Source organism: Spirochaetaceae bacterium (assembly GCA_009784515.1).
GTDB lineage: Bacteria > Spirochaetota > Spirochaetia > WRBN01 > WRBN01 > WRBN01.
The window spans coordinates 1-40,455 of record WRBN01000005.1; the positions used below are offsets into that span (position 1 = coordinate 1).

Annotated in this window: 33 protein-coding genes, 1 pseudogene and 1 CRISPR repeat array; of the genes and pseudogenes, 25 read left to right on the forward strand and 9 right to left on the reverse strand. The window is 41.9% G+C overall.

From position 1 onward, the window contains the following. From FWE37_01070 to phoU, 7 genes are all read left to right on the forward strand, one after another. Window positions 1–398: hypothetical protein (locus FWE37_01070; GenBank protein ID MCL2519583.1), on the forward strand; the 398-nt coding region annotated here is incomplete at its 5' end. 31 nt (window positions 399–429) lie between these two features. Beyond that, window positions 430–822, forward strand: a complete 393-nt coding sequence (locus FWE37_01075) for a hypothetical protein (protein MCL2519584.1) — start codon at window positions 430–432, stop codon at window positions 820–822. Window positions 823–893: 71 nt separating this feature from the next. Further along, window positions 894–1,040 (forward strand): hypothetical protein, encoded by a 147-nt coding sequence (locus FWE37_01080; protein MCL2519585.1) that lies wholly within the window; start codon window positions 894–896, stop codon window positions 1,038–1,040. A gap of 151 nt (window positions 1,041–1,191) precedes the next feature. After that, a complete protein-coding gene (pstC, locus tag FWE37_01085; GenBank protein ID MCL2519586.1) occupies window positions 1,192–2,055 on the forward strand; it encodes a phosphate ABC transporter permease subunit PstC in 864 nt (287 codons plus the stop codon). After that, window positions 2,055–3,482, forward strand: coding sequence for a phosphate ABC transporter permease PstA (gene pstA, locus FWE37_01090; protein MCL2519587.1), 1,428 nt, complete (start codon window positions 2,055–2,057; stop codon window positions 3,480–3,482). The genes pstC and pstA overlap by 1 nt, the downstream gene beginning before the upstream one ends. A 16-nt stretch (window positions 3,483–3,498) precedes the next feature. Further along, window positions 3,499–4,257 (forward strand): phosphate ABC transporter ATP-binding protein PstB, encoded by a 759-nt coding sequence (gene pstB / locus FWE37_01095; protein ID MCL2519588.1) that lies wholly within the window; start codon window positions 3,499–3,501, stop codon window positions 4,255–4,257. 11 nt (window positions 4,258–4,268) lie between these two features. Next, complete coding sequence (gene phoU / locus FWE37_01100; protein MCL2519589.1) at window positions 4,269–4,922, forward strand: phosphate signaling complex protein PhoU; 654 nt, start codon at window positions 4,269–4,271, stop codon at window positions 4,920–4,922. Between the two features lie 302 nt (window positions 4,923–5,224). Here phoU and FWE37_01105 read toward each other — a convergent pair whose 3' ends face one another. Next, on the reverse strand, window positions 5,225–5,836 hold the full coding sequence (locus FWE37_01105) for a hypothetical protein (protein ID MCL2519590.1): 612 nt from the start codon (window positions 5,834–5,836) through the stop codon (window positions 5,225–5,227). An 18-nt stretch (window positions 5,837–5,854) separates the two neighbouring features. After that, the gene (locus tag FWE37_01110) at window positions 5,855–7,636 is read right to left on the reverse strand and encodes a hypothetical protein (GenBank protein ID MCL2519591.1); all 1,782 of its coding nucleotides are present in this window, start codon (window positions 7,634–7,636) and stop codon (window positions 5,855–5,857) included. 238 nt (window positions 7,637–7,874) lie between these two features. On the opposite strand from FWE37_01110, the gene FWE37_01115 reads away from it, so the two are divergent. Next, window positions 7,875–10,031, forward strand: coding sequence for a methyl-accepting chemotaxis protein (locus FWE37_01115; protein MCL2519592.1), 2,157 nt, complete (start codon window positions 7,875–7,877; stop codon window positions 10,029–10,031). A gap of 255 nt (window positions 10,032–10,286) precedes the next feature. Here the strand turns inward: FWE37_01115 and FWE37_01120 are convergent, their stop codons facing one another. Together FWE37_01120 and FWE37_01125 are read right to left on the reverse strand one after the other, a co-directional pair. Further along, window positions 10,287–10,949 carry a hypothetical protein gene (locus FWE37_01120; protein MCL2519593.1) on the reverse strand — a complete coding sequence of 221 codons (663 nt, stop codon included), beginning with the start codon at window positions 10,947–10,949 and terminating at the stop codon, window positions 10,287–10,289. 220 nt (window positions 10,950–11,169) lie between these two features. Next, on the reverse strand, window positions 11,170–11,592 hold the full coding sequence (locus FWE37_01125) for a hypothetical protein (protein ID MCL2519594.1): 423 nt from the start codon (window positions 11,590–11,592) through the stop codon (window positions 11,170–11,172). Between the two features lie 270 nt (window positions 11,593–11,862). Here FWE37_01125 and FWE37_01130 point away from each other — a divergent pair, with 270 nt between their 5' ends. Next, complete coding sequence (locus FWE37_01130; GenBank protein ID MCL2519595.1) at window positions 11,863–12,117, forward strand: hypothetical protein; 255 nt, start codon at window positions 11,863–11,865, stop codon at window positions 12,115–12,117. A gap of 42 nt (window positions 12,118–12,159) precedes the next feature. Here the strand turns inward: FWE37_01130 and FWE37_01135 are convergent, their stop codons facing one another. From FWE37_01135 to era, 3 genes are all read right to left on the reverse strand, one after another. Then, the gene (locus FWE37_01135; GenBank protein ID MCL2519596.1) at window positions 12,160–12,321 is read right to left on the reverse strand and encodes a hypothetical protein; all 162 of its coding nucleotides are present in this window, start codon (window positions 12,319–12,321) and stop codon (window positions 12,160–12,162) included. Between the two features lie 256 nt (window positions 12,322–12,577). Next, the gene (locus FWE37_01140; protein ID MCL2519597.1) at window positions 12,578–16,852 is read right to left on the reverse strand and encodes an acyl-CoA dehydratase activase; all 4,275 of its coding nucleotides are present in this window, start codon (window positions 16,850–16,852) and stop codon (window positions 12,578–12,580) included. 150 nt (window positions 16,853–17,002) lie between these two features. After that, the gene (era, locus tag FWE37_01145) at window positions 17,003–17,893 is read right to left on the reverse strand and encodes a GTPase Era (protein MCL2519598.1); all 891 of its coding nucleotides are present in this window, start codon (window positions 17,891–17,893) and stop codon (window positions 17,003–17,005) included. A 136-nt stretch (window positions 17,894–18,029) separates the two neighbouring features. On the opposite strand from era, the gene FWE37_01150 reads away from it, so the two are divergent. From FWE37_01150 to cas4, 11 genes are all read left to right on the forward strand, one after another. Further along, on the forward strand, window positions 18,030–18,338 hold the full coding sequence (locus FWE37_01150) for a hypothetical protein (protein MCL2519599.1): 309 nt from the start codon (window positions 18,030–18,032) through the stop codon (window positions 18,336–18,338). Further along, complete coding sequence (locus FWE37_01155) at window positions 18,331–18,684, forward strand: hypothetical protein (GenBank protein ID MCL2519600.1); 354 nt, start codon at window positions 18,331–18,333, stop codon at window positions 18,682–18,684. The genes FWE37_01150 and FWE37_01155 overlap by 8 nt, the downstream gene beginning before the upstream one ends. Then, window positions 18,665–19,711 (forward strand): ATP-binding protein, encoded by a 1,047-nt coding sequence (locus FWE37_01160; protein MCL2519601.1) that lies wholly within the window; start codon window positions 18,665–18,667, stop codon window positions 19,709–19,711. Before FWE37_01155 ends, FWE37_01160 begins: the two co-directional genes overlap by 20 nt. A gap of 3 nt (window positions 19,712–19,714) precedes the next feature. After that, a complete protein-coding gene (locus FWE37_01165; protein MCL2519602.1) occupies window positions 19,715–20,113 on the forward strand; it encodes a rod-binding protein in 399 nt (132 codons plus the stop codon). A gap of 185 nt (window positions 20,114–20,298) precedes the next feature. Beyond that, window positions 20,299–22,629, forward strand: a complete 2,331-nt coding sequence (cas3, locus tag FWE37_01170) for a CRISPR-associated helicase Cas3' (protein ID MCL2519603.1) — start codon at window positions 20,299–20,301, stop codon at window positions 22,627–22,629. Between the two features lie 12 nt (window positions 22,630–22,641). Beyond that, window positions 22,642–23,307 (forward strand): type I-C CRISPR-associated protein Cas5c, encoded by a 666-nt coding sequence (gene cas5c / locus FWE37_01175; protein ID MCL2519604.1) that lies wholly within the window; start codon window positions 22,642–22,644, stop codon window positions 23,305–23,307. Next, window positions 23,304–25,145 (forward strand): type I-C CRISPR-associated protein Cas8c/Csd1, encoded by a 1,842-nt coding sequence (gene cas8c, locus FWE37_01180; GenBank protein MCL2519605.1) that lies wholly within the window; start codon window positions 23,304–23,306, stop codon window positions 25,143–25,145. The genes cas5c and cas8c overlap by 4 nt, the downstream gene beginning before the upstream one ends. Before the next feature lie 2 nt (window positions 25,146–25,147). After that, window positions 25,148–26,104 (forward strand): type I-C CRISPR-associated protein Cas7/Csd2, encoded by a 957-nt coding sequence (cas7c, locus tag FWE37_01185; protein MCL2519606.1) that lies wholly within the window; start codon window positions 25,148–25,150, stop codon window positions 26,102–26,104. Between the two features lie 78 nt (window positions 26,105–26,182). Further along, window positions 26,183–27,805: a DUF262 domain-containing protein gene (locus tag FWE37_01190; protein ID MCL2519607.1), complete on the forward strand. Its 1,623-nt coding sequence runs from the start codon at window positions 26,183–26,185 to the stop codon at window positions 27,803–27,805. A 29-nt stretch (window positions 27,806–27,834) separates the two neighbouring features. After that, window positions 27,835–28,200, forward strand: coding sequence for a TfoX/Sxy family protein (locus FWE37_01195; GenBank protein ID MCL2519608.1), 366 nt, complete (start codon window positions 27,835–27,837; stop codon window positions 28,198–28,200). Between the two features lie 12 nt (window positions 28,201–28,212). Then, a complete protein-coding gene (gene cas4 / locus FWE37_01200; GenBank protein MCL2519609.1) occupies window positions 28,213–28,902 on the forward strand; it encodes a CRISPR-associated protein Cas4 in 690 nt (229 codons plus the stop codon). Window positions 28,903–28,906: 4 nt separating this feature from the next. Here the strand turns inward: cas4 and FWE37_01205 are convergent, their stop codons facing one another. Further along, a complete protein-coding gene (locus tag FWE37_01205) occupies window positions 28,907–29,140 on the reverse strand; it encodes a Uma2 family endonuclease (protein ID MCL2519610.1) in 234 nt (77 codons plus the stop codon). A 253-nt stretch (window positions 29,141–29,393) separates the two neighbouring features. Continuing rightward, the gene (locus FWE37_01210) at window positions 29,394–30,068 is read right to left on the reverse strand and encodes a hypothetical protein (GenBank protein MCL2519611.1); all 675 of its coding nucleotides are present in this window, start codon (window positions 30,066–30,068) and stop codon (window positions 29,394–29,396) included. Window positions 30,069–30,236: 168 nt separating this feature from the next. On the opposite strand from FWE37_01210, the gene FWE37_01215 reads away from it, so the two are divergent. From FWE37_01215 to cas2, 5 genes and pseudogenes are all read left to right on the forward strand, one after another. Next, a complete protein-coding gene (locus tag FWE37_01215) occupies window positions 30,237–30,791 on the forward strand; it encodes a Uma2 family endonuclease (GenBank protein ID MCL2519612.1) in 555 nt (184 codons plus the stop codon). A gap of 3 nt (window positions 30,792–30,794) precedes the next feature. Continuing rightward, the gene (locus FWE37_01220; GenBank protein MCL2519613.1) at window positions 30,795–31,355 is read left to right on the forward strand and encodes a Uma2 family endonuclease; all 561 of its coding nucleotides are present in this window, start codon (window positions 30,795–30,797) and stop codon (window positions 31,353–31,355) included. 3 nt (window positions 31,356–31,358) lie between these two features. Next, complete coding sequence (gene cas1c / locus FWE37_01225; GenBank protein ID MCL2519614.1) at window positions 31,359–32,396, forward strand: type I-C CRISPR-associated endonuclease Cas1c; 1,038 nt, start codon at window positions 31,359–31,361, stop codon at window positions 32,394–32,396. Window positions 32,397–33,085: 689 nt separating this feature from the next. After that, window positions 33,086–33,835, forward strand: a pseudogene (locus FWE37_01230) (DUF2130 domain-containing protein). Between the two features lie 187 nt (window positions 33,836–34,022). After that, entirely contained in the window at window positions 34,023–34,307 is a 285-nt protein-coding gene (cas2, locus tag FWE37_01235; protein ID MCL2519615.1) for a CRISPR-associated endonuclease Cas2, read from the forward strand. Between the two features lie 201 nt (window positions 34,308–34,508). Continuing rightward, window positions 34,509–40,317: direct repeats of the CRISPR family, unit length 33 nt; unit sequence GTCGCGCTCCGCATGGAGCGTGTGAATTGAAAC. The last annotated feature ends 138 nt before the right edge of the window (window positions 40,318–40,455 follow it).

Here is a 40,455-nt window from a genome sequence, read left to right on the forward strand (position 1 = left end):
CCGATTTTGCCGATGGTGAGGTGGCCCGGCTTAGTTTTCCTAATAATTTAAGCAGTCTTAAAAACGGCCGGGCAGGTAATGCTCTTTTTGCCTTTAACGAAGAAGGTAAACAATGCGAACTTACTTTGCGTTTACTTAAAGGTTCGGCCGACGATAGGTTTTTAAATGGCTTGCTGAGCGATATGTTACAGCAAGGAGTAGCCTTTAAGCTGCTTAACGGCAAGCTGGTTAAAAAGTTGGGCGATGGTTACGGCCATATTCAGGAAGAGCAATATCTTTTAACCAACGGGGCCTTTAAACGCGGAGTAGACAATCAAAGTAACGCCACTGGGGCGGTAGAGCAGGCGATAGCTGTTTATCAATTACACTTTAGCGCCGCACCGCGTTTAATCGCTTAAATAAAGAGTAATTTTTATAGGAGAAACAACAATGACTAAAATTTTACCCAGCGGCGCCGAGCTGCAATTTGCCGGCCCGCCCTTTAATGAAGCTGTGGCTTTATTAGAGGCGGTACTAAAAGAAGGGCAAAACTTTAATTTAACCCTAGAGAGTTTAAAAACTTTGGCAAAGCTAAATATAGATGATATTTTAACGGCAGATAGTTTTAATCAATTTAAAACAATGATAATTGCTTTGCTTACCAGCCCACAGGTGCTAAAGGCTTTAAAGAGTTGCGGGGCGAGAGCTTTGTATAATAACAGCCGCCTTAATAACTTTGAGTGCCTAGAGGAGGAGGATAAGAGGCAAGATTACTTTTTTATATTGTTTAATTTGGCCGGCCAGAGTTTAGCCCCTTTTTTCAAAGGCCTCGCTATTGCTTAGTTAATAGTAGCGAGGCTGCCTCTACAGCTATTAGGCCGCCGGTAAATTTTAACGGCGGCGAATATCGGGCGGTGCTTTATCAGCTGGCTTATTGCGGCTACGGCAGTGTGGCCGGCTTGCAAAAGATGCCTGCCGGTGAGGTAATGGATATTTGGCACTACGAATGTTTTAGGCATAGTTATAAACAAGCTTTTATCGAGGCGAATAGGCAGGGGTAGGTATTTTAATTTTTAAAGGGTTAGTTCCCCGCCTTTTAGGGGCGGGGAATGTTATTTTAAAGGTAGCTATCCCTTTATCGATAGCAAAGGTGAACAAAAGCGCTGGGCCACCTTGACACTAACTAGGTAAACTTGTATCATTCCAAAAAAGATGAAACGTTCTTACATTATTGCTAGTGTTATGAAATGGGTGTTACTAGCCTTTACAATGATAGCGGCCGGTACTACTTTTTTTATTGTCATTTTTATAGCGATGCGCGGGTTACCGCTTTTTGCTAGCTTTTCGCCGTTGCAATTTTTGTTTAGCGCCAGCTGGCTGCCCACCGCCGCTGAGCCTAGCTTTGGTATAGCAGCCTTTATTGTAGGTACTTTTCAGGTAACTTTACTGGCTTTAGTTATTGCCATTCCGATTAGTTTAGCTTCGGCCATTATTATGGCTTATCTTACCCCGCCTAAAATAGCGGGTTTTTTTCGTTTAATGGTTAGCCTTTTAGCCGGTATTCCTAGTGTGGTTTATGGCTTTTTTGGTATAGTGGCCGTAGCCCCGTTTATCCGCGAGCATATTGGCGGTAACGGTTTTAGTATTTTAACGGCCGGTGTTATATTGGCGGTAATGATTATCCCTACTATCGTGAGTGTTAGCGAAACCAGCTTGCGTGCCGTAGCCGATGAGATTAAAATGGGCAGCTTAGCGCTTGGGGCCACTTTGTGGCAAACTATTGTGCGTGTGTTGCTGCCATCGGCTAAAAGCGGTATTAGCGCCGCCATTGCTTTAGGTATGGGCCGGGCGATGGGCGAAACTATGGCCGTGCTTATGGTAGCCGGTAATGCCCCAGTCATTGCCCGAAGTTTAACCGGTATGGGGCGTACTTTAACGATGAATGTGGTAAACGAAATGGGCTATGCCAGCGGCACCCATTTATCGGCGTTGTTTGCTACGGCTTTAGTGGTGGTGGTTTTGGTGCTGCTGCTAAATTTATTGGTATCTTACATTAATAGGGAAAGCAAAAAATAATGGCTTTACGTTTTAAACGGCGCAAAAAAGTGCAAGAAAAATTTGCCTTTGCTTTACTTTATCTGCTGGCTTCGTTGGCTTTTGTGGCTTTATTTGGCATTTTAGGTTTTATTTTAGTGCGTGGCTTTTGGACCGATACCAACGATTTTTCGCAGTTTTTAGCCGAAACCTCCGAGAGTTATCTTTATAACGATGAAGAATGGCAGCTGGTGGTTAATAGAGGAGTGCGGCTTAGGCGCATAACTACCGCCCAAATGAACGATGTGGCCGATGGTAATTTAATTAATTATACTAATTTAAGTGGGCAAGATTTATTTATTAGGCCTATGGTATTAATTAATACCGAGCAATTAACAGAGGCGCAAGCCCACCTCCAGCAGCTCGGGGCTTTTATTTATGGCCCGCAAAATTTAACCGGCCGGCTTGTCGGTGGCAGGGTAGTGCCGGTTAGGCAGTGGCAGTTAGTGGCTAATAACGCTGTTTTTGGGGATAGACGCACGATTGCTACCTTAACGGCGGCCGAGCAGCAGCAGTTGTTAGAGGGCGGGATAACTAATTGGCAGCAGCTTAACGGTGAGAATTTAGCCGTTATTAAAGCTTATAGCCTTGCCGAATTACAGGCTAATCCTAGCGCTTTTATGCAAACCACTTTTTTTGAATCTAATCAGTTAGATGATGTACGGGTTATTAATGTGTGGGCCCGGCGGCAAGAGCCCAATTTAACGCTTAGTATGCTTATAGAGGCGCCGCGTATGGCTGGGGCCGCCGGCGGTTTTTCTACCATCATTTTAAATACCATTTATATGATAGCTTTATCGCTGCTGATAGCGGTACCTTTTGGCGTAGGCACAGCCATTTATTTAACGCATTACGCCAAAAAAGGCAAACTGGTTAAAGTACTACGTACTTTAATTGATATTTTAGCGGGTATTCCTAGTATTATTTTTGGTTTATTTGGGTTTATTATTTTTGTGGGGATACTGGGTTTTGGGATTGGTTTATTAAGCGGCTGTTTAACTTTAAGTTTAATGTTGTTGCCTACTTTAATGAAAAATGCCGAAGAAGCCTTAAAGACGGTACCGGCCGGTTATAAAGACGGCAGCCTTGCTTTAGGGGCTAATCTATGGCAAACGGTTTTTTTTGTGCTTATTCCGGCGGCACGTAACGGGATACTTACCGGTATTGTTTTGGCGGCCGGGCGGGTAATGGGCGAAAGCGCCGCTTTAGTGCTTACTATGGGCTTTGATTACGGGGCGGCCAGCTCGCTGTTTAGCAGCAGCCGGGTATTAACCACCCACTTATATATGTTAATCCGCGAAGGTATCTCTATCGAAAGAGCTTTTGCGGTGGCGGCATTACTGGCCATTATTGTGCTGGTTACCAACTTTTTAGCCAGTAAGTTAATTAGTGGGCGCAAAAACGCTTAAAAAAGCAGGAGAACCAATGGAAACTAATATAGTTTTTGAGGTAAAAAATTTATCGTTATTTTATGGAGCGTATCAGGCTTTGCATAATATTTCGTTAAATATAAATAAAAACAAAGCAACGGCGTTAATTGGGCCATCGGGCTGTGGTAAAACCACTTTTTTAAGAACCCTTAACCGCATGCACGAACTTATAGAAGGCTGCCGTATAGAGGGTAAAATTCTTTTAGAAGGGCGCGATATTATTAAAGATTACGATGCCATTAATTTGCGCAACCACGTGGGTATGGTTTTTCAAAAACCCAACCCTTTTCCTATGACTATTTACGATAACATTGCTTACGGGCCGCGCTTGCGCGGGGTTAAAAAGCGCCATTTGCTTGATGAAATTATCGAAAAAGCCCTTAAAGATGCCAACTTATGGAGCGAAGCCAAAGATAGGCTGCGCCGCAGCGCGCTTGGCCTTTCGGGCGGGCAGCAGCAGCGCCTATGTATTGCCCGTGCCCTTGCCACCGAGCCCAGCGTGCTGTTAATGGACGAGCCGACCAGCGCCCTCGACCCGATTTCCACCGGCCATATCGAGGAGCTTATCGATAGCTTAAAAGAAAAATATACGGTAGTAATTGTAACCCACAATATGCAGCAAGCGGCGCGTATTTCGGATTATACGGCCTTCTTTTTGTTAGGCCATATCGAAGAAGCCGGCGAAACAACGCAAATTTTTAGTAAACCTAAAAGTAAGAAGACCGAAGATTATATCTCGGGGCGTTTTGGCTAAGCGGAGGAAAGATGACACGTACACGATTTACCAAAAAATTAGTAGAAATAAGAATGGCCGTAGTAACTATGCACGAGCTGGTGGAGCAGGCTTTAAAATCGCTTATCCCTGTCCTTCAAAATGGTTTACTAGATGAAGCCGAACGTATTAAGGCCGGCGATGTAGAAATTAATAAATTAGAAGGAAAAATCTTCGATTTATGCGCTAGCGCTATCGTTACCGAGCAGCCGGTAGCCCAAGATTTACGGCGGGTTATTTCGTCTTTAAAAATTGTGGCCGACCTTGAACGTATCGGCGATTATGCCGCTAACATAGCCAAGCAGCTGCTTAGCTACCCGCATTCGGTACGCGTGATTAAAGAGGTAGATTTTTTACCAATGATTGAGCAAGGCGTTGCTCAGCTTAGCTCGGCTATCAGCAGTTATGTGAATGATGATACCGGCGAGGCGCGGTTAGTGGCCGCCGAAGACCGTAAGATGGATAAATTATTTGATGAAGTAATGGAGCGGGTAGCTAACGAACTGGCCGGGCAAAGCGAACCGGCCCGCGAATCTTGGCTGCAAATAGCTATTATCGGCCGTTACCTCGAGCGACTGGGCGACCATGTAACCAATATTTGCGAGTGGACCGTTTATAGCGTAGAGGGCGAACTGGTAGAGCTTTAATTTAATAAGCTCATTAAACCATTTTCACTTAAACTTAAACTAGCCTCCCCATTACTAATCTCTAACACCCCCTTCTTTAGGTGAAGGAGCCGCCCTCATAGTCCTCTCCCTATCAGGCCGCGCCGGGTTTAACGACATTCCTACAGGTGAAAGTTAAAAGTTAAGAATTAAAAAACTTTCAGTTATCAGTTTTCAACTATCACTTGGCTTTTAGCCGGGTTGACGGCGGTAATAATACCTAGAAAATTAAGAAGTAAGAATTGGAAGGCGCTAGTTCTTAATTATTAATTCTTACTTTTTAATTAAAATACATTAGCCGGGCTAGGAAACACCAAAGCTGTGCCGCGTAAAAGGGCGGCTTCGGGACTGTTGGGGAAAAGAGTTTGGATACGAACCACCAGCGGCATGGCCTCGTTTATTTGCCTAAGCCGTATATGGTAGCGGTAAATAGCAAACAGCAAAGCGGCATCGGCGTGGTTGCCAATAAAGTTATTTTCATTTTGTAACAATCTTGTGCCGGCAGTGGCATTACCTTGCAGGCCGTAGATGGTAAAAGTTAGGCTTAAAGCCCGGTTTCTTTCGTTATTATTAAGCGGCATACGTGCCAGCTGATTAATTATGGCTATAGCTACGCTAAGTTCACCCAACTCGATGGCTAAAAAGCCGGCTCTAAGCGCTAAAAGATGGTTGACGGGGCGGCTGTAAAAGTAAGCCTGTTGGTAAGCTAATTGCGCCTCTTTTAAATTACCGGCTAACTCGTGGCTAATAGCTAATTGGTGGTTAAGGGCACTGCGCTCTTCTAAGCTTAAGGGCCCCTCCAAACGTTGCTGCAAAGCGCTAATATTAATGTTGTTTTGCCCCCAGCTAAGAGGGGCCATAACAAATAAAAGAGAGCCTAATAGGTATTTAAACATAGTACTCCCCTTATGATATTAACGGCTAATGTTAATGGTAGATACCGTAGCTAAAGTGGTTCTATCCATAATAACAATTTGACCGCGCCCGGTGTAGGTAGCATAAATAAAGTTACCGTAAACAGTTATGGTGGTATCGGCATCTAGCTGGGCAACACTGGTAGCCGTTAAGTTAAGCTGTTGGTCAAAACGGCCTAAGAAGAAGTTATTGCCAACCACAGTTACCGCCAAAATATTACCGGCATCGTTGACGATAAAACTATTCCAGTAAATATTTTGCCCTTCGCTGTTGTGGATAGGCTGTAAGGTTTGCAAATCAAACATTGTTAAGTTATGGCCGGAGGCATGGTTTACGTCCATCGCGGTGATAGAGACAACCCCGCCGCTAAAAGCTAAAAATTGCCGGCTGCATATTTCCAGCGAGCTGGTAGCCATTATCTCGCCGGCTACCGGGTTAATGGCCAGTAAACGATTACGGTAATGGCCGTTTAAAAAACGTTCCGATACGTCCATAAAGTAAAAGATACCGCCTACCATCGGGCTAATACCATCTAGCTGTTGCTGGGCTTGGGCTAACTGCTGTTGAGTATCCACCAAAGTTTGGGCGGTGGTAGCAGGGTCGGCAATGGCTTGCTGCGTAGCTTGGTCAACGGCCAGTTGTTGTTGCTCTTGCTGTATTTGCTGGGCAATTTGCTGGTTTTCGGTGGCTAACTGCTCATTTTGGTTTTGCAACTGTTCGGTTTGCTGCTGAGTTTGGTCGGCGGCTTGCTGAGCCTCTTCAGCTTGCTGCTGGGCTTCCTCGGCTTGTTCTTGGGCCTCATCGGCCGTTTGCTGAGCTTGGTTGGCTGCTTGTTGGGCTTGATTGGCTTGTTCTTGTAGCTGGGCGGCATTAGGGTCGCCGGCAGCTAAAGCTTCATCGGCGGCCTGCTGAGCTTGGTCAGCTGCTTGCTGGGCTTGGTTAGCTTGCTCTTGGGTTTGATTAGCCTGTTGTTGGGCTTGGTCGGCTTGCTGGCCTGCTTGTTCAGCTTGCTGTTGCAGCTGCGGCAGTTGCTCTTGGTTTTGGGCAATTTGCTCTTCGTTGGCAGTAATAGCGGCTTCGTTTTGGTCGATAGCATCGGCCCTAATCTCTTGTAAGGCCTCGCGCATATCAATGGCCATATCGGCCTCTTCGTTGCGGGCTGCCGCCGTTACCTCGCTGCCAAGCACACTAATGGCCATTGTAGAGGCATCTACTAACGGAATAATAAAAGCGGTATTCCCGGCCCATTCATTCCAAAAGCGCGAAATACCGGCGTTTTGTGCCGTTACGTAATTAAAGACGGCAGGTTTGTAAACGGTTTGTAAAAAAGCTACATCGCCACGGTAAACGGCGTTGTAAAAAGAGAGGAAGTAAGCTAACACATTAGCATCTTCAAAGCTGTAATCGTAACGTGCCTGCAAAAAGCCGGCAACAATTTGCCGTACATTACGGATATGGTCTACCCTTGCTTGAGGGTCTATAAATAAAATGGCTGCCGAAAAAAGGCCGTCGTTAATATCATCGCTTACCTCTATAATAGAGTAGCGGTTGTTAATGGTATGCAGTTGGTTAGGGGTAGCCGACGAGGCTAGAGCCAAGCCTTGCCCAATGGCCCGTATTTGCGAGGCGCTTTCGTTGACGGTAACGGGGCCGGTAAAGTTGACAAACTGTATATTAGCATTACGCGTGCGGTAAATTTCTTCCACCGCAACTTCTAGGGCGTTTACCAAAAATATGCTGATAAACAGGCCAATTATCAGCCCTAATATACCTTTTTTCATCTTTTTTTATCCTCCACACTTTTTTACTTTATCGGCATTTTAACTGCTGCGCATAAATAAAAATTAACCATATATAAGGCTAGAAAAAATGATTAAAATTATGGTATATTTTAGTGGCGAATAGCCGGTTAAAGGGTAGTAAAGCAGCTGTATTTATGCTATATTGTATTATAAACTGAAATTTAAATAAAATGTTGTAGTCTAATCTAATGCGTTTTTCAATAAGGAGTTTTTTGTTATGATAAAGTTAAAGCTTAAAGGTTTTAGTATTTTAACTATCTGTGGTGTCTTAACTGTGCTGCTCTCCATAGGGGCGTTGGTTACCGGTTTGTTTACGCGCAACCGGGCTTTTGATAGCTCGGTTTATATTGCGTCCGGCGAAGCCAAGAGTATCTCTATCTCTACCGAGATGATATTTACCAATAAGTTTAACCATAGCGAAGCTATTGCCAGTGTGGTGCGTAATAATATTATCACCATAGCTCCCGAACAAAGGCGCGAAATAGTAAGCGGTAACGTTACGCGTTTTGTGCAAAGAATTAGAGATAATTTTGATTATTTATATGTGGTGCTGGAACCTAATGCCCTTGACGGCCTAGACAATCAGTTTATCGGCATTTTGGGCAGCGACCAAACGGGCCGTTTAGCTCTTTTTTATAATGGCAGAGGGCAGCTTTTGGATTTGCGCAGCGAGGTTTTTAACAGCAATTTATCTTATTATGCCGATGCCTTTCGCAGCGGCCGGCCGCAGTTGATAGAACCTACAGAGGTACGCGGCACGTCATCTATTACGGTAAGTGTGCCCATTACCAATGCCGAAGGGCAAAACATTGGGGTAGTAGGTATGGCTTTAAGTGTGGCGCAATTGCAAGATTATCTTATTAGCCGTGTGATTGAGATGTTTGGCCGTAGCGAAGGCATTTATAGTAATGTGATGACGCCTACTTTTTCCTCTATCGCCGGGATTCAGGGCAGCACAGCGGCTTATTTAGCTAATATTTGGCCGGCCCATATTGTGCAGCCGCTAGAGCGCTCCATTACTAACGGTACATCGTATCAAGGTGTTTTTTGGAATAACCGTATGCAAGACGATACTTTAATAGTAACTTACCCTTTAAGGATACCGGGGATTGATACCTTGTGGAGCGTAGGTTTTATCATTCCTATGACTATTGTTAATATCCCGGCCAATACGGTTTTGTTCTTTTCGTCATCTATTACCTTTTTTACTCTTTTAATATCTATCGTTATGGTTTTTATTTTAATGAGCTCTATTGTTAAGCCCATTACCAAAGTGGAACAATTAGCTAATACCATATCCAGCGGAGATTTGCGCTTAGATGTTGATGAAAAACTTTTAAAGCGGCACGATGAAATTGGCGGTATGTCTAAGGCTTTAAACCAAATGAAGCAGCAGTTAACCACCGTTATTGTTAATGCGCAGGCCAATACAAAGGCCGTTAGCGCCGGCAGCACCGAAATTAACGCCGCCGGCGCCAACATTGCGCATGGTAGCAGCGAGCAAGCGGCCAGCGCCGAAGAGATAGCCGCCAGCATAGAAGAAATGGCCAGCACCATTGTCAGTAATACTGAAAATGCCAATAATACCGAAAAAATTGCCGAAGAAGCTGCTCAAAATGCTTTAGCCGGCGGTGAAGCCGTAACTAAAACCATTACCGCGATGCGGGCCATTGCCGAAAAAATTGGTGTTATTGAGGGTATTGCCAGTCAAACCAACTTACTGGCCCTTAACGCCGCCATCGAAGCCGCTCGTGCCGGTGATGCCGGGCGCGGGTTTGCCGTTGTGGCCGGTGAGGTGCGCAAACTGGCCGAACGCAGCGCCCTTAGCGCCACCGAGATAAGCGCCCTCTCTAAAGAGAGCTTAATTATTGCCGAAAATGCCGGCAGTTTAATTACCGAGATTGTGCCGCAAATTCAACAAACGGCCGGGCTGGTACAAGAAATTGCCAGCGCCAGCCGCCAGCAACGTTTAGGGATAGACCAAATAGAAAAAGCCATGAGCCAATTAGATGCCACCACTCAAAATAATGCGGCCAGCGCCGAAGAGCTAGCTAGCAGCGCCTCTGTACTTATTGAGCAAACTAGCGCCCTGCAAAGAGAAATTGACTTTTTTAAAACCAATGCAGGAAGAAGTACTGCGGCTTTGCCATCACCTAGTCTACCGGCAGCTAGCCCTAAAATTAGCGCTGCTTCCAAACCAACAAGCGCCAAACCTTATAATCCTGCCGCCGTTAAACCAGTTAAGGCTCCTCCACCTAAACCCATTATAAAGAACGAAGTTAAAAAAGAGCTGTCCAAAGCAAGCCCTGCTAAAAGTAAGCCTTTACCGGCTTCGCCTACCGCAACCGATGATGACGATTTTATTAGTTTTTAATTAAGTGTAAAATAAATTAAAAAGTGAGAATTTTTATTTCTTACTTCTTAATTTTTACTGCTTTAAAGAGAGGTTTTAAGCTCTATATCGCCATTTAAATAACAAATAAATACTTTACATTAGTAATATATGCCAAAACTCATTCATTATCAATACAATTAGGTTATGTATCATAACTATGAAAGCTAACAAAAAATAAATCCCCTTAATGAATAAGGGGATTTATTTTAATTAATTTGAGGTATTAAAAAATATTTAAAAATTCCAAGCATAACCGGCGCGTAAAGCTACAAAATCGCGGATAAGGCGGTAATCAAGGTACCCATTGGTACTGTTGTAAAAATCTAGGCTAATACCAAAACGGCTGCGTAAGGCAATAATTAAACCACCGGGGCCAATAGGCAGTTCGATACCGGCTTCGGCTACACCGGCAAAATCCATATAAGGAAAGCCGACCGAAGTGTCATCGGCACTGCTATGTACCATAAAGCTATAGCCAATTTGCCCGCCAAGACTAGCGTAAAGATTGGCTAGCGGTATATTAATACGAAATAGAGTCTCTACCCCTAAGCTATTTATTTGGGTAGTAATATCGTTTCTGCTGGAAGTTTCCCAACTGCTCCAGCTGCCATCGGTACGTTCACGCGTTCTATGGTCGCTGCCAAGACTGTTAAAACCGCCGAAAGCTACGGCCACTTGTAAAGCCATAAGCGGATTAAAATTTAAATTAACAAAAAGCTCAATACCATTGGCTAACCCAAAATCCCTTACACTGGTGGCATCGCTGCCACTACCGGTAAAAGCAACGCTGTCAACAAAACCAATACCGCTGCCACCTTTTACACCAAGACCAACTCCTACTGCATAACTATTAGTTGCTATTAAACTAAGCAATACTAATAAAGCTATTTTTTTCATTCATTATCTCCTTTTATTTTTAATAAAAAATATTATACTTTATTTTTAGATAATTGTAAATACCTAAATTTATTTGTTATAATGAATATTGCTAAGTGTAATTGTTGTAAATATATAAAAGAGTAGTTATGTAATTTTTAAATGCTAAAAAATTTAGTTCTTAAGGTTTTGGGTTTTTTAATAAAAAAGCCTCCTTCATTAAAAAGGAGGCTTATAAAAATTATTTATTTAAACGGTGCTTAATTTTGTAGTTAAGCTCTTTGTGCCAACCGGCAATTAAGCCGCCAAGTAAATCTTGTACCGCTATATCGTTAGCAGTGTTACCGCTAAAATCGTTAAATAACTTAACGGCTAAATCGATAAGTTTACCGTATTCGGCTTCGGCAATTTTTAAGGCCTCCGGTGCGGTAAATTTTTTGTAAGGCATAGCGGGGATAGCTCCTAAAGCGGGGGTTTCACCCACACTATAGGCCAGCTCGATTACATCATCGTATTTTTCAAAAAGGTCGGTGTACAGGTCGCTAAATAAAAGGTGTAGGCCATCAAAACTACTGCCTTCGCCGCTAACGGCCCCAAAATGAATACTATGAAAGAGCTGCTCAGTCTCCTTCATTTTATTTGCAAGTTCAGCTATATTTGCCATTTGTTTAATCTCCTATGTTTTTAGGTTAAACTACCTTTAAGAATTTGTCAATACTTTTCGGCTAAAAAATGAGAATTATTATTAATTTAATTTTTAATTAAGATGATTATTATTTTTGTTTAAGATATGAAAGTGTTATAACGCTGATTATTAAATATTATTTATAAAAACACTTTTCAAAGAGGAGGTTTTGTGGTATACTACTCAAGCTAATCATTTTTATCTTTGATACACTTGGTTAAGTATTTGGATTATGGAGGTCATATAATTATGACAAAAGTTAAAAATTTACGCGGAACTGGTGGTTCCAGTACTAATTGGAAAGAGTATTGGGAAAAAGCAACTGGTAGAAAATTTGGGGATTGCTCACGAGAGGGTTGTAATGAAAAAGCGACTGATGGCGCCCATGTTAAAAAAGTAGGAGAAACTAATAAGCCATATATCGTGCCATTATGCCATACTTGTAATTTAGATTATGAAAGTGAATTTAATGTGAGAGATGCTGATTTAGTGCCAGTAAATTAATTTTTAAACAAAGCCTGTCAAAGCAGGCTTTAATTTTCAGTTTTAAAATTTCTGTAAATAACTAAAATTTATGTTTAAATCTTCAAAGATTTGCATCTTAATATCGGTTTGGTCGCGGTAAATACTTTCGGTATAACGGCCCTCGTCATTTAGTAAATAACAGTACACCCAGTAAGGGTTACGCACCACCCAATATTTGCACACCCCGGCCCGTTCGTAAGTAAGACGCTTTTTGCCTAAATCTTGTTTTAAGGGTAGCAGGCGAGCCTATTTCAATCACCAAGTTTGGTGCGTCTTCCATCTGGCGGGAGGTTGTCGTAATCTTCTATAGTGTAATAACGGTTTGCTGTAAGAGAGATATTGCCTATAATTATAGTATAGTTTACTTACAGGTAACTGTCAATGAAAAAAAAGACGGGCTAGGCCCGTCTTTTAAGCAATATTATTAAGGAGGTAACCTTTAACTATTTAATGATTGATGTGCTCCTCGTGCTAAAAAGCTTAAACGGTTGGCGATGTTTACCTCGCTGCTGCCGGCGTCCATATCGATGAACAACAGATTAAGTTTAGGGAAACGTTCCTTTAGTTTTTTCTCCAGCCCTTTGGCAATAATATGGTTGGCGATACAACCAAAGGGCTGCAAGCAAAGCACATCGTTAATGCCGTCTTCTATAAAGGTTACAATATCACCGGGTAGCAGCCAGCTTTCGCCAAATTGTATCATAAGGTCGATGGCAGTGGCGGCGTTTTCACCCAAGTGCACAATATCGTGGATAGGGCTAATGGTTAGTTTACTGCCTTCAATAACTTTGTTGGCTTTTTTAACTAATCCGGCTGTAAGCACACGGGCTAACTTTAAGGTTAAGAGCCCTTTAAAGCTATGTTCCTCCACATGAACGCTGGCGTTATATTTGCTTTCCACAATGGTAGATAAAAAGAAGTTAATAAGCGGCGGCAGTTCGGGCTCAATACCGTGCTCGATGAGCCACTGAGCAGTATAGTTATTGCTAAATTCGTTAAATTTAACGTAAATTTCACCCACAATCCCCACACGCGGCATGGCCTCTGTTTTGCATTCAATTTTATTAAATTCTGCCACTGCTTCTGCCGCTAACTTAAAGATATGGCCACTATGCTTGTAGTCGACACTTTTGCGGCCAAGCTCAATATACTTATTGGCTACCTTTAAAGCCCCGCCTTTAACTACTTCGCGGCTGGCTGTAGCCCAATAAAGTTTAGCTAAAATATCGCCGTAAAGAATACCAAGCAGGCAGTTCAACATAAAATCTGTGCGTTTAAAGATAAAGCCGGGCTGCTCGTGCATACCGCCTTTCGCATCAACGTGAGTAGTAATGGTTACAATGGGAACTTCGGCAAAGCCTGCATTAACGAGGGCTTTTTTTAGCATACTTACATAGCTGCTGGCACGGCACTGGCCGCCGGTTTGGGTTAAGGCGACGGCGGTTTTGGCTGTGTCATAGTTACCGCTTTGCAGCGCTTTAATGAGGTCGCCAATGACAATGGTAGCGGGGTAGCAAATATCGTTGTTGGCGTAGGCTAACCCCACATCGATACTGGCCCTATCGGGCATAGGTAATATCTCTAGCTGGTAGCCGGCTTTACGGAATGGCTCCACAATAAAGCTGGTATAAAAGGGGTTAAACTCCGGCGCAATGATGGTGCGGATTTTATCGTCCAGCTCAAAAATTTTTGGGCTAATCCTTTCCGTTTTTTTACCGCTAAAGCCGACGTCTCGCATTTTAAGGCTTTCAATCATACTGCGGATACGCAGCTTGACGGAGCCTGGGCTGGTTATTTCATCAATTTTAATAAGAGTTGGGTTTTTACCGTAACTGTTAAGCAGGGTTTTTACCTCATCAACTACCACCGCGTCCGGGCCGCAGCCAAAGCTATTCATCTGTACAACTTGCACATTGGCTTGCTGTGCCGCCCATAAAGTGGCCTCATAAATACGGTTGGGGTAACCCCATTGCGTGAGCACCTCTACTTCATCAAGGCCGGGTCGTTCGTCTAGCGGCAGGCAGTCTTCGGTAAGTACGTGTACGCCCAGCGCGCTAATCATCTCCGGTAATTTATGGTTGACGAGGCTATCCACGTGATAGGGACGGCCCAATAACATAATGACAAGGCTGTTACCGGAACGGGCTTTAGCGATAACTTCTGCGGCCTTAAGCTGCAAGGTTTCGTTATAATCGGCTTTAGATTTTAAAGCAGCTTTGTAAGCTTTTTTAAAGGCGGCCTCCGGCACTTTAAGTATGTCAACAAAGTAAGCTTTCGCACTGTCATATTGAAGCTTAGGGGTATTAAAGGCCATCGGTGGCTTATCAAAAGGGATACCGTATTTGGCCTGCGGGTTAATGGCGCTGGCGATAACCTCTGGGTAGCCGGTAACCACCGGACAGTTGTATTGGTTGAGGGCATCTTCGTATTCGGTTTTACCAAAAAAGACCATGGGGTAAAAAATGCGGTCTACTTTGGCTTCGCACAGCTCGATGATGTGGCCGCCGGCAATTTTGGCGGGGAAGCAGATATTTTCGCTCATCACGCCGCCGTAACCTTTTTCGGCCAGCGCCACCGTGCTGGGGCTGCTAAGTACTACATCAAAGCCGCAGTGTGTGAACAAGGTGTGCCAGTAGGGGTAATCCTCCCACATATTGAGCACACGCGGGATACCAATGCGTCCTTTTTTAGTCGATACGGCCTCATTGGGACGGTTAAAAAGTAGCTCACGTTTATAATCGTGCATATTAAAGCCAATTTCATCGGAATTTAAATGATTGGTAAAATTTTTTTCACATTTATTACCGCTGTAAAATTTGCGGCTTTCACCCTCAAAGCTAATTTGAGTAATTTGGCACAAATTTTCACAGCCGCTACACTGTAAGCTACGGCGTGTGTTATTTTTAGCTTGGTCTAAATGGGTAAAGCCAATAAAAGTAGATTTTTCACCGTCTTTATAACGCTCTAAAGCTGTTAAAGCCGCGCCATAAGCGCCCATTAGCTCACAAATATCGGGGCGGGTAACTTCGTGCCCCACAATTTTCTCCAGCGCACGCAGCACGGCGGGGTTTTTAAAGGTGCCGCCTTGCACCACAATGTTGTCGCCCAGCAGGCTCATATCGGTAAGCTTTAAAACTTTATTAAAACAGTTTTTTACCACGCTGTAGGCAAGGCCGGCGCTAATATCACCTTGCGTGGCCCCTTCGCGTAAGCTTTGTTTTACTTTACTGTTCATAAACACGGTGCAGCGTGTACCTAAATCGCCCGGGTTTTGAGCAAGGCAAGCGGCTAAGGCGAAATCTTGCACACTTAGGCTAAGATTTTTAGCAAAAGTTTCGATGAAAGAGCCCGAGCCGGAGGAGCAGCTCTCATTAAGCTCAAGATTGTTAATAATGCCATCATTAATAAAGATGGCTTTCATATCTTGCCCGCCAATATCCAAAATGAAGCTGACGTTAGGGTTAAAGTGGCTGGCGGCGCGGTAATGGGCGATGGTTTCTACCAAGCTATCATCAAACTTGAAGGCAAAGTGGGTAAGTTCCTCACCGTAACCGGTGGTGGCGCTGCGCAAGATGGTAGGGTTGGTAACGCCTAAGGTAGCCAGCTCATCACGCACGGCACTTAGGCCGCGATGGACGGCATCGATGGGGTTTCCATTATTAGGACTGTAATTACGGGCTACCACTGCGCCATCTTTATTGATTAATACAATCTTAGTGGTAGTACTCCCGCTATCTATCCCTAAAAAATATTGATGGTTTTTAACATGCAGCGGCTCGGCTTTGGCCACCACATCTTGGCTGTTCTTTTTAGTTAGCCATTCCTCAAATTTTTTATTATTCTTAAAGAGCGGCTCTAAACGGGCCGATAGCTCGATGGCTACATCTTTGGTGGCGGTAATGCGGTTTATTAGGTTATCAAGCTCTTCTTCCGGCAAATTATTCGTGCTTAAAGCTGCACCTAAGGCCGGGATAAGTTCGGTGTGGGGCATATCAATAACGGCGCTTTCGTTAATTTTTAAAATGTCGTAAAAGGCTTTGCGTAGTTCGCTCATAAAGGTGAGCGGACCGCCGGCAAAGATAATTTTAGGCCGCACATCAAAGCCACGTGTTAAAGCGTTAATGGTTTGAAAGGCTACCGCCCGAAAGATACTGCTGGCAATATCGCCGGCCGGTATGCCGCGTGCGATAAGGTTTTGCACATCGGTTTTAGCAAAAACTCCGCAGCGGCTGGCGATAGGGTAGGTGGTGGCACTGGTTTTGGCTAAATCGTTCAGCTCTTCTACTTTATAGCCCAGCAGGGTGGCCATTTGGTCGATAAAGGCTCCTGTACCGCCGGCGCAAGCGCCGTTCATACGAATATCGGCTTTCATATCGGCGTTAAAAAAGATGATTTTAGCGTCTTCGCCGCCAATATCAATTAAGGTACGGCAATCGCGGTAACGCTGCTCAGCTACCACACCGGCGGCCACCACCTCTTGCTCAAAGTGAATGGCGGCGCGTTCGGCTACACCCATACCGGCTGTACCGGTGATGGCGGCGCTTAATTTAATGTTGCCGAATTGGTTTTTAATATCGGTTAATATTTCAATTAAAGTGGCAAAAATTTGGGTATTGTGGCGCACATATTTACTAAAAACTTGCTCGCCTTGTCTATTTAAGAGCACCGCTTTGGCGGTGGTAGAGCCTATATCTAGGCCTAAAAAGTGTTTCATGGGTCTCCTTATAGTAAGGTTAAGGCTTACTAGGTTGATGATAGTATACATGAAAAAGGGAGGGGTAGTCAATAAAGGAGGAAATACTATTATCACGGCCAATAAGCAGTATGGACTAGGTAAATTTGCTTTTCAATCTAAACACTCTCTTTAATTAAGCATAAATAACTTTTTAAGCACATCATCGTTATTGCGCCAAGCTTTATCGGCCTTTACTTTAATATCCAGCTCTATTTTATAAGGAAAGATTAAGCTTAATTCCTTTAAACTTGCCACGCGTATTTTGCGTAAAGTTAGTCCTTCCCGGCCTATCAGCATAGCCTTTTGACTTTCACGCTCTACCACCATAAAGAGACGCACCCAAAGTTTACTGCCGCGCATTTCCATATCGGCTATATCAATGTATAAAGCATGAGGCACTTCATTACGCAGCTGTTTAATAGCTTGTTCACGCAAAATTTCGCTAATACGCAGGGTCGGTTGCTGATCGGTATACATTTCGGCCGGGTATAAAGCCTCACTCTCCGGTAATAGTTCGATGAGCTGGGTGGTAAGTTCATTGAGGCCGGTTTTTTCTTGTGCCGAAATATGAACCGCTGTTATATCAGGTAAAAAGTGTTTAATAAATTGGTTGTAAAAAGGTAAATTACGGACGGCGTCTTCTTTATCTATCTTATTAAATGCTACTAATTTAGTCTTGCCGGTGCCGGCTACTAACTTGGCTACCTCTTCTTCTTCGGGGCCAAGTTTGCGGCTAACATCAATTAAATAGAGTATCGCGTCTGCATCTTCTAAGGCTCGTTTAGCTTCGGTAAATAAGTAATGATTAATCTTTTTATCACTTTTGTGCATACCGGGCGTATCAATAAAGACAATCTGCCCCTGCTCTTTATTCACAATAGCTCTAATATTACGGCGCGTGGTTTGCGGCAAGGGCGACACGATAGCGGTTTTGTAACCGGTTAAACTGTTGATGAGGCTGCTTTTTCCCGCCGATGGCCGCCCTACAATGGCCACAAAGCCGGCTTTAAAGTTGTTCATAGGGATAGTTTAGCTGATTTTAAAGCTTTTGTAAAGGTAAGCACAATTACCTTATAATACTTTTTAGTTTTGATATTAAATTTACTTGACAAGTTATTTATTCTAACCTATACTTACCCTAGTTAGGAGAAAAAATATGTTGCCGTTTTTAGGAATAATAGCTGCTGTATTAGGATTGATTACAATTATTGCTGTAATTGAACTTAAGTTTGAGGTAATTAAAGGTTGGTTTAGAGAAAAATCTACTTTGATGAATCGCAGTGATTCGAGCAAGGTGGCTTTTACACTTAAAGAAGGAATAAAAAAAGGAAAGTATAGAGTTGTTCAAGGAATTTTTGATAAGGAAAGCAATAAATTATTAGATGGGGTTAGATATGAAGCCGAAAGGCTTGACAATGAAATTGGGGAGCTTCATAGTAAGGATAAAATTGTCATTTATGAATAAAAACGATATTGAAGAGAGTGAAGCACAAATAGCTGTGCTAGAGGCTGGATTACCTACTTTAGGTGATTGTTGCAGCGACCTTATATTTTATTTTAAAGAACTAAAAAATGTTGCCGACATTTTCTTGGGTGTATGTCATGAATTTAGTACTGAATGTGAGAAAGTAGGGTATGAATTTAACCGCGCTGACTATGCGAGTCAGAATGATATTACGGAAAAAATTAAAAAATTTAGCGATAAAATAGAAGAATATAAAGAAGTAGAGGAGAGGCACTGCAATAATTTTAGTGAGATTATAAATTTATTGGAATTGAGAAGCCCTAAGCATGAACTTAATCTTAACTAACATTCCCGATTTTAATGAAAAAGACACTGTAAAATTTATTAACCGTGCTACAGCCACCCTAAATAAAATTTTGCCCAAAAAATACAGAAAAATTCACTCTGTAGAACTATCTCTTTATTCATCAAAAAAAGAAAATAATGAGAAAGAAAAATTTTCTATTTTAGCTCAAGAGCCTTTATACTCTTTTGAGCAAATTATTTTAGAGCCTAGCACCCTTAAAGAGCTAAACTATGCCATCAGGTTTGAAAGTGTTAAAAATAAAGTTTATAATGAGTGGGGACTTGCTCAAATAGAGCCTAATCCCAAATTAGCCTTAAATTTTCATGGCACTAGTGGTACTGGTAAAACTATGGCAGCACACGGTCTTGCGAAAGCAATGAGGCGCAAAATTATCTTAGTCAGCTATGCCGAATTGGAGAGTAAATATCATGGTGACGGCCCCAAAAATGTCAAGAAATTCTTTCAAATAGCCAGCGAAAATAATGCCGTATTATTTATCGATGAAGCCGATAGTCTGTTATCTAAACGACTTACTAATATAACACAAGGCAGTGAGCAAGCTATTAACTCTATGCGCAGCCAGCTGCTTATTCAAATAGAGCAGTTTAATGGAGTTGTTATTTTTGCTACTAATCTAGCCCAAAACTATGATAAAGCTTTTGTAACCCGTATAAGAAGTATTCACTTTAAAAAACCAACCCTCGAAATGCGTAAAAAGTTATGGCAAGCTATGCTTTTACCACAATTACCGCTTGATAAAGGCATTAATGTTAATGAGCTAGCGGTTATAGATGATATTTGCGGCAGGGACATAAAAAATGCTATCATTAAGGCTGCTGTTACAACAGCAATAGATGATAAATTATTTATAACCGAAGAACTATTAATAGAAGCATTAAAAGATATTAAGAAAACCAATTACCAAATTACTAGTAGTTCTCTTTTAGAGGAAGAAAAAGAAGCTATAACCACAAAAGTTAAAGCGGCTCTATCTATTAACAACTCCTTTCACCCTGCCGATAAATAAACCATGAATATACCTAGCCTTAACAGCAACCTAGATAACTTTAATAATGCCCGTACTCAACAGCAAGATGGGGCTATTAGCGGCCTGCGTGCCATAGCGGAAGTTGATGTAGCCGCACTAAGCCCCAGCGAGTTGGAAGCTATTAAAGCTAAAACCCAAGAGTTTGAAGGCTTGTTCATTAAAATGATGTTTGATGAAATGCGCAAAAGCCTAAACCCGCCCTCTTCGGGCAGTATGGCCCATGACCAAGGACGAGACATTTTTAATGATATGCTACATGACCAATACGCGCAAATGCTTAGCCGCAGCGGTGGCATTGGTATAGCCGATATGATATTTAGACAGCTAACCACCCCCGTGATACCGGCTAGTGAGATAGCAAGAAGGTATGGGGATAATTAATTGATAATATTTTTTTAAAAATAACTTGACGACTGGCTAAAAGATGGGTATAGTTTAGTAAATCTAAAGATAGGGGAAAGATTATACTAAAACCCGAATATATTCGCAACTACTACGCCCGCACTAAAACCGATAACTTTGGCAACACTATCGTAGGTGCACCCAAACAACTTCTTACAGACCATTTGGAGGAAGTTGCCAGACTCACCGCCGGCTTTTCAGCCAAACTTCAGCCTGTAATTAATAATAGTATTGATAGTAAACAATTAGGTTATTTGGCCGGCCTGTTGCACGATTACGGTAAGCTACAGTCCGCCTTTCAAAATAAGTTAAAGGGCATTAAAAGCGACTGTCCACACGCAGGCGCTGGAGCTAAGTATTTACTGGGTCAGCAAAATTTTAATCCCTTATTGAAAGACATTTTAATAAACATTATCGCCGCTCATCATGCCGGCCTTTACGATACCCTTGCCGCCGATAATAAACTGCAAAATGTTTTAAGCAAAGATTATGCCGAAACCAGTTACGCTAATAGTGTTGATTACCTTTTTTTAGAGAATGAACTTACTAAGTTTAACACAAAAGGTTCATTCTTTAACCCCGCACTAATTGATAAGGACGGGGCGGTAAATTTTAGCCTAACTTTCCTTAGCCGAATGCTCTTTAGTATGTTGGTTGATGCCGACCGTCTTGATAGTGAAGCCTTTAATGAAGAAGGTAAAGAAAATAATAAGGCCGAAAAACGTAAAGAATATAAAAAGATTAATGAACTGGCCAAAAAATTTTTGAATTATTATCAAAATAAATTTGGCAACTTAAAGCCCGATTTAGCCACCAAAGATGGCCTATTAAATAGCCAGCGTAGTGCCATTTATAACGAATGTTTAGCCGCTGCCGATAAACCCATCGGTCTGTTTAGTTTAACCGTGCCCACCGGTGGCGGTAAAACCTTAAGTAGTATGGTCTTTGCCTTAAAACATGCTATAAAGTACGGGCAAGAAAGGGTTATTTATGTAGCGCCCTTTACTGCTATTATCGACCAGAATGCGAATGAATATGCAAAAATTTTTGGTGAGGAAGAGGTATTAGCCCATTACAGCACCAACAATTATCAATTTAAAAATACTCATGAGGGCAAAGAAGAGCAAATTAACCACCGTGCCGAACTTGCTAGCGAAAACTGGGACGCACCCATTATTGTAACCACCGCCGTGCAATTTTGGGAGAGCCTCTTTTCGGCTAATCCTCAAAAAACGCGTAAAATTCATAACATATTAAACAGTGTGGTTATTTTAGATGAATGCCAGCTACTCCCCACCCAGTATCTTATCGCTTTGCTAGAAACCCTAAAGGAACTACCTAAATACAATACCAGCGTGGTGCTGTGTACGGCTACTCAGCCGGCTTTGTTACAAAGCCATTTACCTGCAAAAATAGCTGAAAAAGGTTTTGGGTTGCCCGAAAAAGATGTTACTGAAATCATCAATAATCCGCTGGAGCTAGCCAAACATTTTGAGCGGGTTACGATAGAGCTAAAAGAGCAAATAACTAAAGACAAGCTCATTAATGAGCTTGCAAACCTTAACCAAGTTTTGTGCATTGTTAGCACGCGTAGGTTAGCGCGTGAACTCTTTGAAGAGCTTAGCAAAGATAAAACTGAAAATGTTTATCATTTAAGTGCCTTAATGTGTGTACAGCATAGGTTAGAGATACTGGACAAAGTAAAAGAGTGTCTTAAAAATAACCAGCCCTGCCGCCTTGTTACCACTCAACTTATTGAGGCGGGGGTAGATATAGATTTTCCGGTAGTTTACCGTTATAAGGCGGGGCTAGATAGTTTGGTACAGGCCGCAGGCCGTTGTAACCGCAATAATAAGTTACCGCAGTTGGGGAAGTTTGTTATTTTTAGCTTGACTAGCGATGAGTACAAAGAGCCGCTACTCTTTCAAAAGCAAACAGAGACCTTTGAGATGGTAAAACGTAATTTTGCTACAGAAGAATTTTTTGCACAAAGTACTATTACTTTATATTTTAAAAAACTTTATAGTAAATATAGTTTAGATGAAAAAGAGGTTCATGAACTTTGTAAATGCAGTACAAGCTTTACTAAAAGCCTCTTTGAAACCGGCTATAGGGGCTATAATTTTGCCGGTGTTGATAAAAATTTTAAAATTATTGATAATGAACAATACTCTCTTATTATTCCTTACAATAATGCAGCTTTAGAATTAATTGAAGATTTACAAAAAATAATTGCAGAGAGAAAGCTAGGGCTAGATGAGAGGAAACCTAGAAGTATCAGTAAAATTTTAAAAAAACTTGCTAAAAGCCAAGTTTCGGTGTATGATAATACCTTTAGTAAGCTTAATAAATTAGGTGCTTTAATTCCGCTAGCTATTAACAAAGATAGCACGATTTATATTTTAAATAAAAATTATTATACAGATTGTTATAGTAGCAACTATGGCCTAAGTGAAGAGGCCGAAGCCGGTAAGCCCGAAGATTATATAATTTAGAAGAGAGGCAATATGCAGGGAGTACAAGTTTATTTTGAGGGCCAATATGCCTGTTTTACCCGCCCCGAGCTAAAAACCGAGCGGGTAAGTTATGATGTACCCACACCGGGTGCCGTACGCAATATGCTGCAGGCTATTTATTGGAAGCCGGCAATAGAGTGGCATATCCGCTCTATCACGGTGCTAAAACCTATTCAGTTTATGACGGTAAAACGTAATGAGGTGTACGGCCAGCAAAGCGAAAGCGGTGGAAATAAGGGCGGTATCATTATTGAGAACAACCGCGTGCAACGTAACGGTTTACTGTTAAAAGACGTGGCTTATATAGTAGACGCTTACTTTACCTTAACCGCTAAAGCAGGAACGGAAGACACCGAAGAAAAACACTTTGCTATCATCAAACGGCGTTTACAAAATGGCCAATGCTTTGCCCAGCCCTTTTTGGGCTGCCGTGAGTTTAGTGCCTTTTTTAGAGAGGCTCAAGATGTACATACTGAGCTTGAGTTTATTAAAGCTAAAGGTGAGCAAGTTGCAGAAATTGACTATAAAGATTTAGGGTACATGCTTTATGATGTGGATTATAGTAACCCTCAAGCTAAAGTTTTACAGCCGCGTTACTTTGAGGCAAAATTGATAAATAATGTGCTTACAATAGAGGGTGTAGAGGTAAAACAATGATACTAAACGCTTTATACAAGTTATATAATCGGCTAGAAAGTGACCCTAATGAGCGTGAAAATATTCCTAGTAGGTCATCAAGTAAAATTAAGGTAAACTATGCTTTAGTTATTAATAAAGAAGGTAAACTCATAGCCATAAACCTTATAGGGAATGCCGAAAAAGCTAAGGTACAAAGTAAAAAACTCTTTGTGCCTTATCAACTAGACGATAGCGGCGGTATCCGCGAACGCTTTTTGTGCGGTAAAGCCAAATATTTATTAGGAGTAGATAGTAAAGATAGCAAACTTTACGAGGCTTACTTTGAAGCTACCAAAAAACTGCACCATGCTATAGGTGATAAATTAACCAATAATAGTGAAATGCAGGCGGTGATTAAGTTTTTTGATAACTGGTTACCTGAACAAGCCTTAGAAAACAACATTATTAAAGAAAAATGGGACGATTTAGTAAAAAACCCGGCCAGCTTAGTCTTTGAGGTTGAAATGGGTGAAAGCCTTTATGTGCATGAAAATGAGGAGATTAAAGAGGCTTTTAAACAAGACTACGAGCAAAAGTTTAGCGGCAGCGATGTAACTAAAGGAACTTGCCTGATAAGCGGGAAAGAAGATATGCCCTTAGTACGTTTGCACGAAAAAATTAAAGGTGTAGCAGGGGCGCAACCTACTGGGGCCAACCTTGTAAGTTATAACGACACCATCTTTGAAAGTTATGGCCTTAAGGGTGGCGAAAATGCTAAAATTAGCGGGGAAACTGCCTTTAATTATGCCGCCGCCCTTAATTATTTGCTTAGTAATAGCAAGCGGTATACACGTGCTGGGAGTACCACTTTTGTTTATTGGAGTGAAATTAAAGACCCCGCCGAAGATGAAATTGATTTAATTATTGAAGCCGAAGAGACTGCCCTTGATAATTTGCTGGCTGAATATTCTCAGTTAAAGCAAAACAAGGTTACTTTAAAGGCAAGGGATAATCAAGCTTTTTACATTTTAGCCCTTATCCCCGCGGCTGGGCGGCTGGGCATTCGCTTCTTTTTAGAAAGTAATGTTGATAAATTAAAAATGAGCATTGCCAGCCATTACCAAGATATAGCTTTAGGCACACCGCCCGATGAGCCCGCCAAAGATGAAGAGAGAAAGCCCATTAAAGCTAAAAGCGGTAAAGATGGCACGAAAAAAATTAAGCAATATGTGGGGCTTTATAAACTAATGGATAGTCTTGTAAGCCAAAATATTAAGAAAAATAGAAGTGAAGCTATTGACGATAACCTAGCCGGTAAAATTGCCTACGCTATCTTTAGCGGAATAAATTATCCGCAAAACTTATTAGTGGCGGTAATACGGGCTATTAAGGCCGATGGGCAGGTTACACGGCCGCGTGCCAGCATTATTAAAGGTGTATTAGTAAGAAATTATGATAAACGAGAGGAGATAAATAAAGTGCTTAATGAACAATTAGACGATGTGGGCTACCTGTGCGGGCGGCTCTTTGCCGTGCTAGAGGCCACTCAAAATAAAGCCATTGGCGGCGGTACTACTATTGCCGACAAATATTTGGCCACCGCAGCCAGTACGCCGGTGCGAGTTTTTCCGCAATTATTAAACCTTAACCAGCACCACAAAAGTAAAATTGGTGGTGGCCTTGCCGTTAATATTGATAAAGAGTTACAAGAAATTTTTAACCTCTTTAAAGAGGGTATGAACTTTCCTAAAACTCTCTCCACAGAGGGGCAAGGATTGTTTTACATTGGCTACTACCAAGAAAAAGCCGCTGTGTGGCAAAGATTAAAATCGGCTAAACCCGCAGATATTAACCCAACTGAAGAAGGAGCTAACTAACCATGAGTAATATTGAAAACCGCTACGACTTTGTCTATTTTTTTGAGGTAACCAACGGTAACCCCAACGGCGACCCTGATGCCGGCAACCTTCCCCGTGTTGATGTGGAGACGGGTTTAGGTATAACTACCGATGTATCTTTAAAACGTAAAGTACGTAACTATGTAACTATGACAGATAAGCCACAAGGGGAAGACAACTATGTCTCAGAAAATAGTGAAGAAAGACGTTACAATATTTATATTAAAGAAGCGTCTGTTTTAAATCGTAATCACGATAAAGCACATGAAGCCGTTGGTAGCGATTTAAGGGAGAAAAGCCCAAATGCAACCAAAGGTAATGCTAAAACTGATAATGCTAAAAAATGGCTTTGTAATAACTTTTATGATATTCGTACCTTTGGTGCGGTGATGAATACCGGCGCTGCCAGCGGTGTAGTGAGAGGTCCTGTGCAGTTTACTTTTAGTCAAAGCGTAGAGCCTGTTATGCCCACCGAAATTAGTGTAACCCGTATGGCTGTAACTAAAGAAGAAGATTTACAAAAAGAACGTACCATCGGCAAAAAAACCTACATTCCCTACGGCCTGTACCGCATGGAGGGCTTTATTAGCGCTAACCAAGCCGCTGCCACAGGTTTTACCCAAGAAGATTTAGATTTACTATGGGAGAGCTTAATTAACATGTTTGAGCAAGACCATTCGGCAAGTAGAGGCAAAATGGGAGCGAGAAAGCTGATTGTGTTTAAACACGAAAGCAAGCTAGGCAATGCCCCTGCACAAACCCTGTTTGACCTAGTACGCGTTAAACGCCTTAATGACAAAGGCGAAGCCGTGGGTGATGTGGTTACCCAAAAGGAACTGCTAAAAGATTTGCCGCCGGCAAGGTATTTTGCCGATTATAAAATTGAGGTGGAGAGCGGTAAGTTGCCTAGTGGTGTTGTGATTGAAGAGAAGCTATAAAAATTTGTTTGACAAATGGGTACTCCTAGTGTAAACTAGGGGTACCAAAATTTTTGGCTATTAGGTGGTAGATTAAAGATGAATAATATAACAACCATTGCCAACTTGCTAACAAATACCATTGCCGTACCTAATTACCAACGAGCCTATGCGTGGCGAGAATGGCGGGACAAAGGGCAGCTTAGCCAGTTTATAGAAGACCTTGAAGAACACTATAAAGCTATTACTACAGCAGGGCTAACTACTCCTTACCACTTTGGGCATTTTTTATTTGAAAAGAATGAAGATGATAATTTTTACGTAATTGACGGCCAACAAAGACTGACAACAATTGTTATATTTTTAGCTGCCACTTCAGCTAATTTAAATAATTATAATATTAATCTTAATAAATTTTCAACCATTGGTTATGATAATCAATTTTTTATTGACTATGTGATGAATAAAACCAAAACAAATAAAGACAATTTACCAACAAAATCATCACAGCGTATAGCTAATGCCTTTGACTATTTTAACAAAAGATTACCCTACAAAGTACAAGAACATATTGAGGCTCTTGTTGATATAGTTTTAAAAGCAAGCTGTACTACGGCTCAGTTGGTTCAAAATTCTATGCAGGCTGCTCAAATGTTTATTTTTCAAAATGATAGGGGGCTGAAAGTTACCATTCTAGAAAAAATAAAAGCCCAATTCATGCATAAGTTACATCTCTTTGGGAGTGGACAGGCCGCCGAAAACATTAATAAGCTCCAGCAACATTTTGAAAATATCTATAAAGCTCAAGCCATTATTAATATAGATGAAGATACCGTTTTGGGGTGGTTTGCCAGAGTTTGGTATGGAAAGCTTACACCTACAATTAATGTTCATGAAGAAATTATGCAAACATTTAACAATGAGAAATTTCAGGGAACAAAGGGTGTTGATTTTATCTTAAGGTTTTGTGAACAATTAGAAAAGTGTTTTAATAATTTAATTTATTTTTACAGAGATGATAGTTTGAATTTTCCCAATATACGTAGTTTAATCATTTTAGAAGACGAAAGTTATCTCTTTATGCCTTTTATTATTAAAGCCTATAACTTTAATTTACCTAAAGCTGACATTGATACTTTGTGCAATAATTTTATGGCTCTTGAAGTACGCAGACGCTTAATAGGCGGTAAAGGCTACTTGCATCAACGTTTAGGTGATGTGTTTAATAAGTTTAATGACAACAGTAACGATATAAGCCCTATTACAGACCGAATTGAAGTTTTAAAAACGATGCGAAGCGGTCAAAAAATAGAAATAAATGAATTTAAAATTGCTGGAGACTATTGGAATAACACCAAAATAAAAGAAGCCTTAGAAGAGTCTGTTGAAGATAAAGAAAAAGTTATTAAATTTATTTTATGGCAATATGAAACAAATAACGGTGATAAATGTAATTATGATTACGATGAGCTTTCATTAGATTATATTCGTGCTAAACCCGGTAAAAATTATACTAAATTTGACTTGTTGGGGAATTATATTTTATTAACTCCTCGAAACACTGTTAAAGGTGACTCTAGTTTTGACAAAAAGAAAAGCAGCTTTATTCATTTAAAGCAACAACTTGAAATTAGAGACGACCATCAATTAGAGGTGTGGGATAGCGAGGCCATTGAAAAACGCCATAAAAAATTAGTACAATTTGTGCTAGAGAACTTATAGCCCATTTCCATAGGAAGGTAAATTAAAACATGGCATGGACAAAAGCCCCTGCGGATATGACCGATTGGCTTACCACACAGATGGAGCACTACCCGCTACAATACCGCCCCATGTTTGGTTACCCTACATGGTTTTACAACGGTAATATGTTTAGCAGCGTGCACGGCGAAAATATTATGCTACGTTTAAAACCCGCCGACCAAGCGGCCATGATGGAAGCTTTTGATGAGGTGCAGCCCTTTGTGGCCTTAAATGGTAAGGCCATGAAAGATTACGTGATGTTTAGTGCCGATTTGTTTAGTGAAACACCTGAACTGCAAAAATGGTTTGATAAAGGTTTTGAACATGTAAAAAGTTTGCCGGTTAAAGAGCCGAAGGTTAAAAAATCTAAGTAAAATGAGTTAATCATGCACAACACCGACACCTACTTCCTCATCTCTGGCTTGCAACACTTTACCTTTTGCCGCCGCCGCTGGGCCTTAATTTATATAGAGCAAGTTTGGGCCGACAACGCCCTTACTATACAGGGCGCACTTATGCACGAAAAAGCCCATAACCCGCTTTTAACCGATAAACGAGGTAATGTACTCATTAGCCGCGAAATGCCCATTATCTCGCATAAGCACCAAATGCAGGGTAACTGCGATATTGTTGAGTTTATAAAAGCCGATGAGGGCGTGCCGCTATTTGGCCGTGAAGGGCTGTGGCAACCCACACCGATTGAGTATAAAAAAGGCAAAGGCCGAGTAAGCGGAGGGCTTTGCATATCGCATGGCCACGAGGCCGATAGCCGCCAACTGTGCGCACAGGCGATGTGCCTAGAAGAAATGCTGTGCTGTAAGCCCATCGAAACAGCCTATATTTATTATGGTGAAATTAAACGCCGTGAGCCTGTAGCCATTACTGTCGAGCTACGGCAAAATGTGGCCAATTTACTGGCCGAAATGCGTAATTACTACGCGCGGGGCTACGTACCCAAAGCCAAACCCGCTAAACATTGTGATAACTGCTCGCTAAAAGAGGAATGCCTGCCCAATTTAGCTAAAAGAGAAAGCGTAAAAAGTTATTTAGCGAATATGTTAAGTGATGATGATTAAAACTTTACTTTTGTAAGTAATTTAAATCAATGGTTAAACCTTCAAAGCTGTGTACCTTAATGCTAGCCTCGTTACGGTGTACGCTTTCTACATAAACACCATCGTTATTAAGTACAAAGATGTGCACAAAATAGGGGTTACGCACCACCCAATTCTCTTTTACTCCAGCACGCTCATAAGCAGCACGTTTTTTGCCTAAATCGGTTTTAAGGGTGCTAAAAGAGCCTATCTCTATCACCCTGTTATATCAAGTAAACCATCATTTATTCCGTAAAGGCTTTTTGTTACCTTCTCAATAATTTTTTCTTGTGCTTTCTATCTTCATATAAAAAGGCTCATGCCTTGCGCAAAAAAAGCTATAAGGCCATGCATGGTGAAGAGGAAACCTAAAAAGGTTTTAAAAGCCACAAAGAAAGCACTCTTTTTAGAAGAGTGCCTTAGTAATTAAATAAAATAGAGCTGTTTTAACCTTTGCTAAATGTAATCACCTTTTATTCAAGCAAAGAAATCATAAACAAAGCATACTGAAACCATTCCATTGCATCTTCATCCGTCATGTAGCTTGTATCACCATCTATATTTACATACTCCCAGCCATTTCCTAAAGCTGTCAATACTCCTTGGTCTCCCCCCATATCGCCATTTATCGGGTCATCTGCCGTCCAGCTAATAATATTGCCATCTTCATCTTTTCTTTCAAAGCCAAAATACCTATCTCCCATAACAACTTTAGTTAAATTGGCATCATCAACCCTATTGCCGGCTTCATCAAGTATGTCTCTATCAAAATAAAACTCTAGCCATGCTCTAAATTCGTGCCAACCATCAGCGTAGCCATCAAAATATTCGGGTGGTAGCGTTTCCATTTCGCCAGTAAATCTTGCACGGCCGGTATCTACAAATAAGGCAGTAGTATCATCTTGCCCAACCCAAAACCTATCGGGCACATCGGCAAAGTTTACCCTGCTATCATCATTTCGCATTAAAAAAGCACGCGCCGTAACTTCGTTATCAAAACGTTCAATAATAGCGGCCCGCATAGCTAAAGCGCGTGCGCTTAAACCATTGGTTTCTTCGGCCCCATTGCTATTCCTGTTAAGATTGCAGGCCACCGCTAAAGCTGCAAATATGGCTGCAATTAGCCAAACCATTTTGTTTTTAACCATTTTTCTCTCCTTTTATGGCTATTTAATTTTGGCTAATCACTAAAGAAAAGATTCTTAGCAGCTATGCTGCTAAGATGCAATAGGCTAGCCTATTTTTTTTCAATTTTTTCAGAAAATAACCTGCTCATTTTATTTGCCATGCCCTTTAACTTGTGGTATACTAAAGCCATGAGCAATATCCCCCTTAACAAATACCTTACTTTAACCGACTATTTTAACCTACTTCTTGATGAACGCGGCAAACAGGAGCTTATAGATGGTATACTCACCATGTCTCCCTCTCCTAGCAGTAATCATGCCCGAATGGTGCGGCATTTAACAAAGTACCTTATTAATTATTTTGATGATAAAACCTGTGAATTTTTTGCCGACCACGATGTTCAGCTCTTTCAAGATGAGCCGCTTATTTACCGCCCCGACTTATTAGTTGTATGCGACCGCAGCAAAATTACCGAACAGCAAATATTAGGGGCTCCCGATTTTATTGTGGAAGTTGGTTCACCGTCCACCCTTAACAGAGATTTAACCAAAAAACGCACCGATTACGAACGCGCAGGCGTTGCCGAATATTGGGTAATGGTTAGCCCAGTGCTGGTTTATACATACTGCCTCAATGCTGATGGAAAATTTGAAGAGACCGTACACCGTAACCCCAAAAGCATAAAAGTGCATAGCTTTGATGAACTTGTTATCGATTTTAGCCGCTTACAACAAGGAATGTAACCCATGAGCAGCATACCTCTTAACAAATACTTTACTTTGCAAGATTATTTTAGCTTACCTTATAAAGGCAATGAAGAGCCGCGTTTTGAGCTAATTGATGGAATAATGATGATGTCGCCATCGCCCAGTAATAAACATCAGCAAATTATGCTTAATTTAACTAGGCAGTTGGCCAATTTTTTTGATGATAAAGCTTGCCAAGTTTTTTTTGAATTTGATGTCAAACTCTTCCCTCGCAAAGCCACTGTTTATTGCCCAGATTTGATTGTGGTATGCAACTCAAACCAAATTACCGAGCAATATATAGATGGCCCGCCTAACTTTATCATCGAGGTAGGCTCACCCGGCACCCTTCATAAAGATTTAACCAAAAAACGCACCGACTACGAACGCGCAGGAGTAAACGAATATTGGGTAGTTGATGGCGTTTATCGTGTTTATACCTATCTGCTTAATGAAAATAATAAATATGATGAAATTATTTACGAAAAACAAAAAGAAATACCTGTTAAAAGCTTTACAGGCTTAACTATTAGCTTTGAACGCCTACAAAAAATGCTATAAAAAATGAAAAAACTTTTAAATACCCTTTATGTTAATCAACCCGATGTCTACCTATCATTAGATGGGGAAAACATTGTCTTTTTAGGGGTAAATAATGTCGAAGTAAATCCTCGCCGCCCGCTGCACTTATTTGAAGGCATTGTGAGCTTTGGTTACCGCGGTGTAAGCCCAGCCCTTATGGGCAAATGCGTCGAAATGGGCATTAGCCTCAGCTTTTGTAAGCCTAGTGGCCGTTTTTTAGCCGAAGTTAGCGGCGAGGTGCGTGGTAATGTGCTCCTAAGGCGCAAACATTACCGCATAGCCGATGATGTAGAGCAAAGTTTAAGTTTAGCTAAAGTTATTACCGCAGCCAAAATAACCAATAGCCGTTGGGTGTTAGAACGAGCCACTCGCGACCATGCCCTGCAAGTTGATGGTGAAAAAATTACTAGGGCCATTACCAGCTTAAAAAAGGCTAAAGATGATGCCCTAAAGAGCCTAACCCACGAAGAACTGATGGGTATAGAGGGCAAAGCTGCCAGCAGCTACTTTTGGGCCTTTGATGAACTTATCTTACATAGTAAAGAACATTTTTATTTTAAAGAGCGCACTAAACGCCCACCAATGGATAACGTTAATGCCCTACTCTCCTTTGTTTACAGCTTACTTACCAAAGAGATAGCCTCTGCTTTAATTGCGGTGGGATTAGACCCTTTTGTAGGTTTTATCCATAAAGAACGGCCGGGCCGCCACTCGCTGGCCCTTGATTTAATTGAGGAGTTACGCGCCCCAGTAGCCGATAGATTTGTACTTACCCTCATTAATACTCGCCGTGTAAATGCCAAAGGCTTTACGCAAAAAGAAAACGGTGCTGTGATGATGGACGAAAATACTCGTAAAACCTTTTTAACCGCTTGGCAAGAGCATAAAAAAGAACAGCTTACCCACCCTTATTTAAAGGAAAAAATTAGCTGGGGCTTGGTGCCCCATGCACAGGCTCAACTACTGGCTAGCTATTTACGCGGCGACCTTGATGGTTACCCGCCGTTTTTGTGGAAATGATAGGTTACTTTAAACAACACTTTACTAAGGTTGACGAAATTTCTCACTTATGTTACACTCTTAAATATAAGAGGTTTTGGTGTCTTTAAAGCATCAAAGCTCAAAACTATTAGGAGTAAAATATGAATGAAATGATAATTAACTGCCCAAAATGTAACCAAACATTTAACTTGTTAGAGCAAACGACCATTGATGGCCATGTAAAGCAAGAAATTGATAAAGCTCTACAAGCTGCAAAAAACTCTTTTGATAAAGAATTAGAAACAGCTAAAAAATTAGTTACGGAAACCACGACAAATTTGTTAAAAGACGAACTACATGAAAAAGACAGGTTAGTGTTAGAGCTAAATGTTAAGCTAACTCAAATTAAAGAAGAAAAAGAAAATGCTATAAAATTGGCCATAGAAGAGACAAAAAATTTATCGAAAGATGAGCTAAGTAGCAAAACTCTAGAAATAGAGAAAATAAAGGCTGCAAATGATAAATCTATATCAGAGCTTCAGGCTAAAATTGACTTATTTGAAAGAGACAAAAAGTTAGAAATTTCTCAAATAATAAGTGAAGAACAAGAAAAACATACAGACCTAAAGGTTAAAATTGCCGAACAAAATACAAAATTTGCAGAGATGGAGAGTAACTATAAAGGCATTATTGCATATAAAGATAAGGAGATTGAACGTGTGGAAAAGATGAAAAAATCATTATCAACTAAAGCTTTAGGTGAATCTTTAGAGATATATTGTCAAAATGAATTTAATAAAATTTGCTCTTCGGCTTTCCCTAATGCTTTTTTTCAATAAAGATAACGATGCCAGTAGCGGCAGTAAGGGAGATTTTATCTTTCGTTACCCTGCAGAGGGCGTTGAATCTATTTCCATCATGTTTGAATGTAAGCATGAAAGCGAAGATACTGCCGTAAAACAAAAAAACGAAAGTTTTTTAGCAAAACTAGATAAAGACCGTAACAAGGAAAAATGTGAGTATTCAATTTTAGTCTCTACCCTTGAAGCTGATAATGATTTATATAATCAAGGCATAGTTGATGTTTCCTACCTCTATCCTAAAATGTATGTTATTAGGCCGCAGTTTTTATCCTCATGATTACCATGCTTAAAAATGCAGCTGAGAAATCTTATGAAGCCAAAAAAGAATTAGCTATAGCTAGAGAGCAGAATATAGATATTACGAATTTTGTAAATAATGTAGCTAATTTTAGAAGTAGTTTTTTCCAAACAATGGAATATGCAAATAACAAACGTGAAGAAGCTATCACGCAAATTGATAACGCTATTAGAGGTCTTGAAAATGCAAAGGAAGCATTAAGGATATTCAATGGGCATTTTAATACAATGGATAATAAATTGGAAAAATTTACTGTTGAGCGATTAATTAAGAATAATCCAACAATGATAGAATTGTTTAATAAGCTAGAAGAATAGCTCGATAATTATTATAGATTTTCTTATTTTTATTGTACTTTTTAGTATACTTGTCGTGCTTTTACCAGCACGTGAATTGAAACAGTAATGTGTTTTTTAAAATGCAATGAATTATATCGTCCCTCTATCGAGGGGCGTGAATTAAGTTCTTACTTGACAGAAACAGGAATTATGCTAAACTGAAACTATGCTAATACTCATAGCCTACGATGTAAACACCGAAACTCCAGCCGGCAAGCGCCGCCTAAGACAAGTGGCCAAAGTTTGTGTCAATTACGGTCAGCGCGTGCAGAATTCCGTTTTTGAGTGCGAACTTGATAACGCTTTGTTCATCAAAGTAAAGCATCAATTAGAAAATATCATTGATAAAGAAACCGACAGCCTGCGCTTTTACCGCTTAGGAAATAATCCACAAATTGAGCATATAGGTGCTAAAGAGAGTTATGACCCTAAGGGCATACTTATTATTTAATTACTGGTGCGAAGGGGAAGCTAACATAAAAAGGGCTAACCTTTCGCACTTACCTTGCTATAGAAATAGGTTTTGCCTATACTCATATTATAAATATATTTATTTCAATCTTATAGTATTATAGACAAAATAAGCATTTTTTGATATACTAAGGGAAATTTCTCGCAACGAGGAATAACGAGGTTAGCTTTAATCTCTGCCGTCGCGCTCCGCATGGAGCGTGTGAATTGAAACATTTAAATTTCCTTTATAGATTTTAAAAATTGCGTCGCGCTCCGCATGGAGCGTGTGAATTGAAACTTAAAACGCATACGTTATCTATCGCAGCAGGGGCGTCGCGCTCCGCATGGAGCGTGTGAATTGAAACTTTTGTTTTAGATTACTTTAACAGTTGGCTTAGATTGGTCGCGCTCCGCATGGAGCGTGTGAATTGAAACAATACCTTTATACCTAGCGGCCAGTACAGTGAATGTCGCGCTCCGCATGGAGCGTGTGAATTGAAACAAACCAAAGGAAGCCGATACCTTAATAAAACGCTGTCGCGCTCCGCATGGAGCGTGTGAATTGAAACATAACATCAGCAGGTACATAAATAGCGTACCTGTCGGTCGCGCTCCGCATGGAGCGTGTGAATTGAAACACGTTATACAAAGGGCCAACTATAGTAATTGAGGTCGCGCTCCGCATGGAGCGTGTGAATTGAAACGGTATAGCCTTAAAGGGCCCCCCCCAAAAAAAAAGGTCGCGCTCCGCATGGAGCGTGTGAATTGAAACTATTAATACTAAGTCTACAATCTTTTAATTTTTTGGTCGCGCTCCGCATGGAGCGTGTGAATTGAAACCTGTTGTAGTGCTGTATATTTACCACTTTTTGAGGTGTCGCGCTCCGCATGGAGCGTGTGAATTGAAACCTGCCGGCACGTAGCGCTTACCCCGCCAGCTGGGAGGTCGCGCTCCGCATGGAGCGTGTGAATTGAAACTCTAAAGGCGGTGGGTAAAGCCGACCAGCTTACGCGGGTCGCGCTCCGCATGGAGCGTGTGAATTGAAACTACGCCCGCAAAGCACGGGCGGCATTTGTAGAGGGTCGCGCTCCGCATGGAGCGTGTGAATTGAAACATTATATTGCTTTGGTTGCTGGTGGAAAACTGATGTCGCGCTCCGCATGGAGCGTGTGAATTGAAACAATAGACAGTCTGTTTTCTGCCATTGCTTCATCTAGTCGCGCTCCGCATGGAGCGTGTGAATTGAAACTTTTGTGTGTATATTTTTATTGTTCGTAATAAATGTCGCGCTCCGCATGGAGCGTGTGAATTGAAACTGTCAATATGATACGAAGTAGCTCCGGGTACTGCGTCGCGCTCCGCATGGAGCGTGTGAATTGAAACTCTTTAAAGATTTGCCGGCCAATCTTTTGCTCATTCTCGGTCGCGCTCCGCATGGAGCGTGTGAATTGAAACTTTAGATTTCAGCGCGCGGATAGCTGGAACGGAAAGTCGCGCTCCGCATGGAGCGTGTAAATTGAAACCTTATTGAAGTTTTCCGCTTTTATCGTAATATGCTGAGGTCGCGCTCCGCATGGAGCGTGTGAATTGAAACAGTATTTTATCGAAAAATAACACCGAAAACTATGTCGCGCTCCGCATGGAGCGTGTGAATTGAAACCTTGAAAGTAGACTTTAAAGATAAGCTGCTTTAATTAAGTCGCGCTCCGCATGGAGCGTGTGAATTGAAACCCTAATATTGTCTTTGTTCTGGTAATGAATAAAACTATGGTCGCGCTCCGCATGGAGCGTGTGAATTGAAACCTTTACATTAATAATATTGATAAAGAAGTAGCTAAAAAAAGTCGCGCTCCGCATGGAGCGTGTGAATTGAAACGGCTTACTGTGGCCACAGAAAAAGCCAAAAATTTATACCGTCGCGCTCCGCATGGAGCGTGTGAATTGAAACCCTTTGTTTGCCTTAATTACGGGTGATATGCCTATTATGGTCGCGCTCCGCATGGAGCGTGTGAATTGAAACCCTTTGTTTGCCTTAATTACGGGTGATATGCCTATTATGGTCGCGCTCCGCATGGAGCGTGTGAATTGAGGTCGCGCTCCGCATGGAGCGTGTGAATTGAAACTAAAATAGAATTTAGAGCAGATAAACACCATAAAGGTCGCGCTCCGCATGGAGCGTGTGAATTGAAACCCTATTTTAGGCGGGGTAAGATAAGCCATAATAATGGCGTCGCGCTCCGCATGGAGCGTGTGAATTGAAACGCTAGAGGCGCTATCACCGCTAAGCACTATAAAAGGTCGCGCTCCGCATGGAGCGTGTGAATTGAAACACCATCGGTGCTAGGGGCAACTAGGGTAAACGTAAGTCGCGCTCCGCATGGAGCGTGTGAATTGAAACATTGGGTACTTTATTTTTTGTTAGATGATTATTTTGTCGCGCTCCGCATGGAGCGTGTGAATTGAAACCGTGAATGGCATGAAATGGCCGAACATGACGATGTCGCGCTCCGCATGGAGCGTGTGAATTGAAACCGTGAATGGCATGAAATGGCCGAACATGACGATGTCGCGCTCCGCATGGAGCGTGTGAATTGAAACCTTTTCTAATGCCATAAAGCCAATATTTACAGAGGGGTCGCGCTCCGCATGGAGCGTGTGAATTGAAACCTTTATACCTAGAGTTAATAGATAATTATTTGCAGTCGCGCTCCGCATGGAGCGTGTGAATTGAAACTTATTGCATAATTATTTATATCAAAGTTATCTTGTCGCGCTCCGCATGGAGCGTGTGAATTGAAACAAACATTTGTTTGATTTTATTATCCAATTCTTCCAGTCGCGCTCCGCATGGAGCGTGTGAATTGAAACCTTTAAATAATTTGGCTAATAATATTGCGCAATCATGGAGTCGCGCTCCGCATGGAGCGTGTGAATTGAAACTATTGCTAAAGTCAATCATTCCCCGCCAGCGCCTAGGTCGCGCTCCGCATGGAGCGTGTGAATTGAAACTAATTTAGTTGCTGATGATGTTAATATTAATATAGGTCGCGCTCCGCATGGAGCGTGTGAATTGAAACTCAAGATTTTATGGCCAGTAATAGGCACAGGTTGTGTCGCGCTCCGCATGGAGCGTGTGAATTGAAACTTAAGGCTGCTAACGGGGATAACTAATGAATAATATTGTCGCGCTCCGCATGGAGCGTGTGAATTGAAACACTTCTCATGGCGTCAAGGGGGGCAATAAGGTTATATCTGGTCGCGCTCCGCATGGAGCGTGTGAATTGAAACATCTAAGAGGTCGTTTCGCCAGAGCAGATAAACTGGTCGCGCTCCGCATGGAGCGTGTGAATTGAAACTGCTTTTAAAAATAAAGAGATAACCTATGGCTATAGGGTCGCGCTCCGCATGGAGCGTGTGAATTGAAACAATTTGCTTTTTGGGCCACGGTAAATACAGCCGAGTCGCGCTCCGCATGGAGCGTGTGAATTGAAACCATTATTAGTTAAACCCACTAACCAAATAGAAAATGTCGCGCTCCGCATGGAGCGTGTGAATTGAAACTGATGACATTTAGCCACATCAAGCGTACTAGCCAAGTCGCGCTCCGCATGGAGCGTGTGAATTGAAACACTCTCCATACTCTCCATATCTAAAAGTTACCACTTTGCGTCGCGCTCCGCATGGAGCGTGTGAATTGAAACTCCTGCTCCAGCTGCACTTTACATATCATTGGAAAACGTCGCGCTCCGCATGGAGCGTGTGAATTGAAACAATATCACTGGCGCAGCGTGCTAAATATGTTTATGTCGCGCTCCGCATGGAGCGTGTGAATTGAAACTAATTACGGTAGCTACCGCCGCAAAGGGTGGTATGTCGCGCTCCGCATGGAGCGTGTGAATTGAAACTGGCGGCAATGGTAGAGGATGGCCGGCTAAGGGCTAGTCGCGCTCCGCATGGAGCGTGTGAATTGAAACAAATCTGTTGAGGGGGTACGCTTAGGGTTAGAAGATGTCGCGCTCCGCATGGAGCGTGTGAATTGAAACACTATATAATTGAAAATAAATTTATAAAAGCAAAGTCGCGCTCCGCATGGAGCGTGTGAATTGAAACTACGTGCATTTAATTGATAGTGTAACAAGTGAAGGTCGCGCTCCGCATGGAGCGTGTGAATTGAAACAACATTATGGCCGAAGAGCAAGCAAGAAAATTACTAGTCGCGCTCCGCATGGAGCGTGTGAATTGAAACAAACTTAATCCTAAACTAGACGAAGCTAAACTAAGTCGCGCTCCGCATGGAGCGTGTGAATTGAAACCTTTATACCTAGAGTTAATAGATAATTATTTGCAAAGTCGCGCTCCGCATGGAGCGTGTGAATTGAAACCTAGTTCGTCAAACTGGGCAAATGTTTTGGCACTGGTCGCGCTCCGCATGGAGCGTGTGAATTGAAACTTTTATCACGCAATCACCTATATTGGTGGGTGATAAGTCGCGCTCCGCATGGAGCGTGTGAATTGAAACACTCCCCTACTCATTATGCAAAAATGCTGCGCCTCAGCGTCGCGCTCCGCATGGAGCGTGTGAATTGAAACTATTCTACCGGCCAATTTATTTTAGTACCGAGGTAGTCGCGCTCCGCATGGAGCGTGTGAATTGAAACCGGTGACAGAAGTGCCGCAGGCTACCATCCGCCGGTCGCGCTCCGCATGGAGCGTGTGAATTGAAACATCAGATCAAGCTATACTATCACGTGAAATTTACGTCGCGCTCCGCATGGAGCGTGTGAATTGAAACTTTTGCTGGGCAAAGAAAAAGGGCCGCGTTTAAGTCGCGCTCCGCATGGAGCGTGTGAATTGAAACTTAGCTACTCCTGTATCTATAGCAAATTCAGTTAGGTCGCGCTCCGCATGGAGCGTGTGAATTGAAACGGGTATAGCTATCTACTTGGAATGTAATAATTCCAGTCGCGCTCCGCATGGAGCGTGTGAATTGAAACACTCTTCTAGTCATTGGTGCTCCCTAGCCTTAAGCTGTCGCGCTCCGCATGGAGCGTGTGAATTGAAACATAATTGATGACCCAGATGAAGAGCAACCGCTTAAAAGTCGCGCTCCGCATGGAGCGTGTGAATTGAAACTAGAAATATCAGTATGCAATCAAACTTTATCAGAAGTCGCGCTCCGCATGGAGCGTGTGAATTGAAACATCGAGGGGATGTCTTCAGGAATTTTTTTACAGCAGTCGCGCTCCGCATGGAGCGTGTGAATTGAAACTCGAATGTCGAATGCGTTGTTACGAAAGTCAAATAGTCGCGCTCCGCATGGAGCGTGTGAATTGAAACTCAGGATACACGCAAAATAATAACATTAGCACACGTCGCGCTCCGCATGGAGCGTGTGAATTGAAACCTCCGGAGAAGGCGGAAGCGCCACCAGCGAGTAGGTCGCGCTCCGCATGGAGCGTGTGAATTGAAACCTCGATGTGTCCGGTAACGTTTCCGAAGAACGCAGTCGCGCTCCGCATGGAGCGTGTGAATTGAAACTGGACAAGATTAAAGGAGGGGTTGGCCGAAATAAGTCGCGCTCCGCATGGAGCGTGTGAATTGAAACACTGACGGGGCAACTGGTGCAGTTTCTAGTTTAAGTCGCGCTCCGCATGGAGCGTGTGAATTGAAACTATTTCTTCGTCTGTTTCACTATCAATTAAGTGCGTCGCGCTCCGCATGGAGCGTGTGAATTGAAACAGAATATCAATAGCATAATCGGTATTAAATGCTTGTCGCGCTCCGCATGGAGCGTGTGAATTGAAACAGTAAATTGCTAGCGCTTGTTTTAGAACTACGTTTGTCGCGCTCCGCATGGAGCGTGTGAATTGAAACACCGTATGCAGGGCTTCCCTAGTAAGGCGCTGCGTCGCGCTCCGCATGGAGCGTGTGAATTGAAACACCTATTCCTTTCGATTGATAATTGCGGGGCGGCGTCGCGCTCCGCATGGAGCGTGTGAATTGAAACTAGATTACTCGCATGTGTAAGTGTCAAGTAATTCAAGAACAAATAGCTTGTTTTTTTAGTAGAGGTGTAGTGCCGATGCCCTGATGTATCCTATGCTCGTTATAGTATAGGATATATTTTAAAAGTTCAAGTTCAAAC

Bases quoted from the DNA above. Each gene is read 5' to 3' on its own strand.
- FWE37_01125 (MCL2519594.1), bottom strand. From the start codon at position 11,592: ATGGCAAATATAGCTGAACTTGCAAATAAAATGAAGGAGACTGAGCAG.
- era (MCL2519598.1), bottom strand. From the start codon at position 17,893: ATGAACAACTTTAAAGCCGGCTTTGTGGCCATTGTAGGGCGGCCATCG.
- FWE37_01195 (MCL2519608.1), top strand. From the start codon at position 27,835: ATGGCATGGACAAAAGCCCCTGCGGATATGACCGATTGGCTTACCACA.
- FWE37_01120 (MCL2519593.1), bottom strand. From the start codon at position 10,949: ATGAAAAAAATAGCTTTATTAGTATTGCTTAGTTTAATAGCAACTAAT.
- pstC (MCL2519586.1), top strand. From the start codon at position 1,192: ATGAAACGTTCTTACATTATTGCTAGTGTTATGAAATGGGTGTTACTA.
- FWE37_01140 (MCL2519597.1), bottom strand. From the start codon at position 16,852: ATGAAACACTTTTTAGGCCTAGATATAGGCTCTACCACCGCCAAAGCG.
- pstB (MCL2519588.1), top strand. From the start codon at position 3,499: ATGGAAACTAATATAGTTTTTGAGGTAAAAAATTTATCGTTATTTTAT.
- cas7c (MCL2519606.1), top strand. From the start codon at position 25,148: ATGAGTAATATTGAAAACCGCTACGACTTTGTCTATTTTTTTGAGGTA.
- FWE37_01215 (MCL2519612.1), top strand. From the start codon at position 30,237: ATGAGCAATATCCCCCTTAACAAATACCTTACTTTAACCGACTATTTT.
- FWE37_01210 (MCL2519611.1), bottom strand. From the start codon at position 30,068: ATGGTTAAAAACAAAATGGTTTGGCTAATTGCAGCCATATTTGCAGCT.
- cas4 (MCL2519609.1), top strand. From the start codon at position 28,213: ATGCACAACACCGACACCTACTTCCTCATCTCTGGCTTGCAACACTTT.
- FWE37_01220 (MCL2519613.1), top strand. From the start codon at position 30,795: ATGAGCAGCATACCTCTTAACAAATACTTTACTTTGCAAGATTATTTT.
- FWE37_01110 (MCL2519591.1), bottom strand. From the start codon at position 7,636: ATGAAAAAAGGTATATTAGGGCTGATAATTGGCCTGTTTATCAGCATA.
- cas2 (MCL2519615.1), top strand. From the start codon at position 34,023: ATGCTAATACTCATAGCCTACGATGTAAACACCGAAACTCCAGCCGGC.
- pstA (MCL2519587.1), top strand. From the start codon at position 2,055: ATGGCTTTACGTTTTAAACGGCGCAAAAAAGTGCAAGAAAAATTTGCC.
- FWE37_01130 (MCL2519595.1), top strand. From the start codon at position 11,863: ATGACAAAAGTTAAAAATTTACGCGGAACTGGTGGTTCCAGTACTAAT.
- cas8c (MCL2519605.1), top strand. From the start codon at position 23,304: ATGATACTAAACGCTTTATACAAGTTATATAATCGGCTAGAAAGTGAC.
- FWE37_01075 (MCL2519584.1), top strand. From the start codon at position 430: ATGACTAAAATTTTACCCAGCGGCGCCGAGCTGCAATTTGCCGGCCCG.
- phoU (MCL2519589.1), top strand. From the start codon at position 4,269: ATGACACGTACACGATTTACCAAAAAATTAGTAGAAATAAGAATGGCC.
- cas1c (MCL2519614.1), top strand. From the start codon at position 31,359: ATGAAAAAACTTTTAAATACCCTTTATGTTAATCAACCCGATGTCTAC.
- FWE37_01165 (MCL2519602.1), top strand. From the start codon at position 19,715: ATGAATATACCTAGCCTTAACAGCAACCTAGATAACTTTAATAATGCC.
- FWE37_01105 (MCL2519590.1), bottom strand. From the start codon at position 5,836: ATGTTTAAATACCTATTAGGCTCTCTTTTATTTGTTATGGCCCCTCTT.
- FWE37_01150 (MCL2519599.1), top strand. From the start codon at position 18,030: ATGTTGCCGTTTTTAGGAATAATAGCTGCTGTATTAGGATTGATTACA.
- FWE37_01155 (MCL2519600.1), top strand. From the start codon at position 18,331: ATGAATAAAAACGATATTGAAGAGAGTGAAGCACAAATAGCTGTGCTA.
- FWE37_01190 (MCL2519607.1), top strand. From the start codon at position 26,183: ATGAATAATATAACAACCATTGCCAACTTGCTAACAAATACCATTGCC.
- FWE37_01160 (MCL2519601.1), top strand. From the start codon at position 18,665: ATGAACTTAATCTTAACTAACATTCCCGATTTTAATGAAAAAGACACT.
- cas5c (MCL2519604.1), top strand. From the start codon at position 22,642: ATGCAGGGAGTACAAGTTTATTTTGAGGGCCAATATGCCTGTTTTACC.
- FWE37_01115 (MCL2519592.1), top strand. From the start codon at position 7,875: ATGATAAAGTTAAAGCTTAAAGGTTTTAGTATTTTAACTATCTGTGGT.